We start from the raw sequence: 43,649 nt of genomic DNA on the forward strand, positions 1-43,649 counted from the left end.
CTGCTCACGGCGCTCGTCACGGATCCGGGCTCCCGGGCCGTCGAGGTCCTGGCGCGCGCCGGCATCTCCGCCCCCGAGCTGGCCGCGTGGCCAAGGCCACGCACCCCTCCCGTCGCCGTTCGATCTACCCGTCGGTAGCATCCTGGCCATGGCAGACACGCAGCAGGTTGACCCGAAGGCCGACGCCAGGACCGAGCGCACGGTGGCGAAGCTCGCCCGGCGGATCAGCGCCTTCTCCAAGGCCCACGGCGGCGCCGAGGGCCAGGTGGCCTACCTCGGCCAGCGCGGCGCCCGCATCGTCCTCGTCGGCGAGGACGGCGGCTGGGGGGACCTGGTGGCCCCCACGTTCGCCGTCGCCGAGCAGGCGGTGCGCGCGTCCGGGATCACGGTCCACGAGTCCTTCGACGGCGAGTTCGCGGCGAAGGTACGCACGGGCCCCTACGAGTGGAAGCGGATGGCCGGCATCCAGCTGGGCGGCCCCACCAACGCCTGAACCGCGCGGGCGCCCGCGAGCGGTGCCGCCGGCGGCCGACACGCGCGGGTCGCCGCGCCCGCAGCCGGCAAGCCCTGCCCACTGCCGGCGTGCGCGGACCGACCCGCCTGCGGCCCGCACGCGCGGGGCTGCCCGCATGGGCGCCAGCCGGCCTCCGGCGCCAGGTTCGGCCTGGGGCCTCTGCGACGGCTGAGCCGACGACGCCTGCCGTCGCGCGGGTGCTCCCGGAGCGGCCCGTCGGCGGTCCGCATGTGTGGAGCGGCCCGCGCGTGTCGCGGCCCGGGGCGTCGGGTCAGGCTCGTGGCCTGTGAGACGGCTGAGCCGCTGGCCCCGCACCCGCTGAGCGGACCGTACGCGCGGCGCGCCCCGTACGCGTGTCGTGCCTGTCGCGCCGGGCTCGCCGGGGCCTCCATGGTGGCTGAGCCGTCGTCCCGCCCCGTCCCGTAGTCGGCCCACGCATGTGCCGTACGCGGGCGCGTCCCGCACACGCGTTGCGGGCCGTGGCGCCGGGCTCGGCCTGCGGCCTCCGCTGCGGCTGAGCCGCCGACCCCTGCCGTCGCGTGGGTGCCCCCGGAGCGGCCCGTCGGCGGTCCGCATGCGTGGAGCGGCCCGCGCGTCGCGGCCCGGGGCGCCGGGTCAGGCTCGTGGCCTGTGAGACGGCTGAGCCGCTGGCCCGCACCCGCTGAGCGCCCCGCACGCGCGTCGCGGCCTGTCGCGCCGGGCCCCCGGGGCCTCCGCGGCGGCTGAGCCGTGGTCCCGCCCCGCCCCATAGTCGGGCCCAGGCACGGCCCGTACCGCGGCGCGCCCTGCACGCGCGTCGCGGCTTGCGGCGCCGGGCTCGGCTCGTGGCCTCCGCGGCGGCCCGTACCGCGGCGCGCCCTGCACGCGCGTCGTGGCCTGTCGCGCCGGGCTCCCCGGGGCCTCCATGGCAGCTGAGCCGTGGCGTGCCGTCGCGCGGGGGTCTGCCGAGCGACCCGTCGGCGGCCAGCATGCGTGGAGCGGCCCGCGCGTGTCGTGGCCCGGGGCGTCGGGTCAGGCTCGTGGCCTGTGAGACGGCTGAGCCGCTGGCCCCGCACCCGCCGAGCGAACCGTACGCGTGTCGTGGCCTGTGGTGCCGGGTTCGGCCGGGGCCTCCATGGCGGGTGAGCCGTGGTCCCGCCCCGCCCGGTAGTCGGCCCACGCACGGCTGTACGTGCGCGCGTCCCGCGCGCGTTGCGGGCCGTGGTGCCGGGCTAGGACTGCGGCCTCCGCGGCGGCTGAGCCGACGGCCCCCGCCTTCGCGCGGGGTCGGCGGCGCGGCGCGTCCGCAGACCAGCGGTCCGCGGGCCGGCGCGGGTCCGTGGCGGACCGCGTGGAGCGCCCCGTTCGCCGCGCGGCGTGCGCGGCGCGGCCCGCACGCCGCGACCTCGGGCCCCGGTGACCCGTTAGGACGGGCAAGGCAGTACAGCGCGCGTCCTCACGGGGGAGCCGGAATGATCGAAACGCCATCCCTCGTGGACCAGTACTGCCACGGCGTACTGCGGACGGAGCTGGGTCTCGGCACCTTCGAGGCGCAGCTGTCCCGCACCGAGGGAGCCCCGGCGCCGGGCACCACCCTCTTCGACACGCAGACCGGTTTCGCCGTACGCCGCTGGTGCCCGCCCCTGCTGGGCCTCGAACCGCACTGCGCGCCCGCCCGCTATCTGGCCCGGCGCCGGGAGCTGGGCGCCCTGGAGGCGGGCCGCAGGCTGCTGCGGGGGACCGGCATCACCACCTACCTGGTCGACACGGGCCTGCCCGGGGACCTCACCGGCCCCGCCGAGATGGCCTCCGCGGGGAACGCCGAGGCCCGGGAGATCGTCCGTCTGGAGCCGCTCGCCGAACAGGTCGCCGACACCTCCGGGACCGTCGAGTCCTTCCTCGCCAACCTCGCCGAGTCCGTGCACGGAGCCGCGGCGACCGCCGTCGCCTTCACCTCCGTCGCGGGCCTGCGACACGGCCTGGCCCTCGCGCCGGAACCGCCGGGGCCGGGGGAGGTGCGCGGCGCGGCGGGCCGCTGGCTGGCCGGCCGGCGGGTCGGCGGCGCGCTCACGGACCCCGTGCTGCTGCAGCATCTGCTGTGGAACGCGGTCGCCTCGGGCCTGCCCCTCCAGCTGCACGCGGGCCTCGGCGAGCCCGGCTCCCGCATCGACCGCACCGACCCGGTGCTGCTCACCGACTTCGTCCGGGCCACGGCCGGCCTCGGCACCGACCTCGTCCTGCTGCACGGCTACCCGTACCACCGGCACACCGCCCACCTGGCCGGCGTCTTCCCGCACGTGTACGCCGACTCCGGCGCCGCCCTGGTGCGCACCGGCGCCCGTGCGGCCACCGTCCTCGCCGAGACCCTGGAACTGGCCCCCTTCGGCAAGATCCTCTTCTCCACCGGCGCCCACGGCCTGCCCGAACTGCACGTCGTCGGCGCCCACCTCTTCCGCGAGGCGCTCTCCCGCGTCCTGGGCACCTGGGTCGCCGAGGGCGCGTGGGTCCGGTCGGACGCCCAGCGGGTGGCCCGGCTGATCGCGGCGGACAACGCGCGCCGGGTGTACGGGCTGGGATGAGGCGGTACCGCCGTACCCCCGTCCACGCAGACCGGGGCGATGCCACGGGCCGCTGCGCCGACCGGGTGCTGCACGGGCGGGGACAGGAGCCGCTGCTGCCCGCGGTGCCGGACCGGCAGCTCACCGACTTCGCCGTACGCGACCAGCGCGAACGCCCGGGCGGGTGCCGCCCCGCGCGAGGGGCGGCTGATCGGCACGAAGGAGGCGCTCGGCGGGCCGCCCGCACCGGGCGCGCCTCCCGAGGCCGTCGAGGACATCGCCCGCCGACGCTACGCCACTCCGTGCCCGCCGCGCCGACCCGCGCCTACCCGGGACCGGCGATCGACGCCCTCGTGGCCGCGTACGGACGGGTCAGGCGCGGGAGCCGACCGTCACCTCGGCGGCGGGACCCGGCAGGTCCGCCACGAGCGCGGCCCGTTCCCGCAGCGACAGCAGGACGCGCAGGACCCAGATCCACATCACGGCGGACCCCGCCATGTGCGCGGCGACCAGGGCCTCGGGGAGGTGGGTGAAGTACTGGACGTACCCGAGGGCGCCCTGGCACAGCAGGACGACGAACAGCTCCCGCGTCCGCGCGGCCGGCTCCTTCGGGGCGTCCACCGCCTTCAGCACGAACCACAGCGCGAAGGTCAGCGTGACCACGATCCAGGCGAGGACCGCGTGCAGCTTGGCGACGGTCTCCCAGTCGATCGGGATGCGCTCGACCTCGCTGGAGTCACCGGCGTGCGGCCCGGCCCCGGTCACCACCGTGCCCACCGCGATGAGCAGCGCCGACGCGGCCACCAGGACCCACACCAGCTGCCGCACCGCCGCGCCGACCAGCGGACGCGGGGCTCCGTCGCCCTCCCGGGCGCGCTGCCACATCAGGGTGGCGACGGCGATCAGCGCCGAGGAGAGCAGGAAGTGCGCGGCGACCGTGTACGGGTTGAGGCCGACCAGCACCACGACACCGCCGAGGACCGCGTTGCCCATGACCACCCAGAACTGCGCCCAGCCCAGCCGGGTCAGGGTGCGCCGCCAGGGCTTCTGGGCGCGGGCCGCGACGATGGCCCAGCCGACGGCCGCGCACAGCACGTACGTCAGCATGCGGTTGCCGAACTCCACGACCCCGTGGAAGCCCATGGCCCGGGTGGTGGTCAGCGAGTCGTCGGTGCAGGTGGGCCAGGTCGGGCAGCCCAGCCCGGAGCCGGTCAGGCGGACGGCGCCGCCGGTCACGACGATGACCACCGACATCACGAGCGCGGCGAGCGCCGCTCGCCGGACGGTCCGGGGATCCGGGGTCCAGTGGTCGGCGATGAGGGCGAGCGGGTTGCGCAGGGCGGCCCGGGCGTCGGCGCGGTTCAGCTTTGGCACGTCCACCATCGTAGGCCGCCGCTTGTGCACGCGTTCACGAGGGTCACTCCCAGCGGAAGAATCTCCCGGCCGCGGCGAGCCCCGCCACCGCCCACACGGCGAGGACACCGAGGTCGCCCCAGGGCATGCCGGCGCCGTGCTGGAGCACGTCCCGCAGCCCGTCGGACAGGGCGGAGATCGGCAGCAGGCCGAGCACCTGCTGTCCCGCCGGGCCGAACTTCTCCAGCGGGACGATCACCCCGCCGCCCACGAGCAGCAGCAGGAAGACCAGGTTGGCGGCGGCCAGCGTGGCTTCCGCCTTCAGCGTGCCGGCCATCAGCAGGCCCAGGCCCGAGAACGCGGCCGTGCCCAGGAGCAGCAGCAGGAACACCGCGAACGGGTTGCCGTGCGGGGACCAGCCGAGGGCGAGGGCGATCGCCGTCAGCAGGATCACCTGGAGGACCTCCGTGACCAGCACCGACAGCGTCTTCGCGGTCATCAGGCCCCAGCGCGGCAGCGGGGAGGAGGCGAGCCGCTTCAGGACGCCGTAGCGGCGCTCGAAGCCCGTCGCGATGGCCTGGCCGGTGAACGCCGTCGACATCACGGCGAGCGCGAGGATGCCGGGAGCGAGGAAGGCCACGGCCTCGCCCGCGCCGGTGTCCACGATGTCGACCGTGCTGAAGAGCACCAGCAGCAGGGCCGGGATGACGACCGTCAGCAGCAGCTGCTCGCCGTTGCGCAGCAGCATCCTGGTCTCCAGTGCCGCCTGCGCCGCGATCATGCGGGGGAGCGGGGCGGCTCCGGGGGCGGGGGTGTAGGTACCCGTGGTGGTCACGCGCGCAGCTCCTTGCCGGTCAGCTCCAGGAAGACGTCCTCCAGCGTGTGCCGCTCCACCGAGATCCGGTCCGGCATCACCCCGTGCTGGGCGCACCAGGAGGTCACCGTGGCCAGCAGCTGCGGGTCGACCTTGCCGGTGACGCGGTAGCTGCCCGGGGTCAGCTCGGCGGCCGTGCAGTCGGCCGGGAGGGCCTTGAGCAGGGAGCCGACGTCGAGGCCGGGGCGGCCGGTGAAGCGCAGGGTGTTCTCGGCGCCGCCCCGGCACAGCTCCTCGGGGGAGCCCTGGGCGATGACCCGGCCGCCGTCGATGATCGCCACGTCGTCGGCGAGCTGTTCGGCCTCGTCCATGTGGTGCGTGGTGAGGATCACCGAGACGCCGTCGGCGCGCAGGTCCCGTACCAGGTCCCAGGTGGCGCGGCGGGCCTGCGGGTCGAGCCCGGCGGTCGGCTCGTCCAGGAACACCAGTTCCGGGCGGCCCACGACGGCCATGGCGAGCGCGAGCCGCTGCTGCTGGCCGCCGGACAGCCGGCGGTAGCCGGTCCGGCCGCAGGAGCCGAGGCCGAGGCGTTCGATCAGGGCGTCGACGTCCAGCGGATGCGCGTGCAGCCGCGCGATGTGCCGCAGCATCTCGTCGGCGCGGGCGCCGGAGTAGACCCCGCCGGACTGGAGCATCACGCCGATGCGGGGCCGCAGCCGCGCGGACTGCCGTACCGGATCGAGTCCGAGGACGCGCACCGTGCCGCCGTCCGGCTTCCGGTACCCCTCGCAGGTCTCGACGGTCGTCGTCTTCCCCGCCCCGTTGGGGCCGAGTACGGCGGTCACGCCCGGCTGGGCCACCAGGTCGAGGCCGTTCACCGCGGTCTTCGTGCCGTACCGCTTCACCAGGGCCTGGACCTGGACCACGGGCTCACTTCGCATGAGTCCAGAGTCTAGGGAGAGCGCCCGCCCGTCAGGCGGCCGGGTGCGGGAAGTCCTCCTCCCGGGGGCGGTGCAGCGGCAGCCACCGCTCGGCGTAGGCCACGGCGTCCGCCACGGGGAACAGCCGTACGTCCGCCGCGCCCACCGTGCCGCGCACGACGGGCCGGTCCCGTTCGAAGTCGTGCCCCAGCTCGTCGAACCGGGTGGAGTCGACCGACACCTCGGTCACGGTCTCCCAGCCGCCGCCGGGAGCGGGCCGGCCGACCCGCACGCGTGGTGCCGGTGTCCGGTACTCGGCGAGGTGGAAGGCGGTACAGGAGCCATAGCCGGCGCCGAGCAGCAGCACCCGGGCGCCCAGTTCCTCCAGCCGGGCCAGGGGGCTGCGCTCGCCCAGCCGGCAGTCGGGGGCGTGGCCGTCGGTGACCTCCCGCGCGTGCCGGCCGACCGCCGCGAAGGAGGTCTGCGGGTGGGCGCTGCGCAGGGCGCCCGGCCAGGTCCGCACCGTCTCGGGGATCACGCCGACCCCGAGCGTGGGCGTGCTCCGGGGGTCGTACGGGGGCATGGTGGCCCGGATCCGGTCCCACCACTCCTCGGGCACCGGGGGCCTGCTCCACGACGCCGGGTCGGACAGCTGGGTGGAGTGGGCGGGGACGACGAGCGTGCCGGCCGGGCCGAGCGTGTCGAGGAGCCCCTGGACGACCGCGACGGCCCCGCCGTTGACCCAGCCGAGGGAGCTGAGGGAGCAATGCGCGAGGAGGATCTCGCCGGTCTCGACACCGAGCAGCCGCAGGCCCGCGGCGACGCCGTCCCGGGTGACAAGAGGGCCGGTGGGAGGGGGTGTGGGCATGGTCCGGGAGTCTTCCCGACGGGGCGGGCCGACGCCACCGGTTTGATCGGCGGGAACTCCCGCGGTGAGCGGTCGCGGATCATATCCGCAGGTCACATTAGGTTCACCTAAGTGACGCAGGGCACCGCCCGGTGATCGGGACGCCGCTTGTCAGTCTCCGCGGAATTACGCAACAATGGCGTTGTGAAAAACGTCGGTGAGGCTCGGGAGACCCCGGTGGGGACCCCGCAGGAGGAGCTAGCGACCGGTGAGCGCTCGACGCGCAACCGGGTCGCGCGGTCCATCCTGGACCACGGGCCGTCGACCGTCGCTGAACTCGCCGGCCGGCTGGGACTCACCCAGGCGGCCGTACGGCGTCACCTGGACGCGCTGGTGGCCGACGACGTCGTGGAGGCACGCGAACAGCGGGTCTACGGCACGCGCACGCGCGGGCGCCCCGCCAAGGTCTTCGCGCTCACCGACTGCGGCCGGGACGCCTTCGACCAGTCCTACGACAAGCTCGCCGCGGACGCGCTCCGCTGGATCGCCGAGCAGGGCGGCGGCGCCGAGGCGGTCGCCGCCTTCGCCCGCGCCCGGATCACCGCGCAGGCGAGCGCGTACCGTGAGGCGATCGAGGCCGCCGGCCCCGACAAGCGCGCCGAAGCGCTGGCCAGGGCCCTGAGCGCCGACGGGTACGCTGCTACGGCGCGCAGCGCACCGGTCGGCGAGCAGCTCTGCCAGCACCACTGCCCGGTCGCCCACGTCGCGGAACAGTTCCCGCAGCTGTGCGAGGCGGAGACCGAGGTCTTCGCGGAGCTGCTGGGTACCCATGTCCAGCGACTGGCGACCATCGCCCACGGCGACGGCGTCTGCACGACGTTCATCCCCGAGATTTCCACTGACGCACCTGCAAGCACGGCCGGGAGGAACCCCGCATGACTCTCCCCACGGAGACTGCTCACCCCGAACTCGAGGGCCTGGGCAAGTACGAATACGGCTGGGCCGACTCCGACGTGGCCGGTGCCTCCGCCAGGCGTGGCCTGAACGAGGACGTCGTCCGTGACATCTCGGGCAAGAAGTCCGAGCCGGAGTGGATGACGAAGCTGCGCCTGAAGGGCCTGAAGCTCTTCGAGAAGAAGCCCATGCCCAACTGGGGCTCGGACCTCTCGGGCATCGACTTCGACAACATCAAGTACTTCGTGCGCTCCACGGAGAAGCAGGCGGCGTCCTGGGAGGAGCTGCCCGAGGACATCAAGAACACCTACGACAAGCTGGGCATCCCGGAGGCCGAGAAGCAGCGCCTCGTCGCCGGTGTCGCCGCCCAGTACGAGTCGGAGGTCGTCTACCACCAGATCCGCGAGGACCTGGAGGAGCAGGGCGTCATCTTCCTCGACACCGACACCGCCCTGAAGGAGCACCCCGAGCTCTTCAAGGAGTACTTCGGCACGGTCATCCCGGTCGGCGACAACAAGTTCGCGTCGCTGAACAGCGCGGTGTGGTCCGGCGGCTCCTTCATCTACGTGCCGAAGGGCGTGCACGTCGAGATCCCGCTCCAGGCCTACTTCCGCATCAACACGGAGAACATGGGCCAGTTCGAGCGGACCCTGATCATCGTCGACGAGGGCGCCTACGTGCACTACGTCGAGGGCTGTACGGCGCCGATCTACAAGTCGGACTCGCTGCACAGCGCGGTCGTCGAGATCATCGTCAAGAAGAACGCCCGCTGCCGTTACACGACCATCCAGAACTGGTCGAACAACGTCTACAACCTGGTCACCAAGCGCGCCGTGGCCTACGAGGGCGCGACCATGGAGTGGGTCGACGGCAACATCGGCTCCAAGGTGACGATGAAGTACCCGGCCGTCTACCTGATGGGCGAGCACGCCAAGGGCGAGACCCTCTCCATCGCCTTCGCGGGCGAGGGCCAGCACCAGGACGCCGGCTCCAAGATGGTCCACATGGCGCCGAACACGTCCTCCAACATCGTGTCCAAGTCCGTCGCCCGCGGTGGCGGCCGTACCTCCTACCGTGGCCTGGTGGAGATCGCCGAGGGCGCGCACGGCTCGAAGTCCAACGTGCTGTGCGACGCGCTGCTCGTCGACACCATCTCGCGCTCCGACACGTACCCGTACGTGGACGTCCGCGAGGACGACGTGTCCATGGGCCACGAGGCCACCGTCTCCAAGGTCTCCGACGACCAGCTCTTCTACCTCATGAGCCGCGGTCTGAGCGAGTTCGAGGCGATGGCGATGATCGTGCGCGGCTTCGTCGAGCCCATCGCGAAGGAGCTGCCCATGGAGTACGCGCTGGAGCTGAACCGGCTGATCGAGCTTCAGATGGAAGGCGCGGTCGGTTAAGACCCGCCCCCGAAGCAGTCGCCAGATTTCTTGACGCAGGAAGAGAGCAGACCGACAGCCATGGCTGAGGCTACGAATATCCCGGTGGGGTCCACCACCGCCGGCCAGATCGCGGTGGCCGCCGAGTCGACCGTCGCCACGCGCATGAGCGCGCCCCCGTCCTTCGACGTGGCGGACTTCCCGGTCCCCCACGGCCGCGAGGAGGAGTGGCGGTTCACGCCGCTGGAGCGGCTGCGCGGGCTGCACGACGGCACCGCGGTCGCCACCGGCAACGGCCTGAAGGTCGCCATCGACGCTCCGGAGGGAGTCATCGTCGAGACCGTCGGCCGTGACGACGCCCGGATCGGCAGGGCCGGCACCCCGGTGGACCGCGTCGCCGCCCAGGCGTACTCGGCGTTCGAGAAAGCCGGTGTCGTCACCGTCCCCAAGGAGACGGTCCTCACCGAGCCGATCCGTATCGCCGTGCACGGCGAGGGCGGAACCGCCTACGCCCACCGGGTGATCGAGCTGGGCGCCTTCGCCGAGGCCGTCGTCGTCATCGACCACACCGGTGACGCGGTGCTCGCCGCCAACGTCGACTACGTCCTGGGTGACGGCGCCAAGCTGACCGTCGTCTCCGTCCAGGACTGGGACGACAAGGCCGTCCACGTGGGCCAGCACAACGCGCTGATCGGCCGGGACGCCACCTTCAAGTCGTTCGTGGTCACCTTCGGCGGCGACCTCGTCCGTCTGCACCCCCGCGTGACCTACGCCGGCACGGGTGGCGAGGCCGAGCTCTTCGGCCTGTACTTCACGGACGCCGGCCAGCACCAGGAGCACCGCCTCCTGGTCGATCACAACACCCCGCACTGCAAGTCGAACGTGGCCTACAAGGGCGCCCTTCAGGGCGAGGGCGCCCACGCGGTGTGGATCGGCGACGTGCTGATCGAGGCCGGCGCCGAGGGCACGGACACCTACGAGATGAACCGCAACCTGGTCCTCACGGACGGCGCGCGGGTCGACTCGGTGCCGAACCTGGAGATCGAGACCGGCGAGATCGTCGGCGCCGGCCACGCGAGCGCCACCGGCCGCTTCGACGACGAACAGCTCTTCTACCTGATGGCCCGCGGCATCCCGGCCGACGAGGCCCGCCGCCTGGTGGTCCGCGGCTTCTTCGCCGAGCTCGTCCAGCAGATCGGCGTCGACGACATCGAGGAGCGGCTTCTCGTGAAGATCGACGAGGAGCTGGGAGCGTCGGTCTGATGCCGGACTTCGTACGCGTCTGTGGGCTGGGCGAGCTGGAGGAGGACACCCCGAAACGGGTGGAACTCGACGGCACGCCGGTCTCGGTCGTCAGGACCGGGGGCGAGGTGTTCGCCATCCACGACATCTGCTCCCATGCGAACGTCTCCCTCTCCGAGGGGGAGGTGGAGGACTGCCAGATCGAGTGCTGGCTGCACGGCTCCGCCTTCGACCTGCGCACCGGCAAGCCGTCCGGCCTCCCCGCGACGCGCCCCGTCCCCGTATACCCCGTAAAGATCGAAGGGGACGACGTTCTCGTCTCCCTCACCCAGGAGTCCTGAGGCACCCATGGCAACGCTTGAAATCCGAGACCTGCACGTCACCGTCGAGGCCGACAACGCCACGAAGGAGATCCTCAAGGGCGTCGACCTCACCGTGAAGCAGGGCGAGACGCACGCCATCATGGGCCCCAACGGCTCCGGCAAGTCGACGCTCGCCTACTCCCTCGCGGGGCACCCGAAGTACACGATCACCAGCGGCACCGTCACCCTCGACGGCGAGAACGTCCTGGAGATGTCCGTCGACGAGCGTGCCCGCGCGGGCCTGTTCCTGGCGATGCAGTACCCCGTGGAGATCCCCGGCGTCTCGGTCTCCAACTTCCTGCGCACCTCCGCCACCGCCGTCCGCGGCGAGGCCCCCAAGCTGCGCACCTGGGTGAAGGAGGTCAAGGAGGCCATGGAGCGTCTCCACATGGACCCGTCCTTCGCCGAGCGCAACGTCAACGAGGGCTTCTCCGGCGGTGAGAAGAAGCGCCACGAGATCCTCCAGCTGGAGCTGCTCAAGCCGAAGTTCGCGATCCTCGACGAGACCGACTCCGGCCTCGACGTCGACGCGCTCCGCATCGTCTCCGAGGGCGTCAACCGCGTCCACGGGACCGGCGAGGTCGGCACCCTGCTGATCACGCACTACACGCGCATCCTGCGCTACATCAAGCCCGACCACGTCCACGTCTTCACCGCCGGCCGCATCGTCGAGTCGGGCGGCCCGGAGCTCGCGGACAAGCTGGAGAACGAGGGCTACGAGGCATACGTGAAGGGTGGCGCATCCGCGTGACACAGCTGCCGGGCCTCCTCGACACCGAGGCGATCCGCAAGGACTTCCCCATCCTGGACCGCGTGGTCCACGACGGCCGGAAGCTCGTGTACCTGGACAACGCGGCGACCAGCCAGAAGCCGCGCCAGGTGCTGGACGCCCTGAGCGAGTACTACGAGTGCTACAACGCCAACGTCCACCGCGGTGTGCATGTGCTCGCCGAGGAGGCCACGGCGCTGTACGAGGGCGCGCGCGACAAGGTCGCGGAGTTCATCAACGCGCCCAGCCGCGACGAGGTGATCTTCACCAAGAACGCCTCCGAGTCGCTGAACCTCGTGGCGAACATGCTGGGCTGGGCCGACGAGCCCTACCGCGTGGACCACGAGACCGAGATCGTCATCACGGAGATGGAGCACCACTCCAACATCGTGCCGTGGCAGCTGCTGTCGCAGCGCACGGGCGCGAAGCTGAAGTGGTTCGGCCTCACCGACGACGGCCGCCTGGACCTGTCCGACATCGACGAGATCATCACCGAGAAGACGAAGATCGTCTCCTTCGTGCTGGTGTCGAACATCCTGGGCACGGTCAACCCGGTCGAGGCGATAATCCGCCGCGCCCAGGAGGTCGGTGCGCTGGTCTGCATCGACGCCTCCCAGGCCGCCCCCCACATGCCGCTGGACGTGCAGGCCCTCCAGGCCGACTTCGTGGCCTTCACCGGCCACAAGATGTGCGGCCCGACGGGCATCGGCGTGCTGTGGGGCCGCCAGGAGCTGCTGGAGGACCTTCCCCCGTTCCTGGGCGGCGGCGAGATGATCGAGACGGTCTCGATGCACTCGTCCACGTACGCCCCGGCGCCCCACAAGTTCGAGGCCGGCACGCCCCCGATCGCGCAGGCGGTCGGTCTCGGCGCGGCGATCGACTACCTGAACGCGATCGGCATGGACCGGATCCTCGCCCATGAGCACGCGCTGACGGAGTACGCGGTGCAGCGCCTGGCACAGGTGCCGGACCTGCGCATCATCGGCCCGACGACGGCCGAGGACCGGGGCGCGGCGATCTCCTTCGCCCTCGGTGACATCCACCCGCACGACGTGGGCCAGGTCCTCGACGAGGAGGGCATCGCGGTCCGGGTCGGGCACCACTGCGCCCGTCCGGTCTGCCTGCGCTACGGAATTCCTGCGACCACGCGAGCGTCGTTCTATCTGTACTCCACGCCGGCCGAGATCGACGCACTGGTCGACGGTCTGGAGCACGTACGGAACTTCTTCGGCTGAGGGGCGTGCTGAAAAGGTGAAGCTGGACTCGATGTACCAGGAAGTCATCCTGGACCACTACAAGAACCCGCACGGGCGTGGTCTCAGGGATGGCGACGCCGAGGTGCACCATGTGAACCCGACGTGCGGCGACGAGATCACCCTCCGCGTGAAGTACGAGGGCTCGAAGATCACGGACGTCTCCTACGAGGGCCAGGGCTGCTCCATCAGCCAGGCCAGCGCGTCGGTCCTCAACGAGCTGCTGGTCGGCAAGGAACTCGCCGAGGCGCAGAAGATCCAGGAGACCTTCCTGGAGCTGATGCAGTCCAAGGGCCGGGTCGAGCCCGACGACGCGATGGAGGAGGTCCTGGAGGACGCCGTCGCGTTCGCCGGTGTCTCCAAGTACCCCGCGCGGGTCAAGTGCGCCCTCCTGAGCTGGATGGCGTGGAAGGACGCGACGGCCCAGGCGCTGAACGGCGCCGACGCCGAAAGGAAGACCGCATGAGCGACACCGTCGAGATGAAGCCGGCCTCGGAGGAAGAACTCCGTGAGGCCCTGATGGACGTGGTCGACCCCGAGCTGGGCATCGACGTCGTCAACCTGGGCCTGATCTACGGCATCCACGTCGACGACGCGAACATCGCGACGATCGACATGACCCTGACCTCGGCGGCCTGCCCGCTCACGGACGTCATCGAGGACCAGGCGAAGTCCGCGACCGACGGCCTGGTCAACGAGCTGCGCATCAACTGGGTGTGGATGCCGCCGTGGGGCCCGGACAAGATCACGGACGACGGCCGCGACCAGCTGAGGGCACTCGGCTTCAACGTCTGACCCGACCGCGTTCGCGGCGGAGCGTCTCGGAGGGGCCACGGCGGCGCGCCGTGGCCCCTTCCGCATGCCCGGACAACCGGCACGTGAGACGCGGTTCGCTCTCGGTGGCCCGCCCGCGTTAGGTTTTCCCCCATGACCGACTCTGCTTCCCGTACCACCGGCGCCGTCGCCGCCGGCCTCGCCACGATCGCCTCCGACGGCACCGTGCTCGACACCTGGTTCCCGGCCCCCGAGCTGGTCGAGGAGCCCGGCCCCGCCGGCACCGAGCGGCTCACCGCCGAGCAGGCCGCGCAGCTGCTGGGCGGCGGAGCGACCGCGGCGACCGGCCCGGACGCCCGCCGGGGCGTCGAGGTGGTCGCGGTCCGCACGGTCATCGCCTCGCTGGACGACAAGCCGGTCGACGCGCACGACGTCTACCTCCGCCTGCACCTGCTCTCGCACCGCCTGGTCCGGCCGCACGGCCAGAGCCTGGACGGCGTCTTCGGCCACCTCGCCAACGTCGCCTGGACCTCGCTCGGCCCGGTCGCCGTGGACGACGTCGAGAAGGTGCGCCTGAACGCCCGCGCCGAGGGTCTGCACCTCCAGGTGACCTCGATCGACAAGTTCCCGCGCATGACGGACTACGTCGTGCCCAAGGGCGTGCGCATCGCCGACGCCGACCGGGTCCGCCTGGGCGCGCACCTCGCGGCCGGCACCACCGTCATGCACGAGGGCTTCGTCAACTTCAACGCCGGCACCCTCGGCACGTCGATGGTCGAGGGCCGCATCTCCGCGGGCGTCGTGATCGGCGACGGCTCGGACATCGGCGGCGGCGCCTCCACCATGGGCACCCTGTCCGGCGGCGGCAACGTGATCATCTCCATCGGCGAGCGCTGCCTGATCGGCGCCGAGGCGGGCGTCGGCATCGCGCTCGGCGACGAGTGCGTGGTCGAGGCGGGCCTGTACATCACCGCGGGCACCCGCGTCACCATGCCCGACGGCCAGATCGTCAAGGCCCGCGAGCTGAACGGCGCCTCGAACATCCTCTTCCGCCGCAACTCGGTCACCGGCACCGTCGAGGCCCGCCCGAACAACGCGGTCTGGGGCGGCCTGAACGACATCCTGCACAGCCACAACTGACGCACCCAGGGCCAGAGCGCCCTCCCGCCGGCATCCCGGCAGGGGGGCGCTCCGTCGTCTCCGGTGGCCCGGACGACAGGTGCGCCCCGGTGGAACGGACGGTGACGGCGGACGCCGAGACGCCGGACGCGCCGATCACGCCCCCACGAGCGTCCCGTACCGCGCCAGCAGCTCATCGGCCACCTCCCGGCCGGCGGGCAGCAGTGGTGCGCGCACCGGGCCCGCAGGCAGCCCGAGGCGGCCCAGCAGGGCCTTCGCGGTGACCGTGCCGGGCAGCCCCGCGCCCGTCATCGCCTCGGTCAACGGCACGGCGGCCAGCTGGAGCCAGGTCGCGCGGGCGGTCTCGCCCGCGTCGAACGCGTCCAGGATCGCGGCCATGTGCGCCGGTACGGCGTTCGCGACCGTGCTGACACAGCCCGCCGCGCCGACCGCGTACAGCGCCAGCACGTGCTCGTCGCAGCCCGCGTAGTACGCCAGCCCGGTCCGCGCCAGCACCTTCTGGGTGCCGAGGAAGTCGTAGGAGCAGTCCTTGACGGCCACGATCCGCGGGTGTCCCGCGAGGCGGATCACGGTGTCCGGCTCGATCCGGGTGCCGGTGCGGCCCGGGATGTCGTAGAGCATCACGGGCAGTCCGCTCCCGTCCGCGACCTGGAGGAAGTGGGCGGCCACGGCCTCCTGTGGGGGCCGGCTGTAGTACGGCGTCACCACCAGCACCCCGTCGGCGCCCGCCTCGCCGGCCGCTCGAGCCAGCTCCACCGTGTGCCGGGTGTCGGCGGTGCCCACGCCCGCGACCAGCGCCGCCCGGTCGCCGACGGCCGCCCGCACGGCCGCGACGAGCCGCGCCTTCTCGTCGTCCGTGGTGGTGGGGGACTCGCCGGTGGTGCCGTTGAGGACCAGGCCGTCGCAGCCCTCCGCCACCAGGCGCACGGCCAGCCGCTGGGCGCCCGCCAGATCGAGCGCGCCCTCCTCGGTGAACGGCGTGATCATCGCGCACAGGAAGCGGCCGAAGGGCGGGCCGGGCTCGGGCTCGCGGGAGGAGGTCGTGGTCATGGGACCAGTCTCGGCACCTTATCCGTGAAGCTCTACTTAATTTATCTACGAGATATTGATAAGGAACACTGAGAGATAGCTGGGTCCGCCGTCCGTCCTGTGTCGCACTCGGCCCCTCATGCCTACATCCGCTTCGAGCGCGGCTTCCGCTACGCCCGGCAGCGGGTCCGTACGGCCACGGCCGGCCCGTGCGTCTGCGGGGTCCGGGCCGTCGCCCTCGCGGAGTTCGCCCGGTTGGCCGGCCAGGGCTTGCGGGTGGCGGCGGGCGGTGCCGGTACGGACTTCACACCGGCATGGCCGATGTCCGCCGCCGAGCCGGGCGTGGCCGAACTCGTCGCCGAGGCCGCGTTGTTGCAGGGCCGCCTCAACTGGTTGCAGTCCCAACTCGCACGTCTCGGCGAACGCGGCACCGGGAGTGGCGCCCGCGGCTGAGGACCTCCGGCCCGGGGTGCCCGGAAGCCATGCACAGGTAAGGAGGCTGACCACCGTGACCGCGACTCCGCACACCCGGCCCCCGACCGGCGGGCACGGTGGAGGTGGCGCGGGTTGTTTCCGGGCGCCGTGAGGGGATGCCGGGCCCGCTGGCAGGGAGCCGCTGTGGCCGTGATCCTGTACGTATGGCCGGCGGGCGGCCCGGTCGAGGTGGCGCGGGGCGTTTCCGGGCGCCGCGAGGGGACGCCGGCGCCGTTGGCAGGGAGCCGGTCGTGACCGCGGCCCCGCACACACGGCCGGCACGCGGTACGCCGTACCGGGCGCCGCCGGACGCGCTCGGGCGTGTTCCGGCGCTCCGCCCGCACCCGGGTGGACGCCCGGCAGTACGAGGGCCGACGCGATCAGGGAAAGGGCACACCGATGACGGACATGAACCCGCAGGGCTCGGGCGCCAAGGGCCCCGACGAGCTGCGGCAGCAGATCGAACAGCACAGGAGCCGACTCGGCGACACCGTCGCCCAGTTGGCGGACAGGGCCGATGTGAAGGGCCGGGCCCGGGCGCGGGCCGCCGACCTGAGGGACAAGGCCGGCGCCATGACCGTGCAGCTGCGCGAGAGCGCCGCGCACGCGGGGCACGGCGTGCAGGACCGTGCCGTGCGGGCGGGCCACGGCGCGCAGGAACGGATGACGCGGGCCGGGCATGTGGTGCAGGAGCGGGCCGTGGAGAGCGGGCACTCCCTCCAGGACCGGGCGGCGCGGGCCGGCCGGACCATGGAGGACGACCCGCGGGTGCCGGGCCCGCTGCGGTCCGCCGTGGGCGCCGCGCGGCGGCACCCGGGGCCCGCGCTGATCGCGGGCGCGGCGGGAGCCGCCGCCGTCGTCGCCACAGCCGTGCTCTGGCGCCGGGCCGGCCGCCACGGGTGAGCGTGGCATGGCGGGGCCGGTGAGCGGGGTACGGCGGGGCCGGCCGGACGAGGTGTCCGGCCGGCCCCGCCGCCGTCTCACGGACGGAACCGCAGCACCTGCGGGTCGTGGTCGCTGATCTGGTCGTTGAACTCCGAGTTGATGTGCACGCTGTCGTACTCGAAGTCGCAGCCGCGCCGGATCGCCGGGCTGATCAGGATCTGGTCCAGGACCTGCTCGTTGCCCTGGTAGTCGTAGGTGTACCGCTCGCTCTTCGGCAGCGAGTTGATCGCCGACCACAGCTCGCCGTCGCCCTCCAGGATCTGCGCGGTGTCGGAGAACTCGAAGTCGTTCATGTCGCCGAGCGCGATGACGTCGGCGTTCTTCTGCGCGGACAGGATGTCCTTGACGAACGCGTTCACCGCGGTGGCCTGCGCGTGCCGCTGGATCTCCGAGCTGCGCACCGGCGGCTGGTACTGCGCGGCCAGACCCTGGTCGCCCCCCTTGGAGTTGAGGTGGTTGGCGATCACGAAGACGGTCCGGCCGTGGAAGACGAACTCGCCGGCGAGCGGCTTGCGGCTGTTCTTCCAGGCCGCGTTCGCCGGGTCGATCCGGCCCGGGGAGATCGTCAGCTGCGCCTTGCCGCGCACCTTGGTGACGCCGGCCGCGGTGGTCGCGTCGCCGCCCGCGCGGTCCGTGAAGGACACCCGCTCGGGGTTGAACAGGAACACCTGGCGGATGTTGCCGCCGGGCTCGCCGCCGTCCTGGTCGTTGACCGGGTCGATCGTGCGCCAGTCGTACGTGGGGCCGCCCGCCGCGGCGATGGCGTCGATCAGCTTGCGCACGGTCTCGCCGGAGCCGACCGTGCCGTCGTCCTTGGCGCCGTTGTCGTCCTGGATCTCCTCCAGGGACACGATGTCGGGCGAGCGCAGGTTGTTCACGATCGCGGAGGCGTGCGCGGCGAAGGTGGTGTCCGACGGGTCGAGGTTCTGCACGTTGTACGTCGCCACCGCCAGCTCGCGGTCCGACTGCCGGCGGGTCGTCTCGCGCTGGAGGCCGCCGCTCTCCAGGGTGCCGAGCGTGCTCGCCGCCAGGGTGTAGCCGCCGAACTGGTTGAAGTCCAGCGGGCCGGTGGTGGTGCCGCCCAGGGTGTCGCCGACGTTCGCCTTCGGGAAGTCGGCGGTGGCGCCCAACGACTGTATCTGGAGGCGGCCGGTGTTCTGGGAGTCGTAGGAGCCGTACACCGTGCCGCCGCGGCGGTTGCGGTGCTCGTGCGGCTTCACCGTGACCCACAGCTCGCTGTACGGGTCGGTCGCGGTGACCACCCGGGCGTCCTGGACCTGGACGGTCATGCCCTCCAGGGACTCGTAGTAGTCCAGGGCGTACGCCGACGGATCGAGGGGGAGGCCGTTGACGGAGCCGTTCGCCGCGGTGTCGCCGGCCGGGCTGTACGCGTCCGGCACGGTGTTCTCGCCGACGACGGTCGCCGCCGGGACGGTGTTGCCGGAGGAGACGGTGGTGACCACCGGCTTGGTGATCTCCGTCACCGACTGGTTGCCGGACGAGGTGCCGCCCGGGACGTACTCGGAGACCGTGCCGGTCACCGTCACCGAGTCGCCGACGGCGGCCTTCGGCGCGGAGCTGGTGAAGACGAACACACCCTCGCTGGTCGCGGGGTTGTCGTCGGGGGTGGCGTCCTGCATCCAGAAGCCTTTGGAGGAGCCGTACGTGCGCGTGGCCGTGACGATGCCGGGTACGTCCGTCACCTTCTGCCCGGCGAACGGGGACACCCGGGTCGTGCCCTGGATGTCGTGGATGCGCACCGCGTCGGCGTGCGCCGGCGAGGTGAGGACGACGGCCGACGCGGCGGAACAGACGGCGGCGACGGTGAGCGCGGCGAGGCGCGCGGAAGACCTGCTCGGCAAGGGATCCCTCCGGGGACGTGCGTGAGCGCCGGGACGAGGGTGGAACGGGAGCGTGCAGGGCCGGTGGCCCTCTGTGACACGCGCAGAGCCGAGTGAACAGTTGTCCGCCCAACTTCTACGCGCGTCAATCTCCTGCCTGGCGTGGGAAGTTGTCAAGGTTTCGGCCATGTACGGCGGCCGGCGCGGAGATGAACCAGGTGGCATGGGTGGAAATCCGTCTAGGCTGAGGGGTTGAGTCCGTTCACGGTCCGAGGAGAACCAGCCGATGTCAGACAGCTCCCCCCTGCCGCCGGCGCGGCTGCGCCCCGAAGCGGAGCTGGCGCGTGCCGCGCTGTCCACGCCGTTGCTCTCCCGGGCGGCCCGGCTCGCCCGCTGGGCCGGGCCCGGCACCCGCGTGGACGCCGCCGGCTCGCTGGCCGAGGAGCAGTTGCCGGCGGCCGTGGAACTGCTGGGCCTCAGCGGCGACGACGCCGCCGCGTACGCGGGCGAGGCCTGGCGTGCCGCCGTGGACACCGGACTGGTGGAGATCGCGGACGAGGAGGCCGGCACGGTCCGGGCGGGTGAGGAGCTGAAGCTGCTCACCGCCGGCTCCCCGCAGGACGTGCTCACCGTGTGGCTCGCCGCGCTGGAGACCGCGCTCGCCGACGCGAGCGTGCCCGATCTGGACGGCCTGGTCGACGCGTTGGACCAGGGAGGCGAGGTCGATTTCTCGTCACTCGGCTGGGACCCGGAGGCCGAGGCGGAGTTCCTCGACGGTGTCCTCGGCAACCTGTACCTCCTGACCGTCGGTGAGGACAATCCCGGCGAGGGTCTCGTGCCGCTGCCCGCCCTCGCCGCCTCGGTGATTTTGCCCAGCGGGGTGGGCGAACCCACCAACGACGTCCTTGAACAGGTGTCCGACGCGATGATGCGGCTGGACGACCAGTTCCGGGCGCTGGAACCGGTCGGGCTGGTGGAGTACCAGCCGGTGGACGAGGCGCTGCTGGTGGACGCCGACGAGGAGCCCGCCGCGCCGGTGGACGACACCGACGTCTCCCGCTACGGCATGGTCCGGCTCACCCCGCTCGGCGTGTACGGGCTGCGGGCGCGGCTGCTGGAGGCAGGTTTCGAGGCGCCCGCCGTCGGTGACCTGGCCGACGGGAGCGCGGACGCGCTGCTCGACGGCACCGCCCGGTACGGGCAGCACGCCGCCCGGGCCGAGACCGAGCAGTGGCTCGGCCGCCGCGAACCCCTCGCCGCGGCACGGGAGTTGCTGGCGGCGGCGCGGGGTGCGGACGCCGGGGCGCCGCTGCGCAGGCTCCGCTGCCAGCAGGCGCTGTCGCTGGTGGGCAGCGAGGCCGAGCCCGCGCTGCGGGAGGTGCTGGACGACCCCGAACTGGGCGGGCTCGCCCGGGTGTGGCTGAGCGAGCGGGGCGCCGCCGAGGTGCCGGCACCGTCGCAGGACATGGTGTTCTGGCTCACCGTCGACACGGTGGCCGCGCAGCTGGCGGCCGAGGGCAACTCCGAGGAACTCCAGGCCCTGGTGGAGGGGCTGGCCTCCCGGCACAGCGGGTTCTTCGCCGCCGCCTGGCGGGTGGAGCACCCCGCCACCGCGGACGTCCTCGAGGCGATGGGACGGCTGCACCCGGACAAGAAGGTGGCGAAGGAGGCGCGCAAGGCCGCGTTCAAGGCCCGTTCCCAACAGGGGAGTTGAGAGACGGCCGGTGGCGGTGCCGACCGGGGCCCGGACCGGCCGGGGGGCGGTGCGTACGGGTTCTTGCACAGGGAGCGCCGACGTAGCCCGGCGTTCAGCCCGTGTTCACCGCCGGGCGGGAGCGTGTGCGCCGGACCGAGGCCCGCCACCCTCCACGGCACCGCCACCGTCGTCACAGGAGACACCATGTCGCTCACCCGCAGGGACTTCGCCAGAAAATCCGCGATAACCGGTGCCGGGGTCGCCCTGGCGGGCAGCGTCGGCGCCCTCGCCACCGCACCGAACGCCCTGGCCGCCACGGACACCGACGGCACGGAGGCGCGGTCCGCGCACGGCGACCACCGCCACGGCGTCGGCTACGGCCCGCTGATCGCCGACCCGGACGGCATCCTCGCCCTGCCCGCGGGCTTCGCGTACGAGATCGTCACCTACAGCGGCAGGACGAAGCTGGAGTCCGGCGAGTTCACCCCGTCCAACCACGACGGCACCTCCACCTTCGACGGGCCCCGCGGCGCCACCCTCCTGGTCAACAACCACGAGCTGAAGGGCCCGCGCGCCAACTGGGAGTACCCGGTGCCGCTCACCGAGGGCCTGGTCTACGACCCCGCCGCCGCCGGTGGCTGCACCGTCGTCGAGGTCCGCCGCGGCCATGTCGCCGAGTGGGTCGGCATCGCCGGCACCTCCACCAACTGCGCGGGTGGCAACACCCCGTGGGGCACCTGGCTGACCTGCGAGGAGACCGAGGACAAGGCCGGCCAGAACGGCATGACCAGGGACCACGGCTACGTCTTCGAGGTCGACCCGGCGGACCGCCGGGCCAACCGCGACCCGAAGCCCGTCAAGGCCCTCGGCCGCTACGCCCACGAGGCCGTCGTCGTCGACCCCCGGCACGGCCACCTGTACCTCACCGAGGACGCCGCCGGCCCCAACGGCCTGTTCTACCGCTGGACCCCGCCGGAGGGCTTCCGCCACGGCCGCGGCCGGCTGCGCACCCTCGCCGACGACGCGGGCGTGCTCCAGGCCTTCAAGTGCTTCGACTCCGGCGGCAAGTTCGTCGACGACCTCTCCCGCGCCACGAAGACCGGCACCGTCTACGGCGTCGACTGGGTGGACGTCCCGGACCGCGACGCCCGGACGGTCTCCACCCGCAAGCAGTTCACCGACGGCCAGATCACCCGCGCCCGCAAGCTGGAGGGCATGTGGTGGGGTGACGGCGGCGTCTACGTCGTCTCCTCCTTCGCCCGCGCGGAGAGCCCGGTCCAGCACGACGGGCAGGTCTGGTTCTACGACCCCAGGCGCCGCACGCTGACCCTGAAGGTCCTGTTCGGCGTGAACCCTGACCCGTCCGCCGACGGCGCCTTCGACGGCCCCGACAACATCACCGTCTCGCCGTACGGCGGCCTGGTCATCGCCGAGGACGGCGAGGGCGTCCAGCACCTGTTCGGCGCCACCGAGAGCGGCCGGACCTACCCGATCGCCCGCAACGAGATGAACATGGGCACCGCCGAGGAGCCGGAGTACAGCGAGTTCACCGGCGTCACCTTCTCGCCCGACGGCAGGACCCTGTTCGCCAACATCCAGACGCCGGGCATCATGCTCGCCATCACCGGCCCCTGGAAGCGGCAGAAGCGCGGCTGACCCGCCGCCGTACACCGAGCGCCCGCGACGTCCCGCGGCCCCCTGCCGGAGTGGTTCCCACTCCTCGTGGGGGGCCGCGGGTCCGTCTCCGTGCGGACGGTACGGCCCGGCCGGCGGGCGCTCGGTAGAATCCGGGGGAAGCCGCCGGTCCGGCGGTCGGGCAGGGAGTTGCTGGATGACCCGGGTCAGACCCATGCGGGCGGACGCCCGGCGCAACCACGAACGCCTGCTGGCGGTGGCGGCGGAGGTCTTCGCCGAGCAGGGGGAGAACGCGTCGCTCGACCGGATCGCCAGGCGGGCGGGCGTCGGCTCCGGCACGCTCTACCGGCACTTCCCGACCCGGCAGGCGCTGCTGGAGGCGGCGTACGTCGACCGGGTCGAGGCACTGGGCAGGCGGGCCGACGAGCTCGCCGGGGAGCTGCCGCCCGGGGAGGCGCTGGCGGAGTGGCTGACCGAGCTGTGCCTCGCCACGATCCACTTGCGGGGCATGAAGGCGCTGCTGGGGGCGGCGGTCACGGACGGCGCGCCGACGGCGCCGACGGCGTGCGGCGTGGCGTGCGGTACGGCGGTGAAGGGCGCGGCGGGCCGGCTGGTGGGGGCGGCGCAGGCGGACGGCGTGGTGCGGGCCGACCTGGAGCCGGTCGAGGTCCTGCGGCTGGCGCACGGGATGGCGACGGCGTCGGAGCTGGCGGACGAACCCGCCAAGGAGATCCGCCGCTGCCTGACCCTTTTGACGGAGGGCCTGCGGCCGTAGCCCCGCGCCCGAAGGGGCGCGGGGAACTGGAACCCCGCGACCGGCCCCCACGGCGCCGCGGCCGGGAAACGAGCCGGCGTGCCACGGCGGCACCCCGGCCCCTTGCCGCACCAGGGTCCCTTCCCGCACGCGGGCCCCTCGCCGCACCGGGGGCCTCTTGCCGCACGCGGCCCCTTCCCCCACGCGTGCCTCTTCCCGCACGCGGGCCCCTCGCCGCATCCCGGCGCCGTGCGCGGCGCGCTACAGCGCCTTCGCCCCCGGTCCCACCATGTTCCGTACCGTGCGCGCCTTCACGAAGTCGCCCAGCGCCGTCATGTCCCACTCGCCGGAGAACTGCCGGACCAGCTTGGCCATCAGCACGCCGGTCTGCGGTTCGGCGCCGGTGAGGTCGAAGCGGACCAGTTCCTCGTCGGTCGCCGCGTCGACGAGGCGGCAGTAGGCCTTCGCGACCTCCGTGAACTTCTGGCCGGAGAAGGAGTTCACCGTGAAGACCAGGCCGGAGACCTCCTGCGGGAGGCGGCCGAGGTCCACCACGATGACCTCGTCGTCGCCCCCGCCCTCGCCGGTGAGGTTGTCGCCGGAGTGCTTGACCGAGCCGTTCAGGATCGTCAGCCTGCCGAAGTAGCAGCTGTCGATGTGGTCGCGCCGCGGCCCGTAGGCGATGACGGAGGCGTCCAGGTCGATGTCCCTGCCGCGGAACGCCGGCTCCCAGCCGAGGCCCATCCGCACCCGGGAGAGCAGCGGCCGGCCGTCCTTGACGAGGGACACGGTCTGCTGCTTCGCCAGGCTGACCCGGCCCTTGTCCAGGTTGATCTTGCCGGCGCCCGGTACGGGGGCGGCGGGCGGCGCGGACACGGGCGCGGCTGCGGCCGGGGTCGCGGCCGGTGCCGGGGCCGCGGTGGCGGCCGGGGGCGCGGCCGGGGCCGGGGCGGGCTCCTCCACCGTCACACCGAAGTCCGTCGCGATGCCGGCCAGCCCGTCGGTGTACCCCTGGCCGACGGCGCGGGCCTTCCACGCGCCGCCCCGGCGGTAGACCTCCACGACCACCAGCGCCGTCTCGGCGCCGAGCTGCGGCGGGGTGAACGTGGCCAGCACCGCGCCGCCGTCCGCGTCCCTGATCGTCGCCGTCGGCTCGACGCCCTGGAAGGTCCGGCCGGCCGCGTCCGGGCTCGCCGTGACGACGATCTTCTCGATGTCCGGCGGCACGGCGGCGGTGTCGACCGTGACCGCGTCCGGGGCCGAGCCGCCACCGGAGCGGTAGGTCACGCCCGGGCCCGCCGGCTGGTTGTAGAAGATGAAGTCGTCGTCGGAACGCACCTTGCCGTCGGCGGTGAGCAGCAGGCCCGACACGTCGAGCCGCACCGGAGCGGCGACGTCCACCGTCACGCGCGCGGCCGAGAGGGAGATGTTCGAGCCAGGGGTCATAGCTGTCATGCCGGGTGAACGAACGACACCGCTTTACCGTTCCCTTACCGGCCGAACGGGGCACGGCACCACCGCCACGACGGCGGCGCCCCGGCCCCGGGAGCCGCCGCGGCCTCAGTACGGCCAGATCGGCGGGTCGTTCACGAAGTGCCCGCCCAGGTGGGTGTGGGCCGGGTTCCCGGGGTCGGGCTCGCCCTGTTCGGCGATCAGCTTCGCGGCGTACGGCTCGGAGTCGTCCCGCGGCTCGTAGCCCAGCGCCCGCGCGCTGCCCAGGTCCCACCACAGGCGCGTGTTGGCGGAGGAGCCGTAGACCACCGTGTGGCCGACGTCCTCGGCGGTCAGGGCCGCGTGGAACAGGCGGGCGCCGTCGGCCGGGCTCATCCACACCGAGAGCATGCGGACGCTGGTCGGCTCCGGGAAGCAGGAGCCGATGCGCACCGAGACCGTCTCCAGGCCGTGCTTGTCCCAGTAGAGCTGGGCCAGGTCCTCGCCGAAGCACTTCGACAGGCCGTAGAAGGTGTCCGGGCGGCGCGGGGTGGCGACGGGGATCAGCGGCTCGCCCGCGCGCGGGGCCGGGGTGAAGCCGACGGCGTGGTTGGAGGAGGCGAACACGATCCGCCGCACACCCTCCTGGCGGGCGGCCTCGTACAGGTTGTAGGTGCCCTCGATGTTCGACCGCAGGATCTTCTCGAAGGGCGCCTCCAGGGAGATGCCCGCGAGATGCAGGACGGCGTCCACGCCGCGCACCGCCTCGCGCAGCGCCTCGGTGTCGGTGAGGTCCGCGGTGATCGCGTCCGGCGCGTCCTCGACGGGGCGTACGTCGAACAGGCGCAGCGTGTAGCCGTACTCCGGCAGCAGGGACCGCATCAGGGTGCCGAGCCCGCCGGCGGCACCGGTGAGCAGGAGGGTACGGGGAGCGGGCATCCTTCGATCTCCTTGGGGTCCTCGGTGCCGCTGTGACACGCCGCGTGCGTGGACAGCATTCACATGCTTGGACACGCTAGGGAGCGGCGGCGTACCCCGTCAAGTGGGCCGTGACAGGGCGAAATCCGTTGCCGTGTCGCCCGTTCACGCGCTTGACCCGCTCTGATGGCGGCCCGTAGCGTGAGATCGTTCAGAGATATGGACGACGATCAGAATCATGCACCGACAGGGAGCGCCTGTGACGCCAGCCCCTCTCGCCGCCCGGCTCCGTGACCCGAGCGGGCCGCTCTTCTTCCCCGTCACGGCCTACGGCCCCGGCGGCTCACTCGACCTCGACGTCTACCGCACCCACGTGCGCCGGGGCGTCGCGGCCGGTGCCGCCGCCGTGTTCGCCTGCTGCGGCACCGGGGAGTTCCACGCGCTGCTGCCGGAGGAGTTCGAGGCCTGCGTGCGGGTGGCCGTCGAGGCGGCCGAGGGACGCGTCCCGGTCGTCGCCGGAGCCGGCTACGGCACCGCGCTCGCCGTGCGCTACGCGCGCCTCGCCGCGGACGCGGGCGCCGACGGCCTCCTCGCCCTGCCGCCGTACCTCGTCCTCGCCGGCCAGAGCGGACTGCTGCGGCACTACCGGGAGATCGCCGCGGCCACCGCCCTGCCCGTGATCGTCTACCAGCGCGACAACGCCGTCCTCACCCCGTCGACCGTCGTCGAACTGGCCCGCACCGACGGCGTCATCGGCCTCAAGGACGGCCTCGGCGACCTCGACCTCATGCAGCGCACCGTCAGCGCCGTCCGCACCGAGGCCCCCGGCGACTTCCTGTACTTCAACGGCCTGCCCACCGCCGAACAGACCCAGCTCGCCTACCGCGCCCTCGGCATCACCCTGTACTCCTCGGCCGTGTTCTGCTTCGCGCCGGAACTCGCCCTCGCCTTCCACCGGGCCCTGGAGACCGACGACCTGCGCACCGTCCACCGCCTCCTGGACGGCTTCTACCGCCCGTTCGTCGAACTGCGCGCCCAGGGCCGCGGCTACGCCGTCTCCCTCGTCAAGGCCGCGGTACGGCTGCGCGGCCTGGACGTCGGCGAGGTCCGGCCCCCGCTGCACGAGCCGGCCGAGGACCACGTCGAACAACTCGCCCAGCTGATCGAACGCGGCTACGCCCTGCTGGAGGAGGACGCGTGAAGGCGTCGGCGTTCGTGTACCCCTGGGACGTCAACGGGGACCCCGGGGCCCCCGCGCGCATAGCGGGACTCGGCATCGGCCAGGTGACCCTCGCCGCCGCCTACCACTCCACCCGCGCCCTGACCCCCCGTCACCCCCGCCACCGCATCGTCACCGCCGAGTACGCGGCCGTCCTCTACCCGCCGGGCGACCGCTGGGCGGGCAGAGGTCTGCGGCCCTACCCCGCCGGCCGCTGGGCCCCCGGCAACGCCTACGGCGAGGCCGCCGACGCCCTCGCCGCGGCCGGCCTGGAGGTGCACACCTGGGTCGTCCTCGCCCACAACTCCCGCCTCGGCGCCGAGCACCCCGACACCTCGGTCGTCAACGCCTACGGCGACCGCTACCCGTGGGCGCCCTGCATCGCCCAGCCCGCCACGCGCGCGTACCTGCTCGACCTGGCCGCCGAGGCCGCCGTACGCCCCGGTGCGCACGGCACCGAACTGGAGTCCCTCGGCTGGTACGGGCTGGCCCACCTGCACGCCCACGACAAGACGGCCGGCGTCGGCCTCGGCGAGGCCGGGCAGTACCTGATGGCGCTCTGCTTCTGCCCGTCCTGCCGCGCCGGCTACGACGCCCACGGCCTCGACGCCGACGAGCTGGCGGCGGACGTACGGACCGCGCTGGAACCGCTGTGGCGGGGCACGGCGGACGACGAGGGCTGGCCGACGGTGGACAGGCTCCTCGGGGCGGACACGGCGGCCGCCACGCGCGCGTGGCGCGACACCACCGCCCGCACCCTCCAGGAGGAGGCCGTCACCGCCGTACGCGCCGCCGCGCCCGACGGCTTCCAGGTGCTCCTGCACGCCGACCCGGTGTCCTACCACTGCGGTGCCAACGCCGGCGTCGACCCCGCCCGCATCCTCTCCGTCGCCGACGGCGTGGTGGTGCCCTGCACGGGCGGTACGGCCCTGCTGGCGCCGTTCGCCGCGCACGCGGGGGAGCGGACGGTGCTGGCCGCCAACCTCACGGTCGTCGCCGGGATGGGCGGCAACCCCGGCGCCCTCGCCGCGGACGCGGCACGCGCGCGTGCCGAGGGCGCGACGGAACTACGGCTCTATCACGCCGGGTTGGCGTCGGACGGCGACCTGGCGGCGGTGCGGGCGGCACTGGCCGCCCGCTGAGCCGGCGCGATCGCCGTCAGCAGCAGCGCCACGCCGTAGAGCGGCAGCAGCAGCCCGGGGCCGGCCAGCTCGACCAGACCGGCCCCGAGGGCGAGCCCGAGCACGTTGGGGGCGAGGACAAGCGTGCCGGCGGTGGCCGTCACCCGGCCGAGCAGCGGGCCGGGCGTGCGGCGCTGCACGGCGGTGAGCACGGCGACCAGCACACAGGGCAGCCCCAGACCGGACGCCGCACCGGCCACCAGGACCACCGCGTCCGACGGCACGGCCCGCGCGATCGCCGCCGCCCCCGTCAGCGCGATCCCGGCCGCCGCGAGCCGGTGTTCGCCGAACCGCCGCAGCGCGGGCCCGGAGACCAGCCCGGCCACCACCGAACCGGCCCCCTGGCCGGCGTACAGCACACCCGTGTAGGCGGGGGAGTGGCCGAGGCGGCCGACGACGGCGTACACGGTCGAGCTGCCGAGCGAGGTCAGCAGCATCGTCGTACCGCCCGCCCGGACCAGCGTGCGCAGCTCCGGCTGTCCCCACAGATGCCGGACGCCCTCCGCGGTCCGCCTCCGCCAACCGTCGCCCGACCGCACGGGCGGTTCCTCCCGCACGCGCAGCAGCGCGCACAGCCCGGCCGCGACGACGAACGTGGCCGCGTCCAGACAGGCCACCGCCGGGCCGCCGCAGGCCGCGTACAGGGCCGCCCCGGTCAGCGGGGCGACCAGTTTCATGCCCTCCGTGACGGTCATCCGCAGCCCGTTGAAGTCGCCGAGGAGATCCGGGCCGACGGCGGCGGCGACCAGGGCCGACTCGGCCGCGTCGTGGACGGCCTCGGCGGCGCCGTACAGGAACAGCACGGCGAACAGCAGCCACACGCGGCCGGCGGAGCCGACGGCGAGCAGTACGAGGAGCAGGCCCGCCAGCCCCAGGTCCAGCCCGACGAGCAGGGGCCTGCGGCGCGTCCGGTCGGCGAGCGTCCCCAGGGCCGGCCCCGCCAGGGTGGGTGCCCACAGGGCCAGCGGGCACAGGGCGGCCAGGCCGTCCGACCTGGTGAGGTCCTTCACCCACACACCCGAGGCCAGCCACAGCGAGGAGGTACCGAACGCGGACACCACCACACCGGCGAGATACAGCCCCGCCGTACGGTTCCGCAGCACACGCACCACGGTCCAGGAAGTCGTCATACCGGCTCATCGTGCGGATAAGGCGCCCCCCGCGGGATCGGGAAAGTGCCGGATACCGGCAGCGCGCGGCCGATGAGTTCCGGGGCGCCGGCCGGTCAGCATTCCGTACGGGGGAACCGGCACCGAGGGAGTGATGAGAGATGACCGGGGTGGATCTCGGCCCGCAGAGCAGGATCGTGGCCCGGCTCGCCGGGTCCGTGACCGACGAGCAGATGGCGGGCGCCACACCGTGCCCGGGCCTCGCGGTGCGGAACCTGCTGGGCCACCTGCTGACGCTGTCCGTGGCGTTCCGTGACGCCGCCCGCAAGGACCTCGGCCCGACGACCGACACCAGCCCGGACGCCCACGTCCCGGACATCGGCCCCGGCTGGCGCGAGGAACTGCCCAGGGCGCTCGACGAGCTGGCCGGCGCCTGGCGCGAGCCGGCCGCCTGGACCGGCGACACCCGCGCCGGCGGGGTGGACCTGCCGGGCGCGGTCGCGGGCGCGGTCGTCGCCGACGAACTGGTGGTCCACGGGTGGGACCTGGCCCGCGCCACCGGCCAGGACTACACCCCCGACCCGGCCGCCCTCGACGCGGCCCACGGCTTCCTGCTCGCCGCGGCCGGCGACCCGGGCCGCGGGAACGCGCCGTTCGGCCCGGTCGTCCCCGTCCCGGCGGACGCGCCCTTGCTGGACCGGACGGTGGGGCTGAGCGGGCGGGAGCCGGGCTGGCGGCCGTAGGGGGGAGCCGAACGGGCGGCGCGGGCGCGGGCGCGGTGTGGCTACGGCGGCCGGTGGACCGGGCGGTGCGGGCCCGGCGTACGGCGCGCGGTGGACCGGGCGGTGCGGGCCCGGTTCGCCGGGCGCGTGACACTCGCGTGCCGCGTGCCGCGTGCCGCGTGCCCGTACCGCGTACCCCGTGACGGATCCGGACGGTGCCGGTAAGGCGGGTGGGGGGCCGGATGGCGCCACGGGGTGCCTTTTCCGCGCCCCGGTCACGGTCCGCGTCGTACGCTCACTGCCATGCCCCTCACCCTCACCGTTCTCGGCACCGCCTCGCCGCACCCCGGTCCGGGCCGGCCGTGTTCCGGATATCTGCTGTCCGGCGGGGGCGCCGAGGTGTGGGTGGACGCGGGGCCCGGCACGTTCGCCGCGTTGCAGCAGTACACGGATCCCGCGCGGCTGACCGCGATCTGGGTCTCGCACCTGCACGCCGACCACAGCGCCGACCTGCTCGCCGCCGCCTACGCGTTCGCCTTCGGCGGGATGACCCCGCCCGCGCCGGTCCCGGTGTACGCCCCGCAGGACTGCGCCCGGCGCCTGGCCGGCTTCCTCGGGCACGCGGACGTCGGCTTCCTGAAGGACGTCCTCGACTTCCGGAGCCTGTACGACGGCCACGACGTCCGGCACTGGAACCTGCGCCTCACCGCGCGCGCGGTCGCCCACGGCACCGAGGCGTACGGGCTGCGCGCCGAGTGCCAGGGGAGTGTGTTCGCGTACTCCGGGGACAGCGGTCCCTGCCCCGCGCTCACCGAACTCGCCGCCCGCGCCGACCTGTTCCTGTGCGAGGCGGACCTCGGAGAACATCGCGAAGGCGAACACCCCGGGCAGGTGCATCTGACGCCCGAGGACGCCGGCCGTGCCGCCCGTGACGCCGGTGTGCGCGAGCTGCTCGTCACTCATGTGGGGCCCGCCCTCACCCGGGAGTCGGCCACCGCCCGGGCCGCCGCCGTCTCCGGCCGGCCCACCGGAACGGCCCGCGAGGGCGACCGGCACACCTTCTGACGCGGCGTCCACCGGTCGTCGCGGCTTCCTCTGCCAGAAGCATTGACGAAACACGCGTCCCCTCCTACCTTCGACGCGTCGTACTTCGTACGTCATATATGAGACGCGATATGTGATCCGAGAGGGCCGCATGACCTCTGTGCCCATCCCGATCCCGTCCCGCACGCAAGTCGTGCTCGACGCGATCAAACACCGCATCCTCACCGGGGTGCTGACACCCGGTCAGGCCCTGGTCGAGACGGAACTGGCCGCGCAGTTCGGGGTGTCCAAGACCCCGGTGCGGGAGGCGCTGAAGACCCTCGCCGGGACCGGTCTGGTCGTGATGAGCCAGTACAAGGGCGTCACGGTGCGCATGGTGGACGCGGACATGGCGCGCGAGGTCTACGACGTGCGGCTGCTGCTGGAACCGGAGGCCCTGCGGCGGGCGGTCGGGCGCGGTGCCTGCCTCGACGCCGCCCGCGACGCGCTCACCCGCGCCGACGACGCCACCGACACCGCCGAACGCTCCCTGGCGAACCGCGAGTTCCACCGCGCCCTCTATCTGCCGTGCGGCAACCCGCTGCTCGGCCGGATGCTGGACGAGGTCCGCGACCAGGCCGCCCTCGTCTCCGCCGTGGCCTGGGCGGCCGACCCCTCCTGGGAGCGGGAGGCCGCCGAGCACCGGGAGATCCTGCGGCTGGCGCTGGACGGGGACGCGGACGGCGCGGCGGGCGCCCTGCGCGCCCACATCGGGTCCTTCGTACGCCGTGCTTTCCCCGAGCTCCTCCCAGCGGAAGGTCATCAATGAGCAGCGTGACGTTCGAGTCCCGGCGGGCGGCCCTGGCCGACGTGGTGGCCATCCCGGTGACCCCGTTCGCCGAGGACGGCTCCGTCGACCGGGACACCCACCGGGCCCTGCTGCGTCGCCTGCTCGACGGCGGGATCACCACCCTCACCCCGAACGGCAACACGGGCGAGTTCTACGCCCTCACCCCCGAGGAGCGCCGCCTGGTCGCGGAGTGGACCGTCGAGGAGGCCGGCGACCGCGCCGCGGTCCTCGTGGGGGTCGGGCACGACCTGCCCACCGCGATCGCCTCCGCCCGGCACGCCCGCGACCTCGGCGCCGGCATGATCATGGTCCACCAGCCGGTGCACCCGTACGTGTCGGCGGCCGGCTGGGTCGACTACCACCGCGCCATCGCCGAATCCGTGCCGGAGCTGGGTGTGGTGCCGTACCTGCGCAACGCCCAGCTGCCCGGCGCCCGCCTCGCCGAACTCGCCGGCCACTGCCCGAACGTCATCGGGGTCAAGTACGCCGTCCCGGACGCCGCCCGGTTCGCGGCCTTCGCCCGCGACGCGGGCCTGGACCGCTTCGTGTGGGTGGCGGGCCTCGCCGAACCGTACGCCCCCTCCTACTTCTCCGCCGGCGCCACCGGCTTCACCTCCGGGCTGGTGAACGTCGCCCCGACCGTCTCCCGGAACATGCTCGAAGCGCTCCGCTGCGGTGACTATCCGGCCGCCATGAAGATCTGGGAGCAGATCCGCCGCTTCGAGGAGCTGCGGGCCGCGCACGGCAACGCCAACAACGTCACCGTCGTCAAGGAGGCCCTCGCCGCGCTCGGCCTGTGCCGCCGGGACGTCCGCCCGCCGAGCCGGCCGCTGCCCGAGGACGAGCGCGCCGAGGTCGCCGCCATCGCCGCCGGGTGGTCGATATGAACGCACCCCGCAGGAGTCCGCAGGATCTGAGGAGCCACCAGTGGTACGGCACCGACGGCCTGCGCTCCTTCAGCCACCGCGCCCGTACCCGCCAGCTCGGCTACCTGCCCGAGGAACACCTCGGCAAGCCGGTCATCGCGATCCTCAACACCTGGTCCGACATCAACCCCTGCCACGTCCACCTCCGCGACCGCGCCCAGGCCGTCAAGCGCGGGGTGTGGCAGGCGGGCGGTTTCCCGCTGGAGTTCCCGGTCTCCACCCTCAGCGAGACCTTCCAGAAGCCCACCCCGATGCTCTACCGCAACATGCTCGCCATGGAGACCGAGGAACTGCTGCGCTCGTACCCGGTCGACGGCGCCGTGCTGATGGGCGGCTGCGACAAGTCCACCCCCGCCCTGCTGATGGGCGCCGCCTCCGTGGACCTGCCCGCCGTGTTCGTGCCGGCCGGGCCCATGCTGCCGGGGCACTGGCGGGGCGAGGTCCTGGGCTCGGGCACCGACATGTGGAAGTACTGGGACGACAAGCGGGCCGGCCTCATCGGCGACTGCGAGATGACCGAGCTGGAGAGCGGTCTGGCCCGCTCACCCGGCCACTGCATGACCATGGGTACGGCGTCCACGCTGACGGCCGCCGCCGAGGCGCTCGGCGTGACCGTGCCGGGCGCGTCCAGCATCCCGGCGGTGGACTCCGGGCACGACCGGATGGCCGCCAGGGCCGGCCTGGCCGTCGTGGACCTGGTCCACCGGGACCGGAGACTGTCCCACATCCTCACCCCGGAGGCGTTCGAGGACGCGGTCACCACCGTGCTGGGCCTCGGCGGCTCCACCAACGCCGTGATCCATCTGATCGCCATGGCGGGCCGGGCGGGCGTACGGCTCACCCTGGACGACTTCGACCGCGTCGCCCGCACCGTCCCGGTCCTCGCCGACGTCCGGCCCGGCGGACAGCGGTACCTGATGGAGGACTTCCACTTCGCCGGCGGCCTGCCCGGCTTCCTCTCCCGGATCACGGACCTGCTCCACCTGGACCGGCCGACCGTGGCGCACGACACCCTGCGCGAGCAGCTCTCGGGCGCCCGGGTCCACGACGACGACGTCATCCGGCCCCGGGGCAACCCGGTCGCGAGCGAGGGCGGGGTCGCGGTGCTGCGCGGCAACCTCTGCCCGGACGGCGCCGTCATCAAGCACATCGCCGCCGAGCCCCGCCTGCTGAAGCACACGGGCCCGGCCGTCGTCTTCGACGACTACCGGACCATGCAGCGCACCATCAACGACCCCTCGCTCGGCATCACCGCCGACAGCGTGCTGGTGCTGCGCAACGCCGGCCCCAAGGGCGGCCCGGGCATGCCCGAGTACGGCATGCTCCCCATCCCGGACCACCTGCTGAAGCAGGGCGTGCGGGACATGGTCCGCATCTCCGACGCCCGGATGAGCGGCACGAGTTACGGCGCCTGCGTCCTGCACGTCGCCCCGGAGTCGTACGTCGGCGGACCGCTGGCCCTGGTGCGCGACGGGGACCTCGTCACCCTGGACGTCGGGGCCCGCACTCTGCACCTCCACGTGGACGACGAGGAGCTGGAGCGCCGGCGGGCCGCGTGGACCCCGCCGCCCGCCCGGTTCGAGCGCGGCTACGGCGCCCTCTACGAGCAGCAGATCACGCAGGCCGACACCGGCTGCGACTTCGAGTTCCTCGCCCGCCCGGGAACGGTCCCGGACCCGTACGCCGGCTGACCGCCCCACCCGGGCGGAGGCCCTCACCCATGTGTATGTAGCAAGCGCTTCCTACGGCCGGCCCCGGTCCCCGGCCCACCCGCTGCACCCGCCCCCTGTGAACGGAGAACAGTCATGGCCCAAGCCGCAGCCGTGGCGAAACCGCCCGCGCCACCCCGGCGGCGCCGTGCCTCCGCGACCCCGCGCAGGCTGCCGTACCTGCTGATCGCCCCAGCGGCCCTGCTCATGCTGGGCTTCATCGCCTACCCGGTGCTCAACGTCTTCTACTACAGCCTCCAGGACTACAACCCCACCAAGCCGTGGCGGAACGGTTTCGCGGGCCTCGGCAACTTCACCCAGGCCTTCGCCCACGACCCGCAGTTCTGGGACACGCTGACCTTCAGCGCCAAGTGGGTCGTGGTGGAGGTCGGGCTGCAGCTGCTGTTCGGCCTCGCCCTGGCGCTCATCGTCAACCAGACCTTCGTGGGGCGGGCGGTGGGCCGAGCCCTCGTCTTCTCGCCCTGGGCCGTCTCCGGCGTCCTCACCTCCGCGATCTGGGTGCTGCTGTACAACTCCCAGACCGGCGTGACCCGTTACCTCGCCGACGCGGGCCTGGGCTCCTACGGCACCAGCTGGCTGTCGGACACCTCCACGGTGTTCCCGGCGGCGGTGGCCGCCGACCTCTGGCGCGGCGTCCCCTTCTTCGCGATCCTCATCCTCGCCGACCTCCAGTCCGTCTCCCGGGACCTGTACGAGGCCGCCGAGGTCGACGGGGCGAGCCGGCTCCAGCAGTTCTGGCACATCACGCTGCCCCACCTGAAGGACGCGATCGTCCTCGCCACGCTGCTGCGCGCGGTGTGGGAGTTCAACAACGTCGACCTGCTCTACACCCTGACCGGCGGCGGCCCGGCCGGCGAGACCACCACCCTGCCGCTCTACATCGCCAAGACCAGCGTCGACGCCCACAACTTCGGCTACGCCTCCGCCCTGACCACGGTGGCGTTCGTCATCCTGCTCTTCTGCTCGATCGCCTATCTGCGGCTGAGCAAGTTCGGAGGTGGGTCCAGGTGATCACCGAGATCGCTCCGGCACCCGAGCGCGTGGCGCCCGACCCCGCACCGGCCGGCCGGAAACGGCGGGCCTGGGACGAGGCGCCGCGCTGGCAGATCTACGTCCCGCTGGGCATCTACCTCCTCTTCACCCTGATCCCGTTCTACTGGATCCTGCTCTTCGCGCTCCGCCCGGCCGGCTCCACCTCGCTCGTGCCCTGGCCCATGACCGGTGAGCACTTCCAGAAGGTGTGGACCGAACGCGGCTTCGGCACCTACTTCAGCAACAGCGTCTACGTCGGCGTCGCCACCCTGCTGCTGACCACCGTGGTCGCCCTGGCCGGCGGCTACGCCCTCGCCCGCTTCGACTTCCGGCTCAAACGCGGCTTCATGCTGGCCCTGCTGTGCTCCCAGTTCGTGCCGGGCGCGCTGCTGCTGGTGCCGCTGTTCCAGATCTTCGCCAAGCTCTCGATGATCAACTCCCTCGGCAGCGTCGTCCTCGCCGAGACCGTCTTCCAGCTGCCGCTGTCGATGATCCTGATCAGCGGGTTCATCCGGAACGTGCCCTACTCGCTGGAGGAGGCCGCCTGGGTGGACGGCTGCAACCGCTTCACCGCCTTCCGGATCGTCGTCCTGCCGCTGCTGCGGCCCGGACTGATCGCCGTCGGCTCCTTCGCCTTCGTGCACGCCTGGAACCACTTCCTGTTCGCCCTGATGTTCCTCTCCGACCAGAGCAAGCAGACCATCCCGGTCGGCCTCAACACCCTGATGAGCGCGGACAGCGTCGACCTGGGCGCCCTGGCGGCGGGCGGCATCATCGCCGCCGTACCCGTGGTGATCGTGTTCGCCTTCATCCAGAAGTGGCTGATCACCGGCTTCAGCGCGGGGGCGGTGAAGGGATGACACGCCACCCGGTCACCTCCCGGCCGACGGCCCGCCGTACGGGCGCGGGGAGGACGCCATGACCGTACCCGTGGTCCTTGCGGGCGCGCGCGGACACGGCCGCTGGCACCTGGACAACATCCGCCGCCTCCAGGCCCGGGGCGCCGTCCGGCTGGCCGGGATCTGCGAACCGGCCCCGCTCGCCGCCGACGAGATCCCGGACGGCCTCGGCACACCGGAGCAGTCGGCCGACCTCGGGGCGCTCCTGGCGGCCACCGGTGCCCGGATCGCGGTCATCTGCACGCCGATCCCCACCCACACCGGGCTGGCCCTCACCGCCGCCGGGCACGGGGCGCACGTGCTGCTGGAGAAGCCGCCCGCGCCCTCCTACGCCGAGTTCCGCCGCATGGCCGACGGGGTCACGAAGGCCGGCGTCGCCTGCCAGATCGGCTTCCAGTCGCTGGGCTCGCACGCCGTGCCCGCGATCCGCCGCCTCGTCGCGGAGGGCGCGATCGGCGAGGTCAGAGGGGTGGGCGGCGCCGGTGCCTGGGCCCGCGACGAGGCCTACTACCGGCGCGCGCCCTGGGCGGGCCGGCGGCGCCTGCACGGCACCGACGTGGTCGACGGCGTGCTCACCAACCCCCTCGCGCACGCCGTCGCCACCGGCCTCGCCGTGCTCGGCACCACCCGAGCCGAGGACGTCACCGGCATCGAGACCGAGCTGCTGCGCGCCAACGCCATCGAGTCCGACGACACCTCCTGCGTCCGTGTCCGCACCCCGCGCGGCCCGGTCACGGTCGCGGCGACCCTGTGCGCCGAACTGCCCGGGGAGCCGTACGTGCTGGTGCACGGGAGCGCCGGCCGGATCACCTTCTGGTACAAGCAGGACCGGGTACTGCTCCAGCGGGCCGGCCACGGCCCCGAGGAGCTGGTGTACGGCCGCACGGACCTGCTGGAGAACCTGGCCGGGCACCTGGCCGGCGGCGACGGGCTGCTGGTGCCGCCGGCCGAGACGGGCGCCTTCATGCGGGTCGTCGAGGCCGTCCGGACGGCCCCCGACCCGGCACCGCTGCCCGGACACGCCTGGCGGCTGCTGCCCGCCGAACGGCGCCGGATCGTGCCCGGCATCGAGGACCTGGTCGCGGCGTCGGCCGACCGTCTCGCCCTCTACTCCGAACTGGGCGCCGACTGGGCGCCACCGAAAGAGGTGAGCACCCGATGACGTCGAAGGACACCCTGGTGCTGCGGGCCGCGGGCCGCCCGGTCGGCCGGTACGTCTTCCGGCCCGAGCTGCCCGCCCGGCTCTCCCCGCGCCCCTACCTGCACCCCGTCACCACCCTGGCCGGTACGGCGGTCACCGAGGTGTCCCCCGCCGACCACGCCCACCACCTCGGCGTCGGTGTCGCCGTTCCCGACGTCGAGGGGCACAACTTCTGGGGCGGGCGGACCTTCGTCCGGGACCGCGGGCCGGCCGAACTGGACGACCACGGCGTCCAGCGGCACACCGGCTTCCAGCTGAGCGACCCCGACGGCTTCGTGGAGGAGCTGCGCTGGGCCGCCGCCGGCACCGAGCTGCTGCGCGAGCGCCGTACCGTCGCCGTCACCGGGCTCACCGCCACCGCCTGGGCGCTGGACCTCACCTTCTCCCTCACGAACATCACCCCCGGCCCCCTGTCGATCGGCAGCCCCGCCACCAACGGACGGCCCGGCGCGGCCTACGGCGGCTTCTTCTGGCGGGCCCGCAAGGAGGAGGGGACGCCACGGGTGTTCACCGCGGGCCGGGAGGGCGAGAGCGAGGTGCACGGCACCCGCGCCGACTGGCTGGCACTGGCCGGCGCCGACTGGACGCTGGTCTTCGCCGGCGCCACCGGGGAGACCCGGCGGGACCCGTGGTTCGTGCGGGCCGCCGAGTACCCCGGGGTCGGCTCCTCCCTGGCGCACGGCGAGCGGCTGGCCGTCGCGCCCGGCGGGACCGTCGTACGCCGGATCGTCACCGTCGTCGCCGACGGACGGCTGCGGCGGGACGAGGCGGCGGCCCTGGTCCGCAGGGCGGTCGGCCCATGAGCACTCCCGGCACCTACACGAACCCGGTGCTGGACGCCGACTGGTCCGACCCGGACGTCGTCCGGGTCGGCGACGACTTCTACCTCACCGCCTCCAGCTTCGGCCGCGTCCCCGGCCTGCCCCTGCTGCACTCACGGGACCTGGTCCACTGGACCCTCGTCGGCCACGCCCTCGCCCGCCTGGAACCCGAGGAGGAGTTCGCGGCGCCCCGGCACGACCGCGGGGTCTGGGCGCCGTCCCTGCGGCACCACGACGACCGTTTCTGGATCTTCTGGGGCGACCCCGACCAGGGGATCTTCCAGGTCAACGCCCCGGACATCAGGGGCCCCTGGACCCGTCCGCACCTGGTCAAGGCGGGCAAGGGGCTGATCGACCCGTGCCCGCTGTGGGACGAGGAGACCGGCGGCGCCTATCTCGTGCACGCCTGGGCCAGGTCCCGCTCCGGCGTGAAGAACCGCCTCACCGGCCACCGGATGCACCCCGACGGCACCTCACTGCTCGACGAGGGCGAGGTGATCGTGGACGGCGACCGCATCCCCGGCTGGTTCACGCTGGAGGGCCCCAAACTGTACCGGCACGACGGCTGGTTCTGGATCCTCGCGCCCGCCGGGGGAGTGGCGACGGGCTGGCAGGGCGCGTTCCGCTCGCGCGGTTTCTTCGGCCCGTACGAGGAGCGGATCGTCCTGGAGCAGGGGGACACCGGCGTCAACGGGCCGCACCAGGGCGGCTGGGTGCGCACCGCGGCCGGCGAGGACTGGTTCCTGCACTTCCAGCAGCGCGGCGCGTACGGCCGGGTCGTCCACCTCCAGCCGATGCGCTGGAGCGAGGCCGAGAGCGGGGGAGGCTGGCCCGTGCTGGGCGACGAGGGCGTCCCCGTCGCCGTGCACCGGCGGCCCGCCCTGCCGCCGCAGCCGCCCGCCGCGCCCGCCACCGACGACGACTTCCCCGGCGGCCGGTACGGCCGGCAGTGGCAGTGGACCGCCAACCCCGGCGACGGCTGGGCCGTCCGGCACTCCGGTGACGGCCTGCGGCTGACCTGTCTGCGCTCGGCCGACGCCGGCGACCCGCGCAGGCTGCCGAACATCCTCACCCAGCGGCTGCCCGGCCCGCCCGGCACGGTCGAGGTCGAACTGCGGCTGGACGGCACCGAACCGGGCGCGCGGGCGGGGCTCGCGGTGCTCGGGGACGCGTACGCCTGGATCGGGCTGGAGCGCGGGGCCGGCGGGACGGTCCGGCTCGTGCACAGGTTCGCGGAGGCGGTCCCCGGCGCGGCGCCCGCCCCGGCCACGGGGCCGTGGGGCGGCGAACGCGACGCCGGGGCGTCGTGCCCCGCGCCCGGGGGGCGGGTACGGCTGCGGATCGAGGTCGGGGCCGGGGCGCGCTGCCGGTTCGGCTACGACCTCGGGGACGGCCCGCGCCCGTCCGGGCCCGTCTTCGCGGCCACCCCCTGGCGCTGGGTCGGCGCCCTGCTCGGCCTGTTCGCCACCGCCCCCCGGGGACCGGGGCCCGCGGGGACGGCCACCTTCACCCGGTTCCGGTTCACCCCCCTGTAGGCCCGTCCCGCCGCGCGTCCCACCGCTTCGTTCCCCCGTTGGATCAGCAGAGAACCAGAAGAGAAGAAGAGAGCCGACCGATGAAGAGCAGCATCCGTATCCGCACCAGCAGACGGGCCGCCCCGGCCACCGCCCTGGCCTGCGTCCTCGCCCTGGCCGCCACCGCCTGCGGCGACAACGGCAGCGGCAGCGCGGGGGACAAGGGGGGCGAGGGCTCCGGCAAGGGCACGATCACGTTCTGGGACAACAACGGCGGTGTCCGCACCGACGTGTGGAAGCAGATCATCGCCGACTTCGAGAAGAAGTACCCCGACATCGAGGTCAAGTACGTCGGTGTGCCCGCCGCGAGCGTCCAGTCCAAGTACGACACCGCCATCCAGGGCGGCGGCCTGCCCGACGTCGGCGGCATCGGTACGGCCATGCTCGCCGAGGTCGCCGCGCAGGGCGCGCTGGAGCCGCTCGACGACCGGATCTCCGGCAGCTCCCTGAAGGGCAAGCTCAACGCGACGTTCCTGGAGAGCGTCAGGGCCGCCGGCGGTGCCGGCCGGACGTACACCGTGCCGACCTCCGCCAACAACGGCACGCTGTGGTACCGCACCGACCTGTTCGCGGCGGCCAGACTGGACCCGCCGACCACCTGGACGAAGTTCTACGCGGCGGCCGGCAAGCTCACCGACCGGGGCCGCAACCGCTTCGGGTACACCATCCGCGGCGGCGAGGGGTCCATCGCGCAGGCCCTGGACGCGATGTACGGGCAGAGCGGGATCACGTCGTTCTGGAAGGGCGACCGGACCACCGTCAACGACCCCAGGAACGTGGCCGCGCTGGAGAAGTACGCCGGCCTGTACAAGAAGGACACCCCGTCCGCCGACGTCAACAACGACTTCACCAAGATGGTCGCGCAGTGGGACTCCGGCACCATCGGGATGCTGAGCCACAACCTGGGGTCCTACGCCGACCACGAGAAGGCGCTGAAGGGCCGCTTCAGGGGCGTGCCCAACCCGACCCTCGACGACGGCACCCGGGTACAGGTCTCCAACCCGGTCGACGGGCTCGCGCTGTTCAGGTCCAGCGCGCACAAGGCCGCCGCCTGGAAGTTCATCGAGTTCGCCGCCTCGCACGAGTCCAACAGTAGGTGGAACCGGGTCGCGGGACAGGTGCCGGCGAACACCGAGGCGGCGAAGGACGCGTGGGTGCGGGCGTCGGAGCCGACGAAGCTCGCCGCCGAGGCGCTGAACGGGGCCGACACCAAGGTCGTGCAGCTGCCGTACTACCTGCCGGACTGGAACACCCTCTCCAAGGCCGACAACGAACCGAACTTCCAGAAAGTGCTGCTCGGGAAGCTGAGCGCGAAGGAGTTCCTGGACACGCTGGCCGACCAGCTCGACAAGGCCCAGGCCGACTGGAAGAAGAACCACTGACCGCCCGGGCGGTTCCGGTCCGCGGGGGCCCGCCGCCGGCTCCGGCCGGCCGCGCCCCCGCGGCGGAGCCGCGACCCGGACACCGCACCGCACCCCTGGCAGGTTCCCCCGCGTCCGAAAGGCACCCCCTGTGTCCCTCACGCGCAGACAGCTCGGGCTCACCGCTGTCGCCGCACCCCTCGCCCTCGGCGTGACCGGCACGGCCCGGGCCGCCGGGCACCGTACCCGCACCCTGTACATCGCCGGCGATTCCACGGCCGCCGCGAAGACCGCCGACGAGGCCCCGGAGACCGGCTGGGGCATGGCACTGCCCTTCTTCCTCCACCAGGGCGTCGCCGTCGCCGACCACGCGGTCAACGGCCGCAGTTCGAAGAGCTTCCTGGACGAGGGGCGGCTCGACGCGGTCCTCGCCGTCATCCACCCCGGTGACCTGCTGCTCGTCCAGTTCGCGCACAACGACGAGAAGGCCACCGACCCCGCCCGGTACACCGAGCCCTGGACGACGTACCAGGAGTGCCTGCGGCGGTACGTCACGGGCGCCCGGTCCCGCGGGGCCCGGCCCGTCCTCGCCACCCCCGTCGAGCGCCGCAGGTTCGACGCCGACGGCAACGCCCTGCCGACCCACGGCGACTACCCGGCGGCCATGCGGGCGCTGGCCGGGGAGGAGGGGGTGGCGCTGCTCGACATCGAGGCGCTCTCGCTCGCGCTGTGGCAGCGGCTCGGCGTGGAGGAGACGAAGACCTACTTCAACTGGACCGCCACCGAGCAGGACAACACCCACTTCAACCCGCCGGGCGCCATCGCCGTGGCACGGCTCGTGGCGCGGGAGCTGCTGCGCACCCGGGTGCTGGCCCGGCGCGACGTCGTCCGGCTGGACGAGGACGTCCCGGCGTCCTGGATCACCTGGCCGCCCCCACGGCAGTCCTGACCCGTCATCGACATCGAGGAGAGCCGCACCATGCCTACACCGCACTGTCATGGACGTGTCATAGCAACGCTGGCCGGATGCACGGCCCTCGTGCTGTCCCTCACCGGCACCGCCGCCGCGTCCGGCACGGCCGCCGGCCACCGCACCGCCCCGGAGCGGCAGGTCCTGCCCGCCGGGGACGGCTGGGCGTCCTACGGCACCGGCACCACCGGCGGGGCCGCCGCCGACCCCGCGCACGTGTACACCGTCAGCACCTGGGAGCAGTTCAAGGCCGCCCTCGCCGACGGCGGCAGCGCACCGAAGATCGTCCGGGTGAAGGGGACGATCGACGCCGACGGGCCGGGCTGCGACGCGTTCGCCGTCCCCGGCTACGACCTCGGCACCTATCTGAAGACCTACGACCCGGCGGTCTGGGGGCGGGCGCGCACCCTCGACGCCGAGCCCGACGACAGCCCGGAGGGCCTGCGCCGCGCCTCCGCCGCCCGCCAGGACGCCTTCATCAAGGCCGCCGTCCCCGCCAACACGACGATCGTCGGCATCGGCCGCGACGCCGGCTTCCAGGGCGCCAGCCTCCAGATCAAGGACGCCGACAACGTCATCGTCCGCAACCTGGCCTTCGAGAGCCCCCTCGACTGCTTCCCGCAGTGGGACCCGACCGACACCGCGGACGGCAACTGGAACTCCGAGTACGACAGTGCCGTCGTCTACGGGTCGGCCCATGTGTGGATCGACCACGACACCTTCACCGACGGTGATCATCCCGACAGTACCCTGCCGTCCTACTACGGCCGGATCTACGAACAGCACGACGGCGAGCTGGACATCGTCAAGGGCGCCGACTACGTCACCGCCTCCTGGAACGTCTTCGAGAACCACGACAAGACGATCCTCATCGGCAACAGCGACAGCGTCGCCACGGCCGCCGTCGACCGGGGCCACCTCAAGGTCACCTTCCACCACAACCTGTTCCGCAACCTGGTCGAGCGGGCCCCGCGCGTCCGCTTCGGGCAGGTGGACTCGTACAACAACCACTTCGTCGCCGGCGACGGCTACTCCTACAGCTACGGCATCGGCATGGAGTCCCAGCTCGTCGCCGAGCACAACGCGTTCACCCTGCCGGACGGCGCCACGGCCGGGTCGGTGCTGAAGAAGTGGAAGGACGCGCCGGTCACCGCCGCCGACAACTACGTCAACGGCGCGCCGGTGGACCTCGTCGCCGCCCACAACGCCCAGGTGCCCGGCGAGATCCTGCGGTCCGGGGCCGGCTGGACGCCGGTCCTGCGCACCCGGGTGGACCGGCCGCACGCCGTGCCCGCCCGCGTCGACCACCGAGCGGGCGCCGGCCACCTGAGCTGACACCCCCGGGGGGCCGGTCCCGGCTTTGGCCTCCCGGCCCGGGTCCCGGCTTTGGCCTTCTGACCCCGGGCCTGGTCCCGGGCCTTGGCCTCCTGGCCCTGGCTCCGGCTCC

Annotated in this window: 39 protein-coding genes and 1 pseudogene; 31 read left to right on the forward strand and 9 right to left on the reverse strand. The window is 73.2% G+C overall.

Features of this window, described 5'->3' with window-relative positions; genetic code table 11:
• The first annotated feature begins 148 nt into the window (after nt 1-148).
• Nucleotides 149-493, forward strand: coding sequence for a hypothetical protein (locus ABZ117_RS21640; RefSeq protein ID WP_356823069.1), 345 nt, complete (start codon nt 149-151; stop codon nt 491-493).
• Between the two features lie 1,472 nt (nt 494-1,965).
• Nucleotides 1,966-3,072: an amidohydrolase family protein gene (locus tag ABZ117_RS21645; protein WP_356823071.1), complete on the forward strand. Its 1,107-nt coding sequence runs from the start codon at nt 1,966-1,968 to the stop codon at nt 3,070-3,072.
• A 351-nt stretch (nt 3,073-3,423) separates the two neighbouring features.
• Here ABZ117_RS21645 and ABZ117_RS21650 read toward each other — a convergent pair whose 3' ends face one another.
• From ABZ117_RS21650 to ABZ117_RS21665, 4 genes are read right to left on the reverse strand one after another with little or no spacing between them, the layout of a single operon-like run.
• Nucleotides 3,424-4,434, reverse strand: a complete 1,011-nt coding sequence (locus tag ABZ117_RS21650; RefSeq protein WP_356823073.1) for a COX15/CtaA family protein — start codon at nt 4,432-4,434, stop codon at nt 3,424-3,426.
• Nucleotides 4,435-4,468: 34 nt separating this feature from the next.
• Complete coding sequence (locus ABZ117_RS21655) at nt 4,469-5,185, reverse strand: ABC transporter permease (protein WP_356823327.1); 717 nt, start codon at nt 5,183-5,185, stop codon at nt 4,469-4,471.
• Nucleotides 5,186-5,235: 50 nt separating this feature from the next.
• Nucleotides 5,236-6,159 (reverse strand): ABC transporter ATP-binding protein, encoded by a 924-nt coding sequence (locus ABZ117_RS21660; RefSeq protein WP_356823075.1) that lies wholly within the window; start codon nt 6,157-6,159, stop codon nt 5,236-5,238.
• 31 nt (nt 6,160-6,190) lie between these two features.
• On the reverse strand, nt 6,191-7,006 hold the full coding sequence (locus tag ABZ117_RS21665; protein WP_356823077.1) for an AAC(3) family N-acetyltransferase: 816 nt from the start codon (nt 7,004-7,006) through the stop codon (nt 6,191-6,193).
• Nucleotides 7,007-7,189: 183 nt separating this feature from the next.
• Here ABZ117_RS21665 and ABZ117_RS21670 point away from each other — a divergent pair, with 183 nt between their 5' ends.
• The 9 genes from ABZ117_RS21670 (at nt 7,190) to dapD (ending at nt 14,861) form a co-directional block, all read left to right on the forward strand.
• Nucleotides 7,190-7,924: a metalloregulator ArsR/SmtB family transcription factor gene (locus ABZ117_RS21670; RefSeq protein ID WP_356823079.1), complete on the forward strand. Its 735-nt coding sequence runs from the start codon at nt 7,190-7,192 to the stop codon at nt 7,922-7,924.
• Nucleotides 7,921-9,342, forward strand: a complete 1,422-nt coding sequence (sufB, locus tag ABZ117_RS21675; protein ID WP_356823081.1) for a Fe-S cluster assembly protein SufB — start codon at nt 7,921-7,923, stop codon at nt 9,340-9,342. Before ABZ117_RS21670 ends, sufB begins: the two co-directional genes overlap by 4 nt.
• Before the next feature lie 60 nt (nt 9,343-9,402).
• Nucleotides 9,403-10,584 (forward strand): Fe-S cluster assembly protein SufD, encoded by a 1,182-nt coding sequence (gene sufD / locus ABZ117_RS21680; RefSeq protein ID WP_356823083.1) that lies wholly within the window; start codon nt 9,403-9,405, stop codon nt 10,582-10,584.
• The gene (locus ABZ117_RS21685; RefSeq protein WP_356823085.1) at nt 10,584-10,904 is read left to right on the forward strand and encodes a non-heme iron oxygenase ferredoxin subunit; all 321 of its coding nucleotides are present in this window, start codon (nt 10,584-10,586) and stop codon (nt 10,902-10,904) included. The genes sufD and ABZ117_RS21685 overlap by 1 nt, the downstream gene beginning before the upstream one ends.
• Before the next feature lie 7 nt (nt 10,905-10,911).
• Nucleotides 10,912-11,676 carry a Fe-S cluster assembly ATPase SufC gene (gene sufC, locus ABZ117_RS21690; protein WP_356823087.1) on the forward strand — a complete coding sequence of 255 codons (765 nt, stop codon included), beginning with the start codon at nt 10,912-10,914 and terminating at the stop codon, nt 11,674-11,676.
• Nucleotides 11,673-12,929: a cysteine desulfurase gene (locus tag ABZ117_RS21695; RefSeq protein ID WP_356823089.1), complete on the forward strand. Its 1,257-nt coding sequence runs from the start codon at nt 11,673-11,675 to the stop codon at nt 12,927-12,929. The genes sufC and ABZ117_RS21695 overlap by 4 nt, the downstream gene beginning before the upstream one ends.
• Nucleotides 12,930-12,945: 16 nt before the next feature.
• Nucleotides 12,946-13,413, forward strand: a complete 468-nt coding sequence (gene sufU / locus ABZ117_RS21700) for a Fe-S cluster assembly sulfur transfer protein SufU (RefSeq protein WP_356823091.1) — start codon at nt 12,946-12,948, stop codon at nt 13,411-13,413.
• Nucleotides 13,410-13,742, forward strand: a complete 333-nt coding sequence (locus tag ABZ117_RS21705; protein ID WP_121789386.1) for a metal-sulfur cluster assembly factor — start codon at nt 13,410-13,412, stop codon at nt 13,740-13,742. The genes sufU and ABZ117_RS21705 overlap by 4 nt, the downstream gene beginning before the upstream one ends.
• Nucleotides 13,743-13,874: 132 nt before the next feature.
• On the forward strand, nt 13,875-14,861 hold the full coding sequence (gene dapD / locus ABZ117_RS21710; protein ID WP_356823093.1) for a 2,3,4,5-tetrahydropyridine-2,6-dicarboxylate N-succinyltransferase: 987 nt from the start codon (nt 13,875-13,877) through the stop codon (nt 14,859-14,861).
• Nucleotides 14,862-14,996: 135 nt separating this feature from the next.
• Here dapD and dapA read toward each other — a convergent pair whose 3' ends face one another.
• Nucleotides 14,997-15,911, reverse strand: a complete 915-nt coding sequence (gene dapA / locus ABZ117_RS21715; RefSeq protein WP_356823094.1) for a 4-hydroxy-tetrahydrodipicolinate synthase — start codon at nt 15,909-15,911, stop codon at nt 14,997-14,999.
• A gap of 120 nt (nt 15,912-16,031) precedes the next feature.
• On the opposite strand from dapA, the pseudogene ABZ117_RS21720 reads away from it, so the two are divergent.
• Nucleotides 16,032-16,343: pseudogene (locus tag ABZ117_RS21720) on the forward strand (hypothetical protein); the annotation flags it as partial.
• 420 nt (nt 16,344-16,763) lie between these two features.
• The gene (locus ABZ117_RS21725) at nt 16,764-17,267 is read left to right on the forward strand and encodes a DUF3618 domain-containing protein (RefSeq protein WP_356823095.1); all 504 of its coding nucleotides are present in this window, start codon (nt 16,764-16,766) and stop codon (nt 17,265-17,267) included.
• A gap of 77 nt (nt 17,268-17,344) precedes the next feature.
• Here the strand turns inward: ABZ117_RS21725 and ABZ117_RS21730 are convergent, their stop codons facing one another.
• Entirely contained in the window at nt 17,345-19,171 is a 1,827-nt protein-coding gene (locus ABZ117_RS21730; RefSeq protein WP_356823097.1) for an endonuclease/exonuclease/phosphatase family protein, read from the reverse strand.
• A 265-nt stretch (nt 19,172-19,436) separates the two neighbouring features.
• Here ABZ117_RS21730 and ABZ117_RS21735 point away from each other — a divergent pair, with 265 nt between their 5' ends.
• From ABZ117_RS21735 to ABZ117_RS21745, 3 genes are all read left to right on the forward strand, one after another.
• On the forward strand, nt 19,437-20,864 hold the full coding sequence (locus tag ABZ117_RS21735; RefSeq protein ID WP_356823099.1) for a hypothetical protein: 1,428 nt from the start codon (nt 19,437-19,439) through the stop codon (nt 20,862-20,864).
• 186 nt (nt 20,865-21,050) lie between these two features.
• Complete coding sequence (locus ABZ117_RS21740; RefSeq protein ID WP_356823101.1) at nt 21,051-22,502, forward strand: alkaline phosphatase PhoX; 1,452 nt, start codon at nt 21,051-21,053, stop codon at nt 22,500-22,502.
• Between the two features lie 175 nt (nt 22,503-22,677).
• The gene (locus ABZ117_RS21745; protein WP_356823103.1) at nt 22,678-23,256 is read left to right on the forward strand and encodes a helix-turn-helix domain-containing protein; all 579 of its coding nucleotides are present in this window, start codon (nt 22,678-22,680) and stop codon (nt 23,254-23,256) included.
• A gap of 240 nt (nt 23,257-23,496) precedes the next feature.
• Here the strand turns inward: ABZ117_RS21745 and ABZ117_RS21750 are convergent, their stop codons facing one another.
• Together ABZ117_RS21750 and ABZ117_RS21755 are read right to left on the reverse strand one after the other, a co-directional pair.
• Nucleotides 23,497-24,681 (reverse strand): TerD family protein, encoded by a 1,185-nt coding sequence (locus tag ABZ117_RS21750; protein WP_356823105.1) that lies wholly within the window; start codon nt 24,679-24,681, stop codon nt 23,497-23,499.
• A 114-nt stretch (nt 24,682-24,795) separates the two neighbouring features.
• Nucleotides 24,796-25,605, reverse strand: a complete 810-nt coding sequence (locus ABZ117_RS21755) for an NAD(P)-dependent oxidoreductase (RefSeq protein WP_356823107.1) — start codon at nt 25,603-25,605, stop codon at nt 24,796-24,798.
• A gap of 238 nt (nt 25,606-25,843) precedes the next feature.
• Between ABZ117_RS21755 and ABZ117_RS21760 the strand changes: the two genes are divergently transcribed.
• Together ABZ117_RS21760 and ABZ117_RS21765 are read left to right on the forward strand one after the other, a co-directional pair.
• Nucleotides 25,844-26,785 carry a 5-dehydro-4-deoxyglucarate dehydratase gene (locus ABZ117_RS21760; protein ID WP_356823109.1) on the forward strand — a complete coding sequence of 314 codons (942 nt, stop codon included), beginning with the start codon at nt 25,844-25,846 and terminating at the stop codon, nt 26,783-26,785.
• Nucleotides 26,782-27,945, forward strand: a complete 1,164-nt coding sequence (locus ABZ117_RS21765; protein ID WP_356823110.1) for a hypothetical protein — start codon at nt 26,782-26,784, stop codon at nt 27,943-27,945. Before ABZ117_RS21760 ends, ABZ117_RS21765 begins: the two co-directional genes overlap by 4 nt.
• Here the strand turns inward: ABZ117_RS21765 and ABZ117_RS21770 are convergent.
• Nucleotides 27,882-29,114: an MFS transporter gene (locus tag ABZ117_RS21770; RefSeq protein WP_356823112.1), complete on the reverse strand. Its 1,233-nt coding sequence runs from the start codon at nt 29,112-29,114 to the stop codon at nt 27,882-27,884. The genes ABZ117_RS21765 and ABZ117_RS21770 overlap by 64 nt on opposite strands.
• Nucleotides 29,115-29,254: 140 nt before the next feature.
• On the opposite strand from ABZ117_RS21770, the gene ABZ117_RS21775 reads away from it, so the two are divergent.
• The 13 genes from ABZ117_RS21775 to ABZ117_RS21835 all read left to right on the forward strand — a co-directional run bounded on the left by ABZ117_RS21775 (nt 29,255) and on the right by ABZ117_RS21835 (nt 43,537).
• Nucleotides 29,255-29,836, forward strand: a complete 582-nt coding sequence (locus ABZ117_RS21775; protein ID WP_356823114.1) for a TIGR03086 family metal-binding protein — start codon at nt 29,255-29,257, stop codon at nt 29,834-29,836.
• A 282-nt stretch (nt 29,837-30,118) separates the two neighbouring features.
• Nucleotides 30,119-30,880: an MBL fold metallo-hydrolase gene (locus ABZ117_RS21780; protein WP_356823116.1), complete on the forward strand. Its 762-nt coding sequence runs from the start codon at nt 30,119-30,121 to the stop codon at nt 30,878-30,880.
• Nucleotides 30,881-31,010: 130 nt separating this feature from the next.
• Entirely contained in the window at nt 31,011-31,667 is a 657-nt protein-coding gene (locus ABZ117_RS21785; protein WP_356823118.1) for a GntR family transcriptional regulator, read from the forward strand.
• Nucleotides 31,664-32,575, forward strand: coding sequence for a dihydrodipicolinate synthase family protein (locus tag ABZ117_RS21790; protein ID WP_356823120.1), 912 nt, complete (start codon nt 31,664-31,666; stop codon nt 32,573-32,575). Before ABZ117_RS21785 ends, ABZ117_RS21790 begins: the two co-directional genes overlap by 4 nt.
• A complete protein-coding gene (gene araD / locus ABZ117_RS21795; protein WP_356823121.1) occupies nt 32,572-34,305 on the forward strand; it encodes an L-arabinonate dehydratase in 1,734 nt (577 codons plus the stop codon). Before ABZ117_RS21790 ends, araD begins: the two co-directional genes overlap by 4 nt.
• A gap of 114 nt (nt 34,306-34,419) precedes the next feature.
• A complete protein-coding gene (locus ABZ117_RS21800) occupies nt 34,420-35,355 on the forward strand; it encodes a sugar ABC transporter permease (RefSeq protein ID WP_356823123.1) in 936 nt (311 codons plus the stop codon).
• Complete coding sequence (locus ABZ117_RS21805; protein ID WP_356823125.1) at nt 35,352-36,236, forward strand: carbohydrate ABC transporter permease; 885 nt, start codon at nt 35,352-35,354, stop codon at nt 36,234-36,236. Before ABZ117_RS21800 ends, ABZ117_RS21805 begins: the two co-directional genes overlap by 4 nt.
• Nucleotides 36,237-36,294: 58 nt before the next feature.
• Nucleotides 36,295-37,437, forward strand: a complete 1,143-nt coding sequence (locus ABZ117_RS21810) for a Gfo/Idh/MocA family oxidoreductase (RefSeq protein ID WP_356823127.1) — start codon at nt 36,295-36,297, stop codon at nt 37,435-37,437.
• A complete protein-coding gene (locus ABZ117_RS21815) occupies nt 37,434-38,279 on the forward strand; it encodes a PmoA family protein (RefSeq protein WP_356823129.1) in 846 nt (281 codons plus the stop codon). Before ABZ117_RS21810 ends, ABZ117_RS21815 begins: the two co-directional genes overlap by 4 nt.
• A complete protein-coding gene (locus ABZ117_RS21820) occupies nt 38,276-39,832 on the forward strand; it encodes a family 43 glycosylhydrolase (protein ID WP_356823131.1) in 1,557 nt (518 codons plus the stop codon). The genes ABZ117_RS21815 and ABZ117_RS21820 overlap by 4 nt, the downstream gene beginning before the upstream one ends.
• A gap of 80 nt (nt 39,833-39,912) precedes the next feature.
• Nucleotides 39,913-41,253 carry a sugar ABC transporter substrate-binding protein gene (locus ABZ117_RS21825; RefSeq protein WP_356823133.1) on the forward strand — a complete coding sequence of 447 codons (1,341 nt, stop codon included), beginning with the start codon at nt 39,913-39,915 and terminating at the stop codon, nt 41,251-41,253.
• Between the two features lie 130 nt (nt 41,254-41,383).
• Complete coding sequence (locus ABZ117_RS21830; protein WP_356823135.1) at nt 41,384-42,181, forward strand: rhamnogalacturonan acetylesterase; 798 nt, start codon at nt 41,384-41,386, stop codon at nt 42,179-42,181.
• Nucleotides 42,182-42,211: 30 nt separating this feature from the next.
• Nucleotides 42,212-43,537, forward strand: coding sequence for a pectate lyase (locus ABZ117_RS21835; protein ID WP_356823136.1), 1,326 nt, complete (start codon nt 42,212-42,214; stop codon nt 43,535-43,537).
• Nucleotides 43,538-43,649: the final 112 nt, after the last annotated feature.

This window comes from Streptomyces sp. NPDC006309 (assembly GCF_040613095.1).
Taxonomy (GTDB): domain Bacteria; phylum Actinomycetota; class Actinomycetes; order Streptomycetales; family Streptomycetaceae; genus Streptomyces.

Coding starts and splice junctions, on each gene's coding strand:
- ABZ117_RS21650 (WP_356823073.1), bottom strand. CDS start 4,434: ATGGTGGACGTGCCAAAGCTGAACCGCGCCGACGCCCGGGCCGCCCTG.
- ABZ117_RS21790 (WP_356823120.1), top strand. CDS start 31,664: ATGAGCAGCGTGACGTTCGAGTCCCGGCGGGCGGCCCTGGCCGACGTG.
- sufC (WP_356823087.1), top strand. CDS start 10,912: ATGGCAACGCTTGAAATCCGAGACCTGCACGTCACCGTCGAGGCCGAC.
- sufD (WP_356823083.1), top strand. CDS start 9,403: ATGGCTGAGGCTACGAATATCCCGGTGGGGTCCACCACCGCCGGCCAG.
- ABZ117_RS21785 (WP_356823118.1), top strand. CDS start 31,011: ATGACCTCTGTGCCCATCCCGATCCCGTCCCGCACGCAAGTCGTGCTC.
- ABZ117_RS21645 (WP_356823071.1), top strand. CDS start 1,966: ATGATCGAAACGCCATCCCTCGTGGACCAGTACTGCCACGGCGTACTG.
- ABZ117_RS21740 (WP_356823101.1), top strand. CDS start 21,051: ATGTCGCTCACCCGCAGGGACTTCGCCAGAAAATCCGCGATAACCGGT.
- ABZ117_RS21775 (WP_356823114.1), top strand. CDS start 29,255: ATGACCGGGGTGGATCTCGGCCCGCAGAGCAGGATCGTGGCCCGGCTC.
- ABZ117_RS21685 (WP_356823085.1), top strand. CDS start 10,584: ATGCCGGACTTCGTACGCGTCTGTGGGCTGGGCGAGCTGGAGGAGGAC.
- ABZ117_RS21825 (WP_356823133.1), top strand. CDS start 39,913: ATGAAGAGCAGCATCCGTATCCGCACCAGCAGACGGGCCGCCCCGGCC.
- ABZ117_RS21660 (WP_356823075.1), bottom strand. CDS start 6,159: ATGCGAAGTGAGCCCGTGGTCCAGGTCCAGGCCCTGGTGAAGCGGTAC.
- ABZ117_RS21640 (WP_356823069.1), top strand. CDS start 149: ATGGCAGACACGCAGCAGGTTGACCCGAAGGCCGACGCCAGGACCGAG.
- ABZ117_RS21750 (WP_356823105.1), bottom strand. CDS start 24,681: ATGACCCCTGGCTCGAACATCTCCCTCTCGGCCGCGCGCGTGACGGTG.
- dapD (WP_356823093.1), top strand. CDS start 13,875: ATGACCGACTCTGCTTCCCGTACCACCGGCGCCGTCGCCGCCGGCCTC.
- ABZ117_RS21815 (WP_356823129.1), top strand. CDS start 37,434: ATGACGTCGAAGGACACCCTGGTGCTGCGGGCCGCGGGCCGCCCGGTC.
- ABZ117_RS21810 (WP_356823127.1), top strand. CDS start 36,295: ATGACCGTACCCGTGGTCCTTGCGGGCGCGCGCGGACACGGCCGCTGG.
- ABZ117_RS21735 (WP_356823099.1), top strand. CDS start 19,437: ATGTCAGACAGCTCCCCCCTGCCGCCGGCGCGGCTGCGCCCCGAAGCG.
- ABZ117_RS21820 (WP_356823131.1), top strand. CDS start 38,276: ATGAGCACTCCCGGCACCTACACGAACCCGGTGCTGGACGCCGACTGG.
- ABZ117_RS21770 (WP_356823112.1), bottom strand. CDS start 29,114: ATGACGACTTCCTGGACCGTGGTGCGTGTGCTGCGGAACCGTACGGCG.
- ABZ117_RS21705 (WP_121789386.1), top strand. CDS start 13,410: ATGAGCGACACCGTCGAGATGAAGCCGGCCTCGGAGGAAGAACTCCGT.
- ABZ117_RS21835 (WP_356823136.1), top strand. CDS start 42,212: ATGCCTACACCGCACTGTCATGGACGTGTCATAGCAACGCTGGCCGGA.
- ABZ117_RS21780 (WP_356823116.1), top strand. CDS start 30,119: ATGCCCCTCACCCTCACCGTTCTCGGCACCGCCTCGCCGCACCCCGGT.
- ABZ117_RS21745 (WP_356823103.1), top strand. CDS start 22,678: ATGACCCGGGTCAGACCCATGCGGGCGGACGCCCGGCGCAACCACGAA.
- ABZ117_RS21665 (WP_356823077.1), bottom strand. CDS start 7,006: ATGCCCACACCCCCTCCCACCGGCCCTCTTGTCACCCGGGACGGCGTC.
- ABZ117_RS21725 (WP_356823095.1), top strand. CDS start 16,764: ATGACGGACATGAACCCGCAGGGCTCGGGCGCCAAGGGCCCCGACGAG.
- ABZ117_RS21800 (WP_356823123.1), top strand. CDS start 34,420: ATGGCCCAAGCCGCAGCCGTGGCGAAACCGCCCGCGCCACCCCGGCGG.
- araD (WP_356823121.1), top strand. CDS start 32,572: ATGAACGCACCCCGCAGGAGTCCGCAGGATCTGAGGAGCCACCAGTGG.
- dapA (WP_356823094.1), bottom strand. CDS start 15,911: ATGACCACGACCTCCTCCCGCGAGCCCGAGCCCGGCCCGCCCTTCGGC.
- ABZ117_RS21655 (WP_356823327.1), bottom strand. CDS start 5,185: ATGATCGCGGCGCAGGCGGCACTGGAGACCAGGATGCTGCTGCGCAAC.
- ABZ117_RS21755 (WP_356823107.1), bottom strand. CDS start 25,605: ATGCCCGCTCCCCGTACCCTCCTGCTCACCGGTGCCGCCGGCGGGCTC.
- sufB (WP_356823081.1), top strand. CDS start 7,921: ATGACTCTCCCCACGGAGACTGCTCACCCCGAACTCGAGGGCCTGGGC.